Origin of the sequence: Anaerozeibacter quisquiliarum (assembly GCF_051162045.1) — a bacterium.
Classification (GTDB): domain Bacteria; phylum Bacillota; class Clostridia; order Christensenellales; family Aristaeellaceae; genus Anaerozeibacter; species Anaerozeibacter quisquiliarum.
The window spans coordinates 1-43,054 of record NZ_JBISDI010000032.1; the positions used below are offsets into that span (position 1 = coordinate 1).

Sequence of the window (43,054 nt, forward strand, 5' to 3'; positions counted from 1 at the left end):
AGGGCTTTGCCCTCTGGACTCCCTTCACGCTCACGCGGGGGGTCCCGTGCGCTATTCCCCCACCGTCCTGCCCGCCAGCGCCTGATTCTTCACCAGGTACGCCCGATCTTCGTCGAACACGTACATCCGGTAGACCAGCACGCACATCTGCTCACCCACCGCGACCGGGCGGCGCTCCAGCGACCGGTTCGTCGTCAGCGTCATGCCCTTGACCTTCAGCTTCAACTCCAGATGCCCGCCCCGGAACGCGATCGACTCGACCACCCCCGGCTCCGCCACATCCATCACGTCGCGGAATTTCTCGTTGTCGCGCTTGAACGCCTCCACAAACTCCGGCCGCACCACCGCGCGGTCGGGCAGCGCGTATTGCTTGAACCCGGTCAGCTGCCTGTACCCCTCCACCACCGCCGATCCGCCGATGAACTGCGCCACAAACGGCGTGCGCGGGTTCTTGTAGATGTCCACCGGACTGCCGGCCTGCATCATCCGCCCGTCCTCCAGGATAATCAGCTCGTCCGCCACCTCCAGCGCCTCATCCTGATCGTGCGTCACGAAGATGCTCGTGATCGACAAAAGCTTCACCATCTGCCTGAGCCACGCGCGCAATTCCCCGCGCACCTTGGCGTCGATCGCCGCAAACGGCTCGTCCAGCAGCAGCAGCCGCGGGTTCGGCGCCAGCGCGCGCGCAAACGCCACCCGCTGCCGCTGCCCGCCCGACAGCTGGTTGGGGTAGCGCCGCTCGAGCCCCTGAAGCCCGGTCAGCTCGATCAGCTCATCGACGCGCGCTCGGATCTCGGCGCGGGACTTCTTCTGCACGCTCAACCCGAACGCGATGTTGTCAAACACCGTCATATACCGAAACAGCGCGTATTGCTGGAACACGAAGCCCACGCCCCGCTCGCTCGCCGGCAGGTTGTTCACCACGCGCCCGTCGATCGAAATCTGTCCGGCGTCCGGGGCTTCCAACCCGGCGATCATCCGAAGGATCGTGGTCTTGCCGCTGCCGCTCGGGCCGAGCAGCGCGGCCAGCTTGCCGCGCTCCACGCCAAAGCTCACGCCCCGCGCCGCCTCGCACCGGCCGAACTGCTTGCTGACTTCTTTCAACTCTACGTACACGCTATCGCCCCTTCCCTTTCCGCTCGATCAGGCTGCGCGCAATGAGCATCAACAGCGCCAGCAGCACCAGGATCGAGGACACCGCGAACGCCTCCTCGTAGCGGAATTCGTTATACAGTATCTCGATGTGCAGCGGCAGCGTGTTGGTCACGCCGCGCAGCCGCCCCGACAGCACCGACACCGCGCCGAACTCGCCCATCGCGCGCGCCGCGCACAGCACCACCCCGTACGCGAGCGGCCAGCGGATGTGCGGGAAGGTCACCCGCCGGAAGATCGTCCATGCGCCCGCGCCCATCAGCGCCGCCGCCTGCTCCTCGTCCGCGCCCTGGGCGCTGAGCACCGGGATCAGCTCGCGCGACACGTAGGGCAGCGTGGTGAACACCGTCGCCAGCATGACGCCCGGCACCGCGAACGCGACCTGAATCCCGTTTGCGGTCAGCCAGGGATAGATCGGGCTGTTCCGCCCGAACGTCAGCAGGTAGATCAGCCCGGCGATCACCGGCGACACCGACAGCGGCAGGTCGATGGACGTGGTCAGCAGCTTCTTGCCGCGAAACGCGTACTTGGTCACCGTCCACGCCGCGCACAGCCCGAACGCCGTGTTGACCGCGACCGCCGTCAGCGTCGCCTTGAGCGTCAGGATCAGCGCCTTTACGGCGTAGGGGTCGGCGATGTGCCGAAAATAGGCCGACAGGCCCGCCTTGAACGCCTGAACCAGCACAAAGGCGAGCGGCAGCACCAGAAAGAGCGCCACGAAGAGCGCGCAAAGCGCGATCAGCGCGCGGCGTCCGGCGGGGGAGGATCGGGTTTGCATGAATGAGCTCCTTTGCATTGGATGTGATGTGGCGGGAGGCTGACCGTTCCCGCCCTTGGAGGGGCGGCGTTCGCCGCACACTCCTGGCGGGGCATGGGTTCCCGGCTTCACGGAACAGGTACGGGCTCGCTCCCTTCGGTCGCATCGGGGACGCCGCGCCGCCCTTGCCCGGAACAAGCCGCTCGGTTCCGGTGATTGGGAACCATATACGGCGGCGCGGGGACGGAGGGGACGTTGGTGGCTCCGCCCCCAAGCCCCCGCCAAAGGGCTTTGCCCTCTGGACTCCCTGAACCGCTAACGCGGGGTAACGCCCTACGCGCCGCCGGTGCGTCGCGCGGCGCGCACCTGAATGGCGTTCATCGTAAACAGCAGCGCAAACGAGATGATCAGCATCGTAAGCGCGATCGCGGTGGCCTCGGCATAATCGAATTCCTGCAGCTGCGCCATGATCATCAGTGGCGCGATCTCCGTGGAAAACGGCTTATTGCCCGCGATGAACACCACGCTGCCGTACTCCCCCAATCCCCGCGCAAACGCCAGCGCGAAGCCGGTCAGCGCCGCCGGGGTAAGCTCCGGCAGCACCACGCGGAAGAACGTGCGCGCGCGGCCCGCGCCCATCAGGCGCGCGGCCTCCTCATAGGCCGGCTCCAGCTGCGTAAGCACCGGCTGCACCGCGCGCGCCACGAACGGAATGCCCACGAAGATCAGCGCCACCACAATCCCCGCGCGCGTGTAGGCGATCTTTACGCCCAGCGCGCCGAACATTTGCCCCACCCAGCCGTTCGGGGCGGTCAGCGCTGTCAGCGTGATGCCCGCGATCGCGGTCGGCAACGCCAGCGGCAGCTCGATCAGCCCGTCGGCCAGCCGCTTGAGCGGAAAGTCGTATCGCGTCAGCACCCACGCCAACATCACGCCGAAGACCAGGTTGACCAGCGCCGCCAGCAGCGCGCAGCCGACGCTCACCCCGAAAGCGGAAACCACGCGCGGGCGTGTAACGGTCTCGAAGAACGCGCGCGGTTCGAGTTGCGCGGCGGTGAGCGCAAGCGAAGCCAGTGGGATCAGCACGATCAGGCTGACCATGGCGACCGTTACGCCGAGGCTGACCCCGAACCCGGGAATCACGCGGACGGTTTTTTCGCGCTTCCTCATGCGCCCGCCTGCCGTTCGTAGATGCGGTCGAACGCGCCCCCGTCCACGAAGAACCGCGCTTGCGCCGCCTGCCAGCCGCCGAAGTGCGCGATCGTGGTCATCTGGAGGTTTAGATCGAACTTGTCCTTATACGCCGCGAGGATCGCCTCGTCCGACGGGCGGTAGAAGTGCTCGGCGGCAAGGCGCTGCGCCTCGTCCGAGTACAGGTATTCAAGGTACGCCTTCGCCACCGCCGCGCTGCCGCGGCTGCGGGCGACCCCATCCACCACGGCCACCGCGGGCTGGCACAGGATCGAGACCGACGGCGACACCATCTCGTATGCGCCCGGGTGCTGCTTGAGCGTCAGGTGCGCCTCGTTTTCCCAAGCGATCAGCACATCGCCCTGGCCGTTTTCCACAAACGAGGTGGTCGAACCGCGCGCGCCGGCGTCCAGCACCAGCACATTGTCGTACAGCCGCTTCATGAAGGCCTCGATCTGCCGCTCATCGCCGCCGAACTGCGCCTCGGCCCAGGCCCAGGCCGCCAGGAAGTTCCAGCGCGCGCCGCCCGAGGTCTTGGGGTTGGGCGTAATCACGCCCACGCCTTCGCGCGCAAGGTCTCCCCAGTCGCGGATGCCCTTGGGGTTGCCCGCGCGCGTCAGCAACACGATGGTCGATGTGTAGGGCGCGCTGTCGCGCGGCAACTCGCCTTCCCAGCCCGGATCAATCAGCCCGGCCCGCTCGACCTGCGCGATGTCGTCGGCCAGCGCCAGCGTTACCACGTCGGCCGGCAACCCCTGCGCAACAGCCAGCGCCTGCGAGCCCGAGCCGCCGTGCGACTGCGTAACCTCGACCGTCACACCGGTTTCGCGCTCGTAGTGGCCCGCGAACAGCGCGTTGTAGGCCGCGTAGAATTCGCGCGTGGGGTCGTAGGAGGCGTTGGTGATCGTCCGCGTTGTCGCCTCGGGCGCGCCGCCCGACTGTGCCGGACCGCAGCCGCTTAGACCTGTCGCCAATGTCATTAGTACCAGCGCGCCGGTCAGCGCCTTCGTCAGATGCTCCATAATCTTCTCTCCGTTTACACAAACGATTTCATGCCGAAATCCCTTGCGGGATCGGGCATTCTGTGATACGATTGTCATGATAGCGTATTATTCGGATGGATTCAAGGACAGAATACGCAAACGATTGTGTCGAGGGTGAGGATGCGGTGTCGCTCAAGGAGATCGCCCGGATGGCGGGGGTGTCGCCCTCGACGGTGTCGCGGGTGCTGAACGACCGGCCGGGCAGCGCGTCGGAGGCCGTGAAGGAGCGCGTGTGGGCGGCGGCGCGCGCGATACAATACACGCCCAACGACTGGGCGCGCGGCCTGCGCGCGGGCGGTGCGCAATGCAGGGCGCGGCCGCGCGTGGCGGTGGTGCTGGCGCGCATCCGCGCGCTGGGCGAAGACCCATTCTTCGCGGATCTGTGCCGCTCGGTCGAGGTGGAGCTGTTCAAACAGGGCGCGCAGCTGACCGGGATCGTGTACGCCCGGGACGCGCTGCCGGATTTCGAAACACCCGACGGCCTGCTGATCCTGGGCCGCTGCTCGGAAGCGCTGCTCGCGCGGCTCAAGGCGAAAACCCACAACCTGGTGGGGCTGTGGCGCAACCCGCACGACACGGGCGTGGACGAGGTGGTGTGCGACGGCGAGAAGGCGGCCGCGCTGGCAACCGGGCATCTGATTGCGCTCGGGCACAAAAAAATCGCCTACATCGGCGATTGCTCGTATGAGCGGCGATACGTGGGGTATGCCCAGGCGCTGCTGCACGCGGGCCTGCCGCTCGACTATGCGCTGGTCAAGCCCACCGACCAACTGCGCGCGTCGGGGGCCGAGGCGATGCGGGGGGTTCTCGCGGAGAAAACGGCCACGGCGGTGCTGTGTGCCAACGACATCACCGCCGTGGGAGCGCTCGAGGCGCTGGCCGAGGTCAGAGAGAGCGCGCGCCGGCCGGTCGCGGTGATCGCGATCGACAACGTGGAGGCGGCGCAGCGGACCCGCCCGCTGCTGACCACGGTCGACATCCCGCGCGCGGACATGGCCCACATGGCGGGCCTGCTGCTGCTCGACCGCATCCGTGGCGGCCACCGCGAGCACATGCGCGTGGAACTGCCCTGCCGGATCGTGGAAAGGGAGAGCTGCTTTCCGGCGCGATAGCGGCGATCCTCCCCGCGTGAGCGGATGATGGGATTCTTAAGGGCAAAGCCCCTGAGCGGGGTTTGGGGTGGAAACCCAACGTCCCCCCGTGCCGCCGTATCCGACGCTTAAGCGATAGAGCCGGAGCGCCGAGTCCGAGCCGCGGCGGTGCGGTCGTTCCCGATGTTCTGAAATATGGGGCGCGGCCCGTCGGGCCGCGCCCCATATTATCAGAACGAGTCCGTCCCCGCTGCGCAAAACCGCGTCCCCCGTAAAGGCGACAGGCCGCTTCGGGCCATCCGCCCCTACTTCTTCTCCCCGATGCTCAGCAGCAGATTGAGCGCGATTCCGAAGATCGCCGCGCCGGCGATGCAGGGCACCTGCAGGCCGAGGAAGTCGATGTTGCCGCCAAAGGCGTACTGGCCGCCCACGCCGATCGTCATGATCGTGGCGATGACCGCGATGTTCTTGGCGCTGAACATGTCCACCTGCTTCTCGATCATGATCGCGATGCCCTGCGCCGCGATCGCGCCGAACAGGTACACCTCGAGTCCGCCGATGACCGCCATCGGGATGCCGTAGATCGCCCGGATCAGCGGCGTGAAGAACGAGATCACCATCGCGATGACCGCCGCCGCGGCCAGCACGGGCACCGAGAACACCCGCGTGATCGCCATTGTGGAGATGTTCTCGCCGTAGTTGGTGCCCGCGGGCCCGCCGACCACGCCCGACACCATGTCGCACAGCCCGTCGCCGATCAGGTTCAGGTCCAGCTTGTCGATCAGGTTGTACTTCTTATCGACGCCCTTCTTGCGCGCCACGTCGTTCACGTAGATGTCCAGCTGGTACATATGCGCGGTCGATTCCGGGATCGTCGCAATCGCGATGGGCATGATCGCGAACACCGCCGCCGCCGAAGCCTTGGGCAGGGTGAACGCCGGCACCGCGAGTACGCCGTTCGTCCACAGCGAGGCCGACAGCGCCTCGGCCGGGATGGCGCGAAACAGGTTCATTTCCGGCCCGCCGACGGCGTACAGCCCAGCGGCCACCGCGCAGCCCACCGCGGCGCCCAGCAGCAGCGGCAGCTGGCCCAGGAAGCCCTTCAGGTAGCGCGAGAACAGCACGGTGGACAAAAGCGTAGACAGCGACACCACCCATACCCACGAGCCGCCCAGCACGCCGGCCGCGCCCGCGACCGGGGCCGCGTCGCGCAGCGCGTTGCCGGCCAGCGTCAGGCCGATAATCATGGCGATCGAGCCGGTGATCGAGGGCGGCAGGATCTTCTCGATGGCGTTCCGGCCGAAGAAGCGGATCGCAAGGCCCGCCGCGATCGACACGAGGCCCGACATGATGATGCCGAACTGCGCGTAGGCGATGGCCTCGCCCGGCAGCACCGAGGTCAAGTGGCTGCTCCAGGCGTTCAGCTGCGCGAGCGCCTCGGGGCTCAGCTTCTGCGTGATGGCTTCGGTCGCCATCAGGCTTGAGACCGCGTTCAGATAGGCGAAGCTCGAGCCGTAGTACAGCGGGATCTTGCGCCCGGTAATCAGGATGAAGCACAGCGTCGCCAGGCCGCTGGCGAAGATCGTGGTGGACACCTGGAAGCCGGTAATCAGCGCCACGGCCACCGTCGCGGGGAACATGACCACCACCTGCTGCAGCGCGTACAGCAGCAGCTTCAAAAATGGCGGTCGCTCGTCGGGCAGGTATCCGAGGTGCGCTTCATGGGACTTCATCATGGGCTCGCCCTCCCTCTCGTGTCGCGGCACAAAAATGCCTCACCCGCGATGCGGGCAAGGCAAAACAGGGTAATGAACCCCAAAGTGGTCTGCCGACCACTCCCCCTATGATCCTTGCCGGCATCTCTGTACCGCGCTTAAAAGATGTTTACCATCGATCATTAAACCACATACCCCCTCCGCTGTCAAGCGTCGCGGAGATTTTAACGCGCGGAGCGGAAAAACAGGAGCGCCGGGCGCTCCTGTCAATTTTCACGTTTTATCCGGGCGGGTACTCCGCCGGCGGGTTGCAGTCCTTGCAGGGGGTGAAGCCCTTGTCCAGCGCCGTGTCCAGCGAAAGGTACGCCGATTTCTTCGTGGCGTAGCGGCACTTGCCAGTGTGGTAGTACTTGCCGCCGGTGTTGCAGTAGACGTAGATCGCGGGCGGCTCCGGCGTCGGCTCCACGACCACCGACGGCGGCTTGATGGAGATGGGGACGTCGACCTCGAAGGCGCCGACGTCCTCCGGGTCCTGGCAGGGGCCCTGGATCGCGATCACCGGCTGGGCGCTGACCAGTTGCACGCCGCCCGCGGCGCGTTGCGGCGGCAGCGTGATCGGCAACAGCACCGCAATCAGCGCGCCGGCGATGCCGCAGGAAATCAGGCTCTTGGTCTGCCGCGACCAGCGGCAACGGTCGCTCCACATCATCAGCAAGCCCGCCGGGAAACAAAAAATCAGCCAGCGAATCACCGCTTTTGAATAGCGGGGCATGGCTCGTTTCTTGGGCCGACGGCCGGGGCTTTGCGCTTTGACGTGCATGGAAACAGATATCCTCGCCTCTTTGCATAAGTCGGCGGCTCGCACATCACGCACCCGCCGCCCGCATATATTGTATCTCAAATGGAGGGATTTGTAAATAGGACACAATATATCGTACATATTACATTTTTACCCAATCCGACACGATTCCGTAATAAACGACAGGGTGGTCGCGAACGGCCGCAGCCGGATGCGAGGGGCTTGGAATTTTAACAACAGCGTGTGGACAAAGAGCCGCTCCGCGTGTATAATACTGATGTAAATTTCTTGAAAGGGGTGCGCGCATGGCGACAGCGCATGAAACGCTGGGCGTCTCGAAGGACGCTTCGGTCACCGAGATTCGCCGCGCCCACCGGGAACTTGCCCGGCGCTGGCATCCGGATCGCTTTGGCGAAGGGCCGGAGCGCATGTGGGCCGAGCGCAGGATGGTGGAAATCAATCAAGCTTTTGAAGAAGCGCTCAAGCAGGCCGCGCGGATGGACTCGGTCAACGAAACCACGCCCGAGCGCGAGCAGCTGGACGACGTGCGCAAGCTGTTGGGCCTGGGCCAGCTATCGGCCGCGCGGCAGGCTCTGATGCGCGTCGCCACACGGTCGGCCGAGTGGAACTACCTGTTCGGCGCGGTGCTGTTGCGGCTGGGCGAGGTGGAAAAGGCGGTGCTGTACTTCGGCATCGCCACCCGTCAGCGCCCCGGCAACCCGCAGTACCAGACCGCCTACCTAAGCGCCGAAGCCATGCGCAACCGCGGACGCATCAGGCCGCACCTGGAGCGGTTGTTCGGATCGTCGCGCTGACGCGCGGCGCGGGGCCTCAAAATCTTTCCGGCCTCCCGGTCGCTTGCCCGCTTCGCGGGCGACCGGGAGGCCGGAAATCTTTCGAGTCCGATTGGATACGGGGGAACGATGGGGTGACGGGGCCGCCTGCCTCTCGGCCCTGCGGGGCCTCCCGGGCGGCAGGCGGACGGGAAGCGATTGCGAGTCGGTCGGCTGCGGCCTCCCTTGGTCGCAATCGCATTCACGCCCCCGGTACATGCCCGTGGGCGCGTGGTTACGGGGGCTTCGGCCCCCCATTCCCCCGGGGAGGGGAACGGGGGAACGAAAAAGCGAGGGAACGAGGAAACAAGGGAGCGAAGAAACAAGGGAACAAAGGAACGACGGAATGAGGGAACGAACGGCGAGGCGCTTCGCGCCCGCCGTCGGGGTGATCTCCGGTCGCCTGCCGTCGGGCAAACGTGCTATGCGGGCGGCCCTTCCCATTCCCCTCCCAGGAGGGGTGCCCGCAGGCGGGGTGGTGGCCCCCGCAGGGCGTAACCCAACCCCCGTACCCGCTTTCTCGAGTCCTGCCATCAGGCTCACCACCCCGTCGCTTCGCGCCACCCCTCCGAGGAGGGGAATGGCTACCTGCTTATTCCCCTCCCTGGAGGGGTGCCCGCAGGCGGGGTGGTGAACCTGCCGGTCGCATAGCCGCAGCTTCGCTTAACGCGCAACCGGGCGGGCCGATGTGGGCGATGCTTCCCGACACTTCGTGAACGGCCCCTACGGGGCTTGTGCGCGGGGCGCGTTCGCCCCGCGCCGTTTCACGGTCACCCGCCTATGTGCCCCAGCACATTTCACATCGGCGCAGCCGATATATCATTCCTCACGCAGCGAGGCCGCCGCCCATTCCTTGATCCGGTCGAAGGTCACCTGACTGATGACGTGCTCGATGCGGCAGGCGTCCTCGGCGGCGGTTTGCTCGTCCACGCCCAGGCGCACCAGCACCCGGCTCAGCAGCGTGTGGCGCTCGTACACCTGCGCGGCCAACGCGCGTCCGGCCTCGGTCAAGTGGAGGTTGCCGCCCTCGTCCACGGTCACGAGCAGCGCGCTCTTGAGGTTCGCCACCGCCACGCTGACGCTGGGCTTGGAGAAATCGAGGTAGCCCGCCACGTCGATCGAGCGCACATGGCCCTGACGCTCGCCCAGCACGTAGATCGCCTCGAGGTAGTTCTCCCGCGACTCCTGCACCTTCATCCCGATCCCTCCCGCAAAATAAAACAATTTGTCCCGGCATCGCCCCATTCCCCGAGCCACCGGCTGGAGGGGATGGGGCGGGTCGCAACCCTCCCTTCGCAACGCGCCCGCCGACCTGCGCGAAGGGCGAGTATGCGATTGCGGCCAAGGAAGGCCGCAGCCGGATGCGCGTGACCGGCGTCAGTCGGCGAGCCGACTGCGGATCACCGCGGCGGTCTCCTCGGCGGTCCTTTGGATCAGCGCCTCGTCCCGGCCCTCGGTCATGACGCGGATCAGCGGCTCGGTGCCCGACACGCGCACCACGACGCGGCCGTCCTTGCCCAGCGTGCGCTTGGCGGCGTCGATGGCCTCGCGCACGTCGGGGTTGGTGTAGAAGTTGAGCTTGCCCTCGGGCGACACGCGGACGTTGATCATCGCCTGCGGGAACCGGGTCATGACGCTCGTCAGTTCGCTGAGCTTTTTGCCCTCGCGCCGCATCTGCGACAGCAACTGAACCGCGGTCAGCTGGCCGTCGCCCGTGGTCGCAAAATCGCGGAAGATCACATGGCCCGACTGCTCGCCGCCGAAGTTGTACTCCTCGAGCAGCATCTCCTCCAGCACGAACCGGTCGCCCACCTTGGTGGCGGCGAACTTGATGCCGTTTTGCTCGCAGAATTTTACAAAGCCCAGGTTGGTCATGATCGTACCCACCACCGCGTCGCGGGCAAGCTTGCCGCGCTTTTTCATGTCGAGCGCGCACACGGCCATGATGAAGTCGCCGTCCACGATGTTGCCCGCGTCGTCCACGCACAGGCAGCGGTCGGCGTCGCCGTCGAAGGCCACGCCGGCATCCAATTTGTGCTCGAGCACATAGGCCCTGAGCGCCTCCATATGCGTCGAGCCGCAGGCCGAATTGATGTTGAGTCCGTCGGGTTCGTCGAACAGGATGTGACAGTCGGCGCCCAACTCCTCAAACAGCCGACGCGCGGTCGCGCTGGCCGAGCCGTGCGCGCAGTCCACCGCGACTTTAAGCCCGTTGAGCGAGAAGGGCACCGTCGATTTCAGGTGATCGACGTAGTCCTTGACCGCACCGGTCTTGTAGGTGACCTTGCCGATGTCGCCGCCGGTCAGGTAGAGCGGCTCGGCCACCTTGTCGAGCACGATCGCCTCGATGCGCTCCTCGAGGTCGTCCGGCAGTTTGTAGCCGTCGCCCGAGAAGATCTTGATCCCGTTGTACTCGGCCGCATTGTGCGACGCCGAAATCATCACGCCGGCGTCGGCCTTGTACTTGCCCACCAGGAACGCCACCGCCGGCGTGGGCACCACGCCCAGCACCAGCACGTCCGCGCCCACCGAGCACAGCCCCGCGGTCAGCGACATCGACAGCATCTCCGACGAGATGCGGGTATCCGAACCCACCACGAACAAGGGCCTGCGCCGGTTGCCGCCCGAGAGCACCATCGCCGCGGCCCGCCCGATGCCCAGTGCCAGTTCGCAGGTCAGCTTTTCATTGGCGACGCCGCGCACGCCGTCGGTTCCAAACAATCTGCCCATCAGCCTCTATCCTCCATGATCCTCGGAATGATTGCGCCGGAATGCTTGTGGATCGAGTACGCCGGCACCACGCCGCGTACGCTCGAGGTGGGGTACACGATCGAATGCGGACCGACCACCGTGCCCGGATTGAGCACGCTGTTGCAGCCCACCTCGACATGATCGCCCAGTATCGCGCCGAACTTGCGCAGCCCGGTTTCGATGTCGCCGTCCGGGGCGTGCACGACGATGTTGCGCTTGTCGCTGCGCACGTTCGAGGTGATCGCGCCCGCGCCCATGTGCGCCTTGTAGCCCAGCACCGAATCGCCCACGTAGTTGAAGTGGGGCACCTGCACCTCGTCAAACAGGATGACGTTCTTGAGTTCGGTGGAATTGCCCACCACAGCGCCCGCGCCCACCAGCGCGCTGCCGCGGATAAACGCCGAATGCCGGATTTGAGCGCCGCGGCCGATGACCGTCGGACCCTCGATGTAGACCGAGGGGAACACCAACGCATCCCGCGCGATCCAGATGTCCTCGCCCTTTCGCTCATATTCGTCGGGGCTAAGCCGAGCCCCCAACGCGCGTATGAACGCCTTGATCTCCTTCAGGACCTCCCATGGGTAGCGCACGTCCTCGAACAGCGGCGCGGCCAGCGTCTTTGTAAGGTCGAACAGGTCGCGTACCTCCATGTCCGGCATCGTGAATCCCCCCTTTTACAACCAGAATTATAGCAAAGCGGCGCACGTTTGGCAATACGCGGTTCGAACGGCATCTCTTGACAAGCGCGACACTCCATAATATGATATGCACATCGAGGATGCTTTGTACCCTGCGAGCGCCGATTGGCCGGCAGGGAACATGCGATGGAGAAGCGCATTGTCAAGGAGATTCGGGGCATGCGCGCAACGGCGCGGGGGCGGCCTGGTGCGCGTGATCGGGCACGGAGACGTTCCGCAGGCGGAACTGAGGGCCGCGTTTGAGGAATCGGAAAAAGGCGCGTTCATCCGCTGACCGGTCGCGCCGGGCGGCTTTTTACTGAATGAAAGGGGTGGAACCATGGACAACAAGCGTAAGTTTCTCAGGTGCGAGATCTGCGGCAATCTGGTGGGGATGATCGAGGACAGGGGCCCGACGGTGGTGTGCTGCGGCCAGCCGATGACCGAGCTTAAAGCCAACACGGCGGACGCGGCGCAGGAGAAGCACGTGCCGGCATGCGTGCGCGAGGGCGATGTGCTTACGGTCTCGGTGGGCAGCGTGCCCCATCCGATGGTCCCGGAGCACTACATCGGCTGGATCGCGGCGGCGCAGGGCGCGGTTACGCAGCGCGTCACGCTGGATCATACCGGCGAACCGAAGGCGACGTTCCGCCTGACCGACGACGGCCCGGTCAGCGTATACGCCTGGTGCAACCTGCACGGGCTGTGGGTGGCGGAAGCGTAAGGGGTAGGGGGCCCGCGTGAGCGGTGCAGGGAGTCCAGAGGGTGAAACCCTTTGGCGGGGTCCAGGGGCAGAGCCCTTGGCCGCCGGAGGCACGTTCTCCCGTTCTCCGCGCCGCCGTATTTGGTGTTTGAGTAATAGGAATGCGAAGCGGGCTCCGTGAAGGGGCGGCGCGGCGTTCCCGATGTTCTGAAATATAGAGGCGCTGCCGACGGGCAGCGCCTCTATATTTCAGGACGAGTCCGGCCCTGTTGTTTCGTAATGCAGGGGGAGTGTCTACAGCGTCTAGGGGATTCTTCCTTGGCTTCTTCTGGTACGCCCATCCTTCGTCGGGGGATGTCGGCCACAGGCAACCAAGGGAGAAACGCGGACTGGTCGCACCGATGAAGCTTTCTCGGTGCGACCAGCAGGCTTCTCTCCCTCCGGCGCTTCGCGCCACCTCTCGTGCATCCAGAGGATGCGCGCGTCAGAGGGAGGCAAGGGGAGTGCGCACAGGCAGCTTTTCTCAAAGACGCATGACTTTTCGGTTTTACGTAACGGGTCCGGCCTCGCTCCCTGCGGTCGCATTGGGGGACGGCCGCGCCGCCTTTGCATGGAACCGGCGTTCCGGTTCTATCGCTTAGGTACCGGATACGGCGGCGCGGGGGACGAGGAGGCGTGCCTCCGGTGGCCAAGGGCGCCGCCCTTGGAACCCGCCAAAGGGCTTTGCCCTCTGGACTCCCGTCGCGCTCACGCGGGGAAGACCCTTACATCCGTGCGATTATCGCGTCGGCGAACGCCTGTGTGCCCAGCGTGCCGCCCAGGTCGCGGGTGACTTGCCGGCCCCCCATCAAGCACGACTCAATCGCCCCTTGCATCCGCCGCGCCGCGTCCGCCTCGCCCAGGTGCTTGAGCATCATCACCGCCGACAGCATCAGCGCGGCGGGGTTCGCCGTGTCCGTGTCCGTAAGTTGCGGCGCGCTGCCATGCACGGCCTCGAAGATCGCGATCCCCTGTCCCACGTTGGCGCTGGGCGCGAGCCCCGGCCCGCCGACCAAGCCCGCCGCCAGATCCGACACGATGTCGCCGTACAAATTCGGCATGACCAGCACGTCGAACGCCTCCGGCATCTGCACCAGGCGCATACACAGCGCGTCGATAATCATGTCGTCAAACGCGATCTCGGGGTATTGCGAGGCCACTTCTCTCGCCACGCGCAGAAACAGCCCGTCGGTACACTTCATGATGTTGGCCTTGTGCACCGCCGTCACGCGCTTGCGCCCGTTCGCGCGCGCGTATTCAAACGCGTACCGCACGATCCGCTCCGAGCCCTTGCGCGTGATGATCTTGATCGATTCCGCCGCGTCCTCGCCGACCATGTGCTCCACGCCGGCGTACAGATCCTCGGTGTTCTCCCGCACCACGACCAGGTCAACGCCCTCAAACCGCGTCTTTACGCCGGGCCAGCTGCGCGCCGGGCGCACGTTGGCGTACAGGTCGAGCTCCTTGCGCATGATTACGTTGACCGAGCGAAAGCCCACGCCGATCGGCGTGGTGATCGGGCCCTTGAGCGCCACGCCGGTCGCCCGGATCGCGGCGATCGTGTCCGGCGGCAGCGCCGCGCCATGCACGGCGATCATCGCCTCGCCCGCCTCGCATACCTGCCATTCAATCTCAGCGCCCGCCTTTTCGATGACTCGGCAGGTCGCGCGCGCGATCTCCGGCCCGATCCCGTCGCCGGGCACCAGCACCGCCCTATGCGTCATTGGCCGCCCTCCTCGTCTCGTTTATCAGCCCGCCCGCGAGCAAAATGCGCGCCTGCCGCTCCGACAGGCTCAACTTCATCGCGATCGGCCTGCCGCTCGCGTTTACGGTCACCATCCCGGTGCGCACCGCGCGCTCGACCTGGCGGCGCACGTCCTCGATCGTAAGCAGCGCGCCCTCGGCCAGCGCGTCGTAGTCCGCCTCATCGGCGAACTCGAGCGGCAGGATGCCGTTGTTGATTAAATTGGCCGCGTGGATGCGCGCGAACGACTTGGCCAGCACCGCCTTGATCCCCAGGTACAGCGGCGCGAGCGCCGCGTGCTCGCGGCTCGAACCCTGGCCGTAGTTGGAACCGGCTGCGATGAACCCGCCGCCCTTCTCCCGCGCGCGCGCCGGGAAGCCGGCGTCGCAGGGCGCGAGGCAGTGCTCGGAAAGGTACGGGATATTCGAGCGGTAGGGCAACAGCTTCGCGTTCGAGGGCATGATGTGGTCGGTGGTGATGTCGTCCGGCAGCACGATCAGCACCTCGCCCGCCAGGTCGCCCTGAAGCTGCGAGCCCAGCGGGAACGGCTTGATGTTGGGGCCGCGCACGACCTGCGCCGTTTCGCCCTCGGGCGCGGGCGCGACCACCAGATTGTCGTTCATCAGGAAGCGCTCGGGCACGATCGCGGCCGGCGCGGGGGTGCGCGCGGGATCGGTCAGCACGCCTTCGAGCGCCGACACCGCGGCGGTTTCGGGGCTGACGAGGTACACCTGCGCCGAGGCGGTGCCGCTGCGGCCGTAGAAATTGCGGTTAAACGTGCGCAGCGAGACGGCGCCCGTCGCCGGCGCCTGACCCATGCCGATGCAGGGCCCGCAGGCCGATTCCAGTATGCGCGCGCCCGCCGCGATCATCGTCGCCAGCGCGCCGTTGCCGGCCAGCATATTGAGCACCTGTTTGGAGCCCGGCGCGATGACCAGCGAAACGTGCTCGGCCACGGTGCGCCCTTCTAAAATCTCGGCCACCTTCATCATGTCGGCAAACGACGAATTGGTGCAGCTGCCGATCGCCACCTGATCCACGCGGATGCCGGCGATGGAGGCGACCGGGACCACGTTGTCGGGGCTGTGCGGCTGTGCGGCCATCGGGCGGATCTGCGCAAGGTCGATCTCCAGCCGCTCGTCGTACCGGGCGTCCCCGTCGGCGGCCAGCGCACAAAAGTCGCCTTCGCGCCCCTGCGCCGCGAGAAACTGAAGCGTAACCCCGTCGCTCGGGAACACCGAGGTGGTCGCGCCCAGCTCCGCGCCCATGTTGGCAATCGTGGCGCGCTCGGGCACGGTGAGGCTTTCAACCCCCGGCCCGGTGTACTCGAGCACCTTGCCGACGCCGCCCTTGACGCTGAGCGCGCCGAGGATCGTCAAAATCACGTCCTTGGCCGTGCTCATCGGGGGCAGCCGGCCGGTCAGGTGCACGTTCAGTACGCGCGGCATGGCGATGTGGTACGCACCGCCGCCCATGGCGACCGCCACGTCCAGCCCGCCCGCGCCCATGGCCAGCATGCCCACCGCGCCGCAGGTGGGCGTGTGGCTGTCGCTGCCGAGCAAGGTCTCGCCCGGCACGCTGAAGCGCTCCAGGTGCACCTGGTGGCAGATACCGTTGCCCGGCTTCGAGCAGTAGATGCCGTGCGCCTTGGCGACCGTCTGGATGTACCTGTGGTCGTCGGCGTTCTCGAACCCGGCCTGCAGCATGTTGTGGTCGATGTAGGCGACCGAGCGCTTTGTCTTGGCGCGGTCGATGCCCATCGCCTCAAATTGCAGATAGGCCATGGTGCCGGTGGAATCCTGGGTCAGCGTCTGGTCGATCTTGAGCGCGACCGGCTGCCCCGGCGCCATGTCGCCGCAGACCAGGTGCGACGAAATCAGCTTTTGCACTAGGTTCACGCGCGTCCCCCCCGTATCATCAGAATAACCCGAGCGCGACGCCCGCCTCGTGCAGCTCGGCGTCGCCGATCTGCGTCACGCGCCCGGCGGCATATTGTTGATCCACCCATTCCTTGAGCCTGACCACGCGCGGATCGTCCTTGCCGATCGGCGTTGCGGCACCTAGGTGCCGCGCCATCCACACCGCGATGCCGGCCAGGCCCGAGGTGCTCGAGATCGATACGCTGGGCGGGCTCTTGAGGATCTTCGCGGTGTCGAAGATGTTGTATATCTCCTCGTCCTTGAGCAGGCCGTCCGCGTGGATGCCGGCCTGGGTCATGTTGAAATCCCTGCCCACGAACGGTTGCTTCTCGTAGATCTTGTAGCCCAGCTCCTGCTCATAGTAGTCGGCGATGTCGCGGATGACCGTGGTGTCCATGCCGTCTACCGTGCCGCGCAGCTGCGCGTATTCGATGACCATGGCCTCGAGCGGGGTGTTGCCGGTGCGCTCGCCGATCCCCAGCAGCGAGCAGTTGACCGACGCCGCGCCGTACAGCCAGGCGGTCGCCGCGTTGACCACCGCCTTGTGGAAGTCATTGTGGCCGTGCCACTCGATCAGCTGCGCCGGGAACCCGGCGTACACGTTCAGGCCGTAGATGATGCCCGGAACGCTGCGCGGCATCGACGCGCCCGGATAGGGCACGCCATAGCCCATCGTGTCGCAGGCGCGCAGCTTGATCGGCATTCCGCTAGCGCTCATCAGCTCGCTGAGCTTGAGCGCGAAGGGCACCACGAAACCGTAGAAGTCGGCGCGCGTGATGTCCTCCAGGTGGCAGCGCGGGTAGATGCCGGCGTCGAGCGCCTGCTTGACCACGGCGAGGTAGCCCTCCATCGCCTGCGAGCGCGTCTTTCTGAGCTTTTTGAAGATGTGGTAGTCGGAGCAGCTGACCAGGATCCCGCATTCGCGCAGGCCCATCCGCCGCGCCAGCTCAAAGTCCTCCTTGCGCGCGCGGATCCAGCCGGTAATTTGAGGAAAGGGCAGACCGAGTTCCTGGCACATGCGCACCGCCTGCTGGTCGGCCTCGCTGTACAAAAAGAACTCGCACTGGCGGATCTTGCCGTTCGGCCCGCCGAGCTTCGAAAGCAGTTTATACAGGTGCACGATCTGCTCGGGGGTGTAGGGCGCCCGGCTCTGCTGCCCGTCGCGGAAGGTGGTGTCGGTGATAAATATCTCGTCCGGCGGGTTGAGCGGCGTCAGCCGCTGATTGAACGTGCACTTGGGCACCTCGCCGTAGGTGAACATGTCCCGGTACAGCACCGGGTTTTCCACGTCCTGCAGCGAATACTTGTATTCGCACTCGATCAGCATGTTGCGCTTGTTGTTGAACTCGATCAAGGGCCGACCCTCCTCTAGATGGCGGTCTTGACGCGATACCCGCCAGACCACCGGGTAATTGCCCTACATCATACCGAACGAGGGGGGGAGGCGTCAAGCCATTTTAGCCCGATATGCAACAATTAACATATTCATATTTCATAAAAGAGGGGCAACCGCGTAATTTCTAACGGAATATGAAGCCGCCGAAAGTCCTTCCTGCAAAATCAGATAACCGGGCGGTCGTCCTTCGCGCCTTCGACCACGCCGTCGGCCTGAAACACCTTCCGCGCCGTGCGCCACACGCACCAAGCGTCGAGCGCGAAGGAGAGCTTTGCCGCGTATTCGCCGTCGAGGCGCGCCTTCGCAGCGATCGGCAGCTCGTCGCGGCCGCTGACCTGCGCGAGCCCGGTCAGCCCCGGCGTCAACGCGTTGGCCTCGTACCGATCGCGCTCGGCGATCAGGTCGGCCTGGTTCCACAGCGCGGGTCGGGGGCCGACGACGCTCATGTCGCCGCGCAGGATGTTGAGCAACTGCGGCAGCTCGTCGAGCGAGGACCTGCGCAAAAACCCGCCCACGCGCGTAATGTGCGCGCGCGCGCCTTTGAGCAGGTGCGTCGGGGTGTCGCCCGGCGTATCCGCGTACATCGTGCGGAACTTGTAGATTTCAAACAGGCGCTTGTCCTTGCCCACGCGTTTCTGCCGGAACAGCACCGGTCCCTTCGAGGTGAGCTTCACCGCGAGCGCCACGATCGCCATCACCGGAGAGAGCGCGACGAGCGCCAGCGCCGACAGCAGGATGTCCAACATCCGCTTTCCAAACCGTTTGTACATCTACGTCCCTCTTTTCGCAGGTATTGACGAGCGATTGACCACAAAGATGCTGACCAGCACCGCCGCGCCGCCGATCAGCTGCACCGGCGTCACGGTCTCGCCGAGCAGCAGTACGCCGCCCAGCACCGCGGCCAGCGGATTGATGTTGATGAACAACGAGGTCTGAAACGGCTTCAGCACCCGGATGGCGCCCACGTACAGCAAATACGCCACCACCGAGCACAAAAGCGACAGGTACAGCGCCATGATCCAGCCCACCGGTTCGATCGCCGCCCAATCGACGCGCTCGGTCAGCGCACAGGGAATCAGCGTCAGCGCGCCCAGCACGCTCTGCCAGCAGGTGATCTGAAGGCTCGAATGCGCCGTCATCAGCGCGTCGGTCACCTCAATGTAGCCCACCCAGCACAGTGCCGCGCACAGGATGAACAGATTGCCGACCAGCGAATCGCCGCCGCCGTTCGCTCCGTAACGCACGATCAGATATACGCCCGCGAGCGAACCCAGCACGCCCAGGTAGCACACCGGCGGGTAGTGTCGCCGCCGGAAGATCGCCCCGGACAGCAGCGTGAACGCGGGCACCGCCGCGATAATCAGCGACGCGGTGGAGGCGCTGGTGCGTTGAAGCCCGCCGTATTCGAACAGGAAGTACAGCGTCATGCCCAGCAGCGAGGACAAAAGCAGCCGCCCAAGCGCGCCCCTCGGCAGCGTCAGGCCCTCGCGGCGATACAGGATCGGCAGCAGCACGACGGCCGACACCCCAAACCGCACGAGCGCCAGCGAGAACGGCTGAAAGCCCGCGCCCAGCGCCCGCTTCGACGCGATGAACGACAGCCCCCAGAGCACGTTGACAAAGATGATCGACACAATGGCCTTGGTGTTATCGTTTACGCGCCTCACGCGAGCGCCCCCTCATCATTCGTAACCCCACGAAAATCCCCAGCGCCAGCGGCGCGCCCACAAACGCGTAGGCCAGAACGCGCGCCTGGCCGTCGGTCAATTCGACCGGCGGCACGTCGAGCGTCCGGCCCGGCGGCACGCCCGCGTAGGTCATGTCGATCTGAGTGATGTCGCTGAGCGCGGTCAGCAGCGCGCCCTCGAGCTCAAACGAATGGCGCGCGCCCGCGGTCGTCTCAATCTCGGCGTACAGGTTGGCGGCGCGCACGATCACCAGCTCGTCGCCCTGCTCCACGACCAGGCTGTTGTCCTCGAGCTGCAATGCCTTAAGCTGCGCGTCCTCGGCCGGATCGACCAGGCGGTAGGTGATGAAGGCGTGCCGCTCGGCCAGCTTCTCGAGGTAGGTCTTGATCCAGACATCCTCCGCGCCCACGCCCGCCACCTGGTGCACGGTGACCGGCTCGCGCAGCCCGTTGAGCGCGCGCGCCATCCCGTCCGACACCACGGTCACCCGCGCCGGCGTCACGTCGATCAGCGTCAGATTGACCGGCAGCAGGGCGACGGCGGCGATGAACAGGATGAAGATGGCCGCAGAGGCCAACGCCCTCCTGTTCCCCTGCTTGGAGGGGCGCCCGCAGGCGGGGCGGTGAGTGCCCGCAGGCGGGGCGGCCTGTTGCCCGACCAATGCGGCCGCCAGAACGCAAAACCCCGCCGCGTACAGCACGGCCTTCACGTCGATCAGCCCATTGAGGAAATTTCCCAACAGCGAAAACGGCGACAGCCGGACCAGCGAGCGCGCCCACCACACGCCCGCCGGATACATGGCCAGCGCCGACGCCAGCTCGGGCGCTTCGCGCAGCAGTATGAGCGCCGCCAGCGCGACGGCAAGCGCGGCCCAGCGCCGCCGCAGCCGGCCTGCAATCCACAGGCACAGCCCGGTCAACACCGCGCCGGTGACGAAGAACCCGAACAGAGCGGTGAACGACAGCGCGCCGGGCGCGATCGGCAAGAGGTACAGCGCGAGCCCCAAGGAGGCCGCGGCGTGCGCCGCCAGGTATGCCCAAAACCGCCCTCGCGCCTCGGGCCCCTCCGCCTGCGCGCCGCGCCCGAACGCATTCGCCGTCCACAGCGGCAGCGCCGCCATCAGGTAGAGGCACAGCGTCGAAAAATGGGCGGAAAAGCTGGGGCCGCGCTCCATAAGACTCAGCCAGTTGCACAAAAGCCCCATGCCGAAGGCCAGTCCCGCGGCGTAGACAAGGCCCGATCCACTCATCAGCCGCCCATAAACATGAAAGAACGCCCGCTTCATGCGCCCATTGTACACACAAGTCCGCACCCGCGCAACGGCGCTGCTGTTATTTTGTCAAAAGTCCGCCCCGGCGACTATGCGCCGGGGCGGGGCATGGCAGGGCGGGACCGATTGCGCTAGCAATCGCAATGGCAACAGCAGCCATGGCCATGTCGGCCGCAGCGGCATCCGCACGCTTCGCATGCTTCACTCTCTGCGAGCTCCTCGAGCCTGCGGCATTCGCGGTCCTCGCTCTCCTCGAGTTCGCGGCATTCGCGGTCTCCGTCAAGTTGCAAAATGGTCAGGCTGGCCAGCGTCTCGAGCGGCGAGTCGCCCACCAGGTTCAAGGCGTTCGAGGTGCGCACCTCCAGCCGCTCGTCGCGCACGGTCACCTCAAACATCGCCTGCACGAAGGTGGTGGCGGACGAGCCGGGCGCCTTGACCACGTTCACCACCGAGCCCGGGATGGTCCTGCCGCCAAGCGTCATGGCGATTTGCGTGCTCACCGTCGCGCCGGCCGGCAGCGTCAGCGCAAACGAGGCCAGGTAGATGCCCGGCCGGCGGATCTCGATCGCGCGGTTCTCGCGTTCGAACGCGCCCTCCGATTCGCGCACCACCGAGTCCAGCGGCAGCGCTTCGCCCGCGGCCGCCGTCAGCGTGCCCACCCGCGCGAAGAACCCGTAGCCCCTCCGATGCCTGCACGCCCGACGGCGGCAGCGCTCCAGCGCGCCCTCGGTGTCGGGACCGGGCGCGCAGGGCCCCCGGAAGATGACGTTGCGCATAGAGCGCGGCTGAAGGCAATGGTTACGGCAGGCGCAGTCGCAGGCCCGCGGCCCGGTGCACGGGGGATCGAACGCGCCCATGGTATCGTCCGAGCAGGGTCGGCAACGCTTGCGCGAACGACCCATCGAATTTATTACGTATGCCACAACAGATGCTCCTTTCCACAGGGATTCCGGGGCATACTATGCGGCCTGCTCAGGGGGCGTGACTTGCTATCCTTTCACCGCGCCGGCGGTCAATCCGGATATCAGGGATTTTTGTCCGATAATGAACAGCAGGATCGACGGCACCAAGATCATGATCGTGCCGGCCATGATCGGCCCGTAAGCGTTGGCATCGGCGTTTTGCAACATGCCGATGCCGATTTGCACCGTGCGCATCTCGACCGAGTTGGTCACGAGCAGCGGCCACAGATACTGGTTCCATACGCCCAGGAAAGTGTAGATGCCGAGCGAACCCAGCGAGGGTTTGGTCAGCGGCAGGCCGATGCGGATGAAAAACTGGAACGAGTTGCAGCCGTCGATGGTCGCCGATTCGTTGAGCTCCGAGGGCAGCGACAGAAACGCCTGCCGCATGTTGAACACGCAGAACGCGCTGGCCATGTAGGGCAGAATCAACGCGCCGAACTTGTCGATCTGGCTCAACTTCACCACGGTGAGGTAGTTGGCGATGATGATGGCCTGGCCGGGGATCATCATCGTGGCCAGCATCAGGAAGAACAGCTCCTTCTTCCCCTTGAAGTGCAAGATGCCGAACGCGTAGCCCGCGAGCGCGCCGGTAAACACCTGGGCCGCCGTGCAGGCGGTGGCCACGATCACGGAATTCAGGATAAAGCGGAATATCGGGGCCATCCGGAGCGCAGCCGTGTAGTTCGTCAGGTGAAGGGACGAGGGAATCAGCGCGGGCGGATAGTTAATCAGCTCGGCCTCGGTCATAAAGCTGGCGCCCAGCGCGTACAGAAGCGGCGAAAGAATGATCGCACCGATGATCAGATTGACCAGAAAGAACAGCCACTTAGCATATTTCTTCTCTATCATCAGTAGGTCACCTTCTTTTCCAGCTTGAATTGGATCAGCGTCAGGAGGAAGATCAAAATAAACAGAATGACCGATTGCGTGGCCGCCATATAGAAGCGCGAGTAGCGGAACGCCTCGAGGTAGATGTTGTACACGATGTTGGTCGTGAATTTCCCCGGTCCGCCCTGCGTCAACAGGTTGATCTGGGCGTAGGCCTGAAACGAGTTGATGATGTTCACGATCAGCAAGAAGAACAGCGTCGGCGAGATGCAGGGCAGGGTCACGTTCCAGTGTTTGCGGAAGAAACCCGCGCCCTCTATGGACGCCGCTTCATACAGCGAGTTGTCCACCGACTGCAACGCCGCGATCACGAAGATGAAATTGAGGCCCGTGTTCATCCAGACGGTCACGAACGACACGGAGCCCAGCGCGTACTTGACGCTGCGCAGCCATTTTATGTCGGCCTGCAAGAGATAGTTGAGGATGCCGAACGTGGGATGCATGATAAAAAGAAAAACGACCGAGATCGCGGCGGACGAAACGGCCAGAGGCATGGCGTATACGGTGCGGAAGAAGCCGCGCCCGACGAACTGCTCGTTGGCGATGATCCCGGTGATCAGGCCGATTAAGATCGAGCCGAGCACCGTGGCCAGCGCGAACTGGAAGGTAACGCCCAAAATCTGCTGGAAATCGGGGGACTTGAACGCGTCCACATAGTTTTGCAGCCCGACCCGCTCCACAACCGCGCCGTTGGCGTCGGTGACGGCAGTGCTCAGGTTGATGGTGTTCCCAAACGGAATGAACACGAACAGCGTCATGATAACCATGGCCGGAAGGATATACAGATAAGGCGTAATGGAGGCCCAGAACCCGCGGGGTTTGATTCCCTGCTGGGCGGCCGGTGCGCTTTTCACAATGCCTCACTCCTTATTTCGAAATGAAAAAGGAGCGCTCCCAGGGGGAGCGCCCCTTCGCGGATGATTATTCGCCGTAAGCCGTCTTGTTGTAGCTCTGGATCGCCGCGTTGCTCTTGGCGGCCAGGTTCGCCAAGGTGTCTTCGATGGACTGGGCGTCGTCCAGGTACAGGGAGGCTTCCTCCTGGAAAATCGCGCGCAGTTCCGGCATCACGCCCACGGACGCGCCCTGCGTCGCGTAGTTCGAGGGGCAGTCGTGCAGCTGGTTGATCGCCGTCAGGAAGCTCGGATTGGCCTTCAGGTATTCCTGGAATTCGGGCTGGTCGTACGCCGTCATGTTGGCGCAGAAGTAGCCGGTGTCCATGCTGAACTGAGCGGCCACGGGCGCGGAGGTGGCGTACTTGATGAACGTCCAGGCGTCATTGACGCGCTGCTCGTCATCCTGCTTGCACAGCCAGAGGTTCGCGCCGCCGATGATGACGCCGTTCTGCGTCTTGTCGAGCATGCTGGGCAGGTAGGCCGTGCCCAGTTCGAATTTGCCTTCGCTGCCCTTTTCGAGCACGCGCAGCTGCGCGGTGGACTCCAGGGTGATGGCGGTCTGACCGGCCAGGAAGCCGTCGCGGGAGGCGCCGTTGTCCGCACCATAGTTGTAGAGGATGCCCTCGTCCACCATCTGCTTCCAGTTTTCCAGGATCATCTGGCCCACGCCGTTTTGGTCAAACTCGATGGCGGTGGCATGGCCCGTGCGGCCGTTGTCGTTGTTGACGTAGTTCGAACCTGCGCCGGCCAGCATGTTCTCGAAGAACCAGCCGTAGATCGGCAGACCCATAGCGTAACGGGTGGTGCGGTTGCCTTCCTTGACGGTCAGCTTGTCGGCGATGGCCATGATTTCTTTGAAAGTGGTCGGGGGATTCTCGGGATCGAGGCCCGCCTCTTTGAATACGTCCTTGTTGAAGTACATGATCGGCGTGGAGGGGTTAAAGGGAATGCAGACCATCTTGCCGTCATAGGTATAATAGTTTCTCAGCGCCGGCTCGATGTTGTCGATCGAGATATAAGGCTCGGCATCCTTTTCCAGCATTTCCTGGAACGGGACCGTCCAGCCGGAATTTACGAGGAAGGTGGTGCCCAGCTCGAACATCTGGAACATGTCGGGGCCGGTACCGGCGGGCATGGCGGCCTTCAGCTTGGTCAAAGCGTCATCATACGCGCCCTGGAAAATGGCGGTAACCCATATGTCGTTCTGGGAGGCGTTGAAGCCGTCCACCACGCGCTGCACAGCTTCGCCGATCAGGCCGCCGAAGCAGTGCCAGAAAATCACTTCGCGCCGTCCTTCCGGAACCGGAACGGGCGTCGCTTCCGCGGCGAATGCGGGTGCCGCGAAGCTCAGGAACAGGGATACGATCAGCAATAGGGAGAGCAATTTGGATAAGACCTTCATGGGAGTCCTCCTTCGATCGCGACCCCTCGGTCGCTGTAATCAGGGGCAAAAAACCTGTGAAAAGCCCCATGTTTCTCAGTACACTTTTGCACAAAACCATCATCGAAGCAACCCCCTGGGTAACTTTTACAGGATAGAGACACGGTGTTTACAGTTTTGGAGCCAAAGAGTACATCTCACAAAATCAACACAGCCGAAAGGCAATCGTTCTTGACGGAACGATTCACGCTTGATAAAATACTAACGAACTGGGCGGCGCACGGTTCATCGTATGCCTTGAGTGTTAAGGAGGTTTACAGATGCAAGCGTTTGACTATAGCGCGGTGGACGAGATCCTTATGCGTCACGACGCCCGGGCGCAGGCGGTCATCGCCATCCTGCAGGACGTGCAGGAGCGCTACCACTATCTGCCCGAGCCGGTATTCCCCTACCTGGCCCGCCGGATGCGCGTCAGCGAGGCCAGCATCTACTCGGTGGCCACGTTCTATGAAAACTTCTCGCTGAAACCCAAGGGAAAATACGTGATTAAGGTGTGCGACGGCACGGCCTGCCATGTGCGCCGTTCGATCCCGATCCTCACGCGGCTGCGCGCCGATTTGAACCTTGCGGAGGGACAGGCCACCACCCGCGACCTGGGCTTTACCGTGGAGACGGTCAGCTGCCTGGGCGCGTGCGGACTTGCGCCCGTTATCACGGTAAACGACCGGGTTTACCCCGCGATGACGCCCGACAAGGCCAGCGCGCTGTTGAAAGAACTGAAGGAGGAACTGCTACATGCCGGCGAGGCTGAATGATCGGGATGCATTGATAAAGCTGCGCGAGCGCTGCGAGACCGCGTCGCACGCCGAGTCCCAAAAGATTTTGGTCTGCGCGGGCACGGGCTGCATCGCCAGCGGCTCGCTGATGGTATACGACCGGCTGAAGGCGCTGATGGAGGCGCGCGGCATCGCCTGCGCCGTGGAATTGGACGCCGAGCCGCACGAGCACGTGGGGCTCAAGAAGAGCGGCTGCCACGGATTCTGCGAGATGGGCGCGCTGGTGCGCATCGAGCCGCAGGGCTGGCTGTACACCAGGGTAAAGGCCGATGACTGCGAGGAGATCGTCGAGAAGACGATCGCGCGCGGCGAACACATCGAGCGGCTGGCCTACGCAAAAGGGGGCCAGGTGCGCAAGCGCCAGGACGAAATCCCGTTCTACGAGCGCCAAACCCGGCTGGTACTCGGTCACTGCGGCCACATCGACGCCAACTCGATCGAGGAGTACCTGGCCGCGGGCGGCTACCTGGCGCTGGAAAAGGCGCTGTTTGACATGGACAGGGACGGCATCATCCGGGAAATTACTGAATCCAACCTGCGCGGCCGGGGCGGCGGGGGCTTCCCGGCGGGCCGCAAGTGGCAGCAGGTGAAGCGCCAGGCGGAGCCCAAAAAATACGTGGTCTGCAACGGCGACGAGGGCGACCCGGGCGCGTTCATGGATCGCAGCATCATGGAAGGCGACCCGCACCGGCTGCTCGAGGGCATGATGATCGCAGCTTTTGCGGCGGGTTCCGACGAGGGCTACATCTACGTGCGCGCCGAATACCCGATGGCGGTGGAGCGGCTGCGCCTGGCAATCGCGCAGGCCGAGGCCTACGGCCTGCTGGGCGACGACATTTTGGGCAGCGGGTTCAACTTCCGCCTCAGCATCAACCGCGGCGCGGGCGCGTTCGTGTGCGGCGAGGGCAGCGCGCTCACCGCGTCGATCGAGGGCAAGCGCGGCATGCCGCGCGTGAAGCCGCCGCGCACCGTGGAACAGGGGCTGTTTGAAAAGCCCACCGTGCTCAACAATGTGGAGACCTTCGCCAACGTGCCGCTGATCCTTTCAAACGGCGCCCGGTGGTACCGCTCGATCGGCCCCGAGAACAGCCCCGGCACCAAGGCGTTCGCGCTGACCGGCAACATCGAGAACACCGGGCTGATCGAGGTGCCCATGGGCACCACGCTGCGCCAGGTGATCGAGGACGTGGGCGGCGGCATGCGGGACGGCGCGCGGTTCAAGGCCGTTCAAATCGGCGGCCCCTCGGGCGCGTGCCTCACCCAAGAGCATATGGACCTGCCGCTCGACTTCGACAGCCTGAAGAAGGTGGGCGCGATGATCGGCTCGGGCGGGCTGGTGGTCATGGACGAGCACACCTGCATGGTGGAAGTGGCGCGGTTCTTCATGAACTTCACGCAGAACGAGAGCTGCGGCAAGTGCGTGCCCTGCCGCGAGGGCACGCGGCGCATGCTGGAGATCCTTACGCGCATCGTGGCCGGTCAGGGTGAGGACGGAGACATCGAGCTGCTGCTGGAGCTGGCCGACACCATCTCGGCAACCGCCCTGTGCGGGCTCGGCAAGAGCGCGGCCTATCCGGTGGTGTCCACAATCCGCAGCTTCCGCGACGAATACGAGGCGCACATCGCGGACAAGCGCTGCCCGGCCGGGGTCTGTCAAAAGCTCAGGGTGATCGAGATCGACCCCGCAAAGTGCAAAGGCTGCGGCAAGTGCCAGCGCGCCTGCCCGGTCTCGGCGATCAGCGGCCGGATCAAGGAGCCGTTCGTTATCGATCAATCAAAGTGCGTCAAGTGCGGCGCGTGCGTTTCGAGCTGCCCGTTCGGGGCGATTGCGTGAGGGGGGATCATTCGATGGCAAATCAGGAATATATGGTCGTCGACGGCATACCGGTGCCGCTCGAGGGCGAGAAGAACGTGCTGGAGGTGATCCGCAAGGCGGGCATCAAGCTGCCCACGTTCTGCTACCACAGCGAGCTGTCGATCTACGGCGCGTGCCGCATGTGCATGGTGGAGGACGAGCGCGGCGCTCTTGAGGCCTCGTGCAGCGCCGTGCCCAAGCCCGGCATGAAGATTCGCACCAACACCGAGCGGCTGCGCCGCTACCGCAAGAACATCCTCGAATTGCTGCTGGCCAACCACTGCCGGGACTGCACCACCTGCCAGAACAACCTGAATTGCAAGTTGCAGGCGCTGGCGTCGCGGTTCGGGATCGATGGCGTGCGCTTCCCCAACGCCTCGCCCACGCCCGAGATCGACGCCTCGTCGCCCTCGATCACCCGCGATAGGAGCAAGTGCATCCTGTGCGGCGACTGCGTCAGGGTGTGCAACGAGGTGCAGCGCGTGGGTGCGATCGACTTCGCGCACCGCGGCAGCCGCATGACGATCAGCTGCGCGTTCGACAGGCCGATCGCCCAGAGCAATTGCGTGGGCTGCGGCCAGTGCGCCGCCGTGTGCCCCACGGGCGCGATCGTGCCGCGCAGCGACGTTTCAAAGGTCTGGGCGGACTTGGACGATCCGGACGCCAAGGTCACGGTTCAAATCGCGCCCGCCGTGCGCGTGGCGCTGGGCCGCGAGTTCGGCCTGGGCGAGGGCGAGAACGCCATCGGCATGATCGTGGCCGCGCTTCGGCGGATCGGCTTCGACGAGGTGTTTGACACCGCCGTGGGCGCGGACCTGACGGTGCTCGAGGAATCGCAGGAATTGCTGCGCCGGATCGAGCAGGGCGGCCCGCTTCCGCTGATGAGCAGCTGCTGCCCGGCCTGGGTGCGCTATGTGGAGCTGGAAGCGCCCGAGCTTCTGCCCCATTTGAGCACCTGCAAGAGCCCGATGCAGATGCTGGCGGCGGTCGTGAAGCGGCAGTACAGGGGCACGAGCCGCCGGTTGGTGCACGTGGCCGTGATGCCCTGCACCGCCAAGAAATTCGAGGCCGAGCGGCCTGAGTTCAGGGATGATCAGGGCGCGCCGGACGTAGACCACGTGATCACCACCCAGGAGTTGATCCGGATGATCCGCGAGTCGGGCATCGTGTTTTCCGAGCTCGAGGCCGAAGCCGTGGACGCGCCGTTCAGCACGGTGACCGGCGCGGGCGTGATCTTCGGCGTCACCGGCGGCGTGACCGAGGCGGTGCTTAGGCGGGTGTCGAACGACAAGTCGCTCTCGGCGCTCAGGGCCGTCGCCTACCAGAACGTGCGCGGTATGGACGGCATCAAGCAAACGCAAATCTCGCTGGGCGAGCGGCGGCTGAACATTGCGATCACCAGCGGCCTGGGCAGCGCCGCGCAGCTGATTGAGCGCATGAAGCAGGGCGAGCGCTTCGACTTCGTGGAAGTCATGGCCTGCCCGGGCGGCTGCGTGTCGGGCGCGGGCCAGCCCTACGTGCCCGCGGACGGGAAGGCGCAGCGCGGCCAGGGTCTGTACGCGGCCGACCGGCTGTCGAGCATCAAGCGCAGCGAGGAGAGCCCGCTGGCGATGGGGCTGTACAGCGGATTGCTCAAGGGCAGGGTGCATGAGCTGCTGCACGTGCACTACGGCAGCAAGGAGGAATAAACATGGTGGACGTATGCGTGTGCATCGGGACCAGCTGTCATCTGAAGGGCTCGTACAATGTGATCCAGACCTTCCAGCAGTTGATAGAGGAGCGGAAACTGCACGACCGCGTGAACATGAGACCGCAGTTCTGCATGAATCAGTGTCGGCGCGGCGTGTCGGTTCAGGTGGACGGCGAGGTATTTGGCGTCTCACCGGACGGAGCCAAAGGTTTTTTCGAAACGACCGTGCTGGCGCGGGTGACGACCGGATTGTCGCAATAGGGACGGTTCTTCCCGCGTGAGCGATGACAAAGGCCAGAGGGCTTTACCCTCTGGCCTTTGTCATCGCTCACGCGGGAAAGCTGCCTTAACTCCACAGATTCGCCACTTCGACGCCCTTGAAATAGTGCGTCACGATCTCATTGGCCTTTTGGCCCTGCTCCGCCATGCCGTACGCGCCCCATTGCGACATGCCTACGCCGTGACCGTAGCCCATGCCCTCAAACGTCACGGTATCCCCGGCCACCGTTACTCCGGTCAGCAGCATGCTCTTGAGCTTCTTGGCGTCCAGCGCCAACCGCAGCGCCGGGCCCGATACCTGCTTGCCGTTGACCGTCAGCGTCGCCGCGCGGCCCGACTTGCCACGCTCTCCGATCTCAATCGTCTTGACCGTGCCCGTACGCACCCCCGCGTCGGCACAGGCCTTGCCCACTTCCTCTGCCGTGAAGCTCGCCTTCCACTGCTTGACCGCGGTCGGAGCCTTGTCGCTCTCGGGTGAACGGACCGCCTGGGTGTAGCTCGGCTCGCCTTCCTTGTAGTCGAGGCCCGGCACCGCCAGCTCGGTCATGCCGCCCGCGTGCGCGTGGAACCAGGCGATCGGCAGTTCACCCGCGGCGCTGAGCACCTGGCCGCGCGTCCCCTGCACCGCCTTCTTGATGCGCTCGTTGACCTTGGCCGCGTCGTAGGCCTGCGCTTCCTTTATATCGGTCGAGATATCCGCGCCGCCGTAGGCCGACTGCTTGTCCTGGATAAACTTGAGCGCGTAGGTGCGCGCCAGGATCGCCTGTGCCTTGAGCGCCTCCATCGGCCAGTCGTTGCGCATCTCGCCCGCCAGCACGCCTTCGAGGTAGCGCTCGATGTCCATCTTGTCGTAGCTCTGCTGGTCTACGTCGTACACGACCAACTGCGGTACGCCATTGTCGAGCGACAGCTTGCTCGGGATCTTGGGCTTGACGCCCTGCGCGTCGGGGCTCTGGGTAGGCTCGGGCGCGCCCGAATCCGAACCGCCCCTCATACATCCGCCCAGTATCGCCACCGCCAGCAGCAGCGCGAGCGACAGGACCATCCATTTGAACAACATCCGTTTCATTATTTTCAACCTCCTGTTCTTCGCCTATTTTGGTCGCAAGCGCGCACCGGTATGTAGCGCCGAGCTTGGTCGATTCTCCCATCACGGTCAGAATCAAAACGCGGGATATCGATTTGTGCTTAAGGACATGCTAGTCGCGAGGTGATTTTATGTCTATAGGACTGATTTTACTCGTCGTGGTGGCCATCCTGATCCTGTTCGGGCTGGCGCAGCGCGTGCTCGACCGGCTGAGGCTGACCGACCGGCAGGCGCTGCTGTTCGTGGGCCTGATCTTCGTGGGCGGCTTGATCGGCGACATCCCGCTCGGGCCCATGCTGTCGATCAACCTGGGCGGAGCGGTGATCCCGCTGATCCTGTGCGTCTATCTGCTGGTCAAGGCGGGCACGGCCTGGGAGAAATGGCGCGCCGTACTGGCGGCGGTGATTACCGGCGTAGCGGTGTGGCTGCTCGGACGCTACTTCCCCAACGAGCCGGAAGCCATGCCGTTTGACATCAACTACCTGTACGGGCTGGCGGGCGGCGTCATCGCCTACGTGTTCGGCCGGTCGCGCCGGGGCGCGTTCATCGCGGGCACGCTGGGCGTGATGCTGGCCGACATTGCGCAGGCGATCATCAACTGGTCGCAGGGCGTGGGGCAGCGGCTGCTGCTGGGCGGCGCGGGCGCGATGGACGCCATCGTGATCTCGGGGCTCTTGGCGGTGCTGCTGGCCGAACTCGTGGGCGAATTGATCGAACGCGCCGCGCGAGGCAGCGAAAAGCCCGATGACCGCAAGTTTGAAAAGGGCGAGTTCGTGCGGAAGGAGCGGCGCAAATGAGGAAGTATATTTGGCTGTTTTTCGCGCTGCTGCTCTGCCTGCCGACCGCGGTGAGCGCCGAGGCGTATGATGAAATGGACGATCAGGTCTACGCCCTCTATGACACGAACGGCGTCTACCTGACCAGCCGTGCCGGGCGGGTCTACGTGGACGACGAGTACATCGCGTCCGACGACAAGCTGTACCGCGTGCGGACGGTAGACGACGCGGCGCTGACCGCCCAGGCCGAATACCTGGGCTACGAGCCGGAAAACGACCAGGCCGCGTTCGCGCTGATCGGCGCCGCGCGCGCCGAAGCCAAGAAACTGGTCTCCATGTATTCGACGCACTCCGACGAGAGCTACGTGCCCTCGGACGGTACTTCATCGAAAACCCAGGGCGCGGGCATCTACGACGTGGGCGACGCGCTCAAGAAGAACCTCGAAGCCAAAGGTATCGAGGTTAAGTACAGCAAGGACACCTTCCTGCCCCACGACGCGGGCGCGTACCGACGCTCGCGCTCGGCTGCCGAGGACCTGGTGAAAGAGCGGCCGGCCGCGCTGCTCGACCTGCACCGCGACGGCATCCCCAACGCCAAGGAATACAAGGAACAGCTGGGCGGCGAGGACATCAGCAAGATGCGGCTGCTGGTCGGGCGCAGCAACCCCAACGCCAACGCCAACCGGGCGTTCGCGAAGCAGATCAAGAAGACCGCCGACAAGAAGTACCCGGGCCTGGTCAAGGACATCTTCATCGGCAAGGGCAATTACAACCAGGAGCTATACCCCAAGGCGCTGTTGCTGGAGTTTGGCACCCATACCACCAACAAGAAGGAAGCGATCAAGGCGACCGAATACGCGGCCAACGTGCTGGACGACGTGCTGTTCGGCGCCACGGCCCAGGCGGCGCCCACAAAGGCCGCCGACAATCAGGCGGGCGGCTCCGGCATCGCCTGGGTGATCGGCCTGGCCGCCGCCGCCGCGATCGTCTACGCGCTGGTCGCCACCGGCTCGTTCAAGACCATGGGCCAGAAACTCAAGCGCGGCACCAGTGAGGTGACCGGCGGGCTGGTGGGCAAGAAGCCAAAGGACGAGGACAGGGATAAACTGTAGGCGGGAATTACCCGCAACGCGAAAGGGCTGCGGCGCCATGTCGGCGCCGCAGCCCTCGTTCTACCTTATGCGCTTATGCTTACTTCTCCGCCAGCTTCTTGTACTTGGCCAGGCGCTCTCCGGCTTCCTTCTCGGCCTCGGCGAAGAGATCGCCGGCGATGTCGGGGAACTGCCTGAGCAGCGTGGCGTAGCGGTTCTCGCTGCGGATGAAGTCCTGATAGGACTCGGTCGGATCCTTGCTGTCCACGGTCAGCGGATGCTCAAGGTCGGGGTTGTAGCGGTACAGCGGCCAGTAGCCGGCGGCGACCGCCCGCTTCGACTCGAGCTGCGTCTGGCCCATGTTGATGCCGTGGTTGATGCAGGGCGCGTAGGCGATAATCAGCGACGGGCCCTTGTAGGCCTCGGCCTCGGTGACCGCCTTTATCAGCTGGTTCATGTCCGCGCCCATCGCGACCTGCGCCACGTACACGTAGCCGTAGCTCATGGCCATCAGCCCCAGGTCCTTCTTGCGCGTGCGCTTGCCGGCCGCGGCAAACTTGGCCACCGCGCCGGTCGGCGACGACTTCGACGCCTGGCCGCCGGTGTTGGAGTACACCTCGGTGTCGAGCACCAGGACGTTGACGTCCTCGCCCTGCGCCAGCACGTGGTCGAGCCCGCCGTAGCCGATGTCGTAGGCCCAGCCGTCGCCGCCGATGATCCAGATCGACTTCTTGACCAGCAGGTCGCGCTCGGCGTACACCTTCTGGCACAGCGCGTCGCACTCGCAGCCGCAATCCTTGCAGCCCTCGACGGCGCCGATCAGCTTCTTCGCGGCGGCCTTCGATGCCGCGGCGTCGTCCATGCCGTCAAGCCACGCCTGGCACGCGGCCACGCCGTCCGGCCACTCGGCCCACTTCTCCGCGAGCGCGCGGACGTTCATCGCCAGCTGCGCGCGGCGCTGGCCCATCGCCAGGTTCATGCCGTAGCCGAACTCGGCGTTGTCCTCGAACAGGCTGTTCGCCCAAGCCGGGCCGTGGCCTTCGTCGTTCTTGGTGTAGGGGCAGGTCGGCGCCGAGCCGCCGTAGATCGACGAGCAGCCGGTCGCGTTGGCGATCATCATGCGCTCGCCGTAGAGCTGGGTGACCAGCTTGACGTAGGGCGTCTCGCCGCAGCCGGCGCACGCGCCCGAGAACTCGAACAGCGGCTTCTTGAACTGCGAACCCTTGACGGTCTTCACGTTGAGTTCGCCCTTGTACTCGGGCAGCGTCTGGGCGAAGGCCCAGTTCTCCTCCTGGTTCAGCTGGCTGGCAAGCGGCTTCATCAGCAGCGCCTTCTGCTTGGCCGGGCACACCTGCGCGCAGTTTCCGCAGCCGGTGCAGTCGAGCGGGCTGATCTGCACGCGGTACTTAAGACCGGCAAACTCCTTGCCGGCCGCAGGCTTCGTCTCAAAGCCCGCGGGCGCATCCTTGGCCTGATCTTCGGTCATCAGGTAGGGACGGATGACGGCGTGCGGGCACACCAGCGAGCAGAAGCCGCACTGAATGCAGTTGTCCTTCTGCCACTCGGGCACGTTGACCGCGATGCCGCGCTTCTCATACTTGGTGGTGCCGGTGGGCACGGTGCCGTCGGGCTGGAAGGCCGATACCGGCAGCTTGTCGCCCTCCTGCGAAAGGATCGGCAGCACGACATTGTCAAAGTACTCGTCGGCCTCTACCTTGACGGGTACGGCGCCGGTCGTGGCCTTGGCCCACTCGGCGGGCACCTTGATCTCGACGATGCCGGAAACCGCGGAATCGATCGCCTGCCAGTTTTTCTTGACGACCTCGTCGCCCTTCTTGCCATAGGCCTTCTTGGCGTAGTCCTTCATGTACTGGTCGGCCTTGGCGTAGGGGATGACGTCGGCCAGCTTGAAGAACGCCGCCTGCATGATCGTGTTGATGCGCCCGCCCATGCCCACTTCGTGCGCCAGCTTGATGGCGTCGATCGTGTAGAACCGGGCTTTCTTCGTGGCCAGCGCCTGCTTCATCGAAGCGGGCAGCCGCTCTTCCATCTCCTCTTTCGTCCAGGGGCTGTTGAGCAGGAACACGCCGCCGGGCTTGAGCGCCGCGAGCATGTCGTAGCGGGTGACATAGGCCGGGTTGTGGCAGGCGACGAAGTCGGCCGAGTCGATCAGGTAGGTCGACTGGATCGGCTTCTTGCCGAAGCGCAGGTGGCTGACCGTGATGCCGCCCGATTTCTTGGAATCGTAGCTGAAGTAGGCCTGCGCGTACATGTTGGTGTGGTCGCCGATGATCTTGATCGAGTTCTTGTTCGCGCCCACGGTGCCGTCGGAACCCAGGCCGTAGAACATGCAGCTCTTGGTGCCCTCGGGGGCCACGTCGAGCGTCTTGCCCAGCGGCAGGCTGGTCTTCGTGACATCGTCCACGATGCCCACGGTGAAGTGGTTCTTGGGCGCGGCCTTCTTGAGGTTGTCGTAGACCGCCTTGACCATCGTGGGGTTGAATTCCTTGGAGCCGAGGCCGTAGCGGCCGCCCACCACCTGGATGTCATGGATGCCGGCCTCGCGCAGCGCGGTGCACACGTCCTCGTACAGCGGCTCGCCCAGGGAGCCGGCTTCCTTGGTGCGGTCGAGCACGGCGATCTTCTTGCAGGTCTCGGGGATCGCTTTGATGAAATGCTTGGCCGAGAACGGACGGTAGAGGCGCACCTTAATCAAGCCGACCTTCTCGCCCTGGCCGGCGAGGTAGGCGATGGTTTCCTCGATCGCTTCGCAGCCCGAGCCCATCGCGATGATTACCTGCTCGGCGTCCTTCGCGCCCACGTAGTCGAACAGCTTGTACTTGCGGCCGGTGAGCTTGCCCACCTGCCCCATGATGTCCTCGACGATGCCCGGCACCGCGTCGTAGTATTTGTTGGCGGCTTCGCGGCCCTGGAAGTAGATATCGGGGTTCTGCGCGGTGCCGCGCTGCAGCGGACGCTCGGGGTTGAGTCCACCCAGGCGGAACGCCTTGATCGCGTCCCAGTCGACGAGCTTCTCGATCTCCTCGTAGTCGATGCCGTCGATCTTCTGCACCTCGTGGCTGGTGCGGAAGCCGTCGAAGAAGTGCAGGAAGGGCACCTTCGCTTTTAGCGTGGCCAGGTGCGAAACCAGCGCCATGTCCATCGCTTCCTGAACCGAGTTGGAAGAAAGCATCGCAAAGCCGGTCTGGCGGCAGGCCATGACGTCGGAATGGTCGCCGAAGATCGACAGCGCGTGGTAGGCCAGCGAGCGCGCCGACACGTGGAACACGCAGGGCAGCAGCTCGCCCGCGATCTTGTACATGTTGGGAATCATGAGCAGCAGGCCCTGGGACGCGGTGAAGGTGGTGGTCAGCGCGCCCGCGGTCAGCGAACCGTGCACGGCGCCCGCCGCACCGGCCTCGGACTGCATCTCGGCCACGCGCACTTGCTGGCCAAACAGGTTCTTGCGGCCGTTTGCGCCCCACTCGTCCACGAACTCCGCCATCGGAGAAGAAGGCGTGATGGGGTAAATCGCAGCCACGTCACTGAATGCGTACGCAACGTGGCTGGCAGCGGTATTGCCGTCAATGGTCATCTTGGTGCTCAATGGAAGGCCTCCTTTAGCTTATCTGTTTGTCGAACCGCGGGTGCGCACAAATGCGCGCGGTCGAATGAACCACAACACCTTCATTATAAGAAACGGCGGCGGCAAAGTCAAGATAACAACCTGCCACCGCCGCATGTTCAGGTGATGTTCACGTTATTTTTTGTCGGGCCATGTTGACGCGCTTGGGTTTCGCCGCCGCGCCGTCCTCCGTCGCGGCGGTTGACACCGCATGCGGCGCCATGCCACGCCATGAACGCGGAGGCATGACGAATGTCCGCAGGGGAGAAGCTGCTTTCGCGCGCCTTGACACTGGCGGGCGGCATGCGATTTGGTGAGTTCGAGAAGACCCTGGGCGTTATGGGTATCGCATGAAAACCCCTCGCAGCGGCAGCGGTCGCTTTACCTGGTCAATGGGCAAAGACGAGCGGGCGGAATCCTCCGCCCGCCTTGTTCATCGTCAGAACACCCGCCGCCCCCACGAAAAATTGTCGCTGTAGTAGCCGCTGATGTCGCTCACCACCACGCGGCCCTTGCCGCTGGAGGCGTGCACGAACTGATCCTTGCCCATGTAGATGCCCACGTGGTCGGAGCGGTCGGAATCGGCGACGGTGTCAAAGCATACGATGTCGCCGCGCTTGAGCCACTTGCGCTCGACCTTCTGGCCCGCGTTGTAACCCACCTCCTGCGCCGAATGCGGCAGCGACACGCCCACCTTCTTGTAGGCGTAGGCGGTCAGCCCCGAACAGTCGAAGGTGTCGGGCCCGGTAGAGCCGAACACGTAGCGCTTGCCCAGCTGCGCCATGGCCGCCGAGATCACCGTGCCTGCCTTTGCGTCGTTCGCCGGGCGCTCCGCGTCGCTCTGCCGCGCGGGCGCGGGGGCTTTGTCGGCTGCGGGCCGGGCCGGCGCGGGGGCCTTGGCCGGCTGCGCCTCGAACGCGCTCTTGAGCACATAGCCCACCTGTCCGCCGCGCTCGACCTTGTAGAAGTCGCCTTCGGCGCCCAGGATGCGGAACGCGGTGCCCTTGCGCACCCCGACCTTCCTGGCCGAGCCATTGGGCTGTCGGTAGGCCCACGCTCGGCGGGCCGTGCTGCGCGTCGTTTGGGCGGCGGCCTTGGGCGCGGGTTTTACCTTCTCCTGCCCCTTGCCCTTCTGCTTAACCTTCGCCGCATCGCCCTTGACCAATTTGAGGCCCGATTTCAGGGTGTAGCCGGTCTTGCCCGCGCAGCGAACCTTGGCCACCTTGCCCGACGCGCCGATGACGACGACCTCGTCGCCCTTTGACAGCGTGGCCACCACCTTGGCCTTGGCCTTGGGTTTGGCGCGCACCTCGAGCGAGGCGACTTTTACCACCGCCCGCTGGCCTGCCGCAGAAGCGGCGCTCGTGAACAGCGTGAGCGCCAGCGCCAGCAGCGCCAGCACGCGAATCAACCCTTTTCTCGTCTGCATGAAACAATCCTCCGTCTGTCCCTGGATTGGACATCGGGAGGATTATAGCACAAATGTCAAAATTATGCAATAGCCAGAAACTATTTCGTAACATCAGGACGAGAAGGGGGCGTACCCCCTATCGCTAAGCCGTCAGATTTTCGCCGCGCAGTCCCACATGCGCGCCGGCAATGCCCGCTTCGGGGTGGGCGATCAGCCACTTGTTGACGTGGGTGAGCAGCGCGTCCTCGCCCCGGCCGGTGGTCGCAAAGGGCAGCGGGTGGTTGGTGCCGCGCGGCAGCACGATCGCGCAGCGGAAACCGTCGCCGACGGGCGCGTAGTGCAGCGTGGTGGCGTACAGCTCGACCGCGGTGCCCGCGCTCACGCGGAAGGCCTCGACCTTCGCGGTGTCGTAGGTGTAGCCGTCCTCGATGTCCTGCTGGCGGCCCAGGAGCAAAATCAGCTCGGTCGCGGCGATGTCGAACTCGCTGTCGCGGTGATACTCGAGCGCGTTCAGCGCGTGGTTGGTGCCGTTGCAGTAGCCCAGCTGGATCGGCATGCCGCCGTAGGCCACGTTGGTCAGCGCCTTGAATACATCAAGCGCCTCGAGCGCCGGGGCCGACGGCTCGTAGACCACGCCCTCGGGGCAGGGGGTGTCCATCAGCGCGCCGACCAGCAAGCGTGTATCGATGCCCTCCACGACCCTGCCGTAGGGACGGAACGCCGGATCGAATACCGATAATACCTTCATGATCGATTCCTCCATTTCGTAATGATGTTTGGCACAGCATCCCGTTCATGCGTTTGGCGTATCCCAGCTGCGAAACTGTTCCACGCCGGTGATCGCGCGCTCAATCAGCGCCTCGCCGTCGAGCATCGCCTCGGCCCGCGCCAAGGCGTCGAGCTTGGGCTTGGTGGACGGGTGGCGGGGCGTGAACACCGTACAGCAGTCCTCGTAGGGCAGGATCGAAGTCTCGTAGGTGCCGATGCGGGTGGCAATCTGTGTGATTTCCAGCTTGTCCAGCCCGATCAGCGGCCGGAACACCGGCAGGCCCGCCACCTCGTCGGTGGCGGCAAGCGCCTCCATCGTCTGGCTGGCCACCTGCCCCAGGCTCTCGCCGGTGACCAGCGCCTGGCAGCCGTGCGCGCGGGCGATGCGCTCCGCGATGCGCATCATGTAGCGGCGCATCAGCACCGTAGAAAGCTCGTCCGGGCATTTCTCGTGGATCTCCATCTGAATCTCGGTGAACGGCACCACGTGCGTGAGCACCCCCTGGCCGTACTCGCCCAAGATCTTCGCCAAATCGAGCACCTTCTGCTTGGCGCGCTCGCTGGTGTAGGGGAACGAGTAGAAGTGCACCGCCTGCATCTGCACGCCGCGCCGCATGATCTGGTACCCCGCCACCGGGCTGTCGATGCCGCCCGACAGCAGCAGCATGGCCTTGCCGCCGGTGCCCATCGGCATGCCGCCCGCGGCGGGCAACTCGGTGACGTACAGGTAGGCGTGATCGCGGATCTCGACGTGCAGCTTGTGCTGGGGCTTGTGCAAATCCACCGAGAGGTTGGGGTTATCCTCGAGCACTCTCCCCCCGATCTCGCGCTCGATCTGCATGCTGTCCATGGGGAAGCGCTTGTCGCTGCGGCGCGCGAGCACCTTAAACGTGCCTGACAGCTGCCGCATCATTTCCACGGCCTGGCTTGCGACGGCCTCAAAATCCTTATCCATCTCGTAGGCCGGACTGACCGAATGCACCCCGAACACCCGGCAGACTCTTCGGGCGCAGGCATCCATGTCCTCGACGTCGCCGACGTAGATGCGCGAGTCGCTCAGCCACACGCGCGCGCCCATCGGCTCGACCGCGCGCCGGATGTTGTCAACCAGTTTCTTCAAAAAATACGGGCGGTTCAGCCCCTTCAAGTGGACCTCGCCAAACCGCACCAGCAACACCCTAAGCATCTTACTTCCTCCTGAATCGCGCAAGCGCACGGTGCAACCCGCACGCCTTTTTAACGGCAAAGTCGATCTCGTCCTCGGTCGTGTGCGGGCACAGGCTGAACCTGAGCGCACACTCGGCCACATTCGGCGCAATGCCCATAGAGGTCAGCACCGGGCTCAGCTTGCGCTTCCTCGACGAGCAGGCCGAGCCGGTCGAACAGTAAATCCCCTCGCCCTCGAGCGCGTGCAGCATCACCTCGCCGCGCACCCCCATCAGGCTGACATTCAGGATGTGCGCGGCCCCCAGCTCAGGCGCGGGCCCGTTCACGATCACATCCGCAATCCCCGCGCGCAGCCCCTCCAGCAACCGCAGCTTGAGCGTCCTCATGCGCGCTCCGGCGTCCGGCGGCATATACTCGATCGCGGCGTTCAGCCCGGCTATGCCCGGCGTGTTCTCGGTTCCCGAGCGCAGCGCCTGCTCCTGACCGCCGCCGACCAGCAGCGGCTTTAACTTCACACCCGCGCGCGCGTACAGCGCGCCCACGCCTTTGGGGCCGTTCAGCTTGTGCGCGCTCAGCGTGTACAGATCGACGAGCCGCCCGTCAAAGGGCTCGCGCAGGAAGCCCTGCACCCCGTCGACGTGGATCAACGCCTCGGGCGCGCACATGCGCACCCGCGAGCACACTCGCGCGATGTCCAGAATCGCGCCGGTCTCGTTGTTGACCTGCATGCAGCTGACCAGCGCCGGCGGGTCATGAAGCGCCTCTTCCAGCTGATCCCAGTCGAGCTGCCCCTCGCGGTCTACCTTCAGCACGGTCAGAGCGTGCCCCTCGGCCGCGAGCGCCTCGAACGCGGCCAGCACCGATGGGTGCTCGGCGGCGGTCGTAATCAGATGCTGAGCCCCGCGCATGGCGCGCACCGCGCCCAAGATGCCCAAGTTGTTGGACTCGGTGCCGCCCGAGGTGAAGACCACCCGCCCTCCCTGCTCGTGCAGCGCCTTAAGGATGCGCGCACGGCAGGCGGACAGCGCGCGCTCGGCCTCGAGCGCGGGCGCGTAAAGCGAGGAGGGGTTGAAATACCCTCCCCGCATGGACTCGTTCATCGCCGCGATGACGGGCTCGGTCGGCCGCGTGGTCGCGCTGTTGTCAAGGTAGGCTCTCATCCCTGCCACACGCTGTGGCCCATGTAGCGCGGCCCATTCGTCAGCTCCGCCATCTCACCCGACAGTTCGACGATCATCAGGTGCTTGACGGCGTTCTTGGTGAAGAAGTAGAAATACAGGTGGGCGTCGCGGTTGAGGAACCAGTTGTGCTTCTTGACGTCGGGCATCGACAGGTAGCGCCCAAATGCCGCGCCGTTCACCGGGCCCGCCGCCGTCACGTCCTTCATGTTCAGCGAGGTCAGGTAGCGGCGCTTCCTGTTGTTCAGCACCTGCGCCACGTCCAGGATACCGTTGGTGAAGGTGTACTCGTACTCCGAGCGCAGCTCGTCCTTGTAGCGCCACAGCAGGAACCCCATGCCGCCGAACAGGATCAGCGTCACCAGCGGGATCGGATGAAAGGAGCCCTCAAACACCATCGACAGCACGCCTTGCAGCGTGACCAGCGCCAGCAGAGCGCTCACGATCATCGCGGCAAAGCATAACATGTACAGCACGTCGTACAGCGTGCGGCTGCGCCTGACCGCCACCTCTTCCTTGAAATTGTCCATGCGCGTCCTCCCGTCTCGTTCTCGTAGGGAAATGCTGATCCATTCGGGCGGCGACTGGCGAGGGGATTTTTCGTCCGATCGTCCCTTATGAAACCGCAGGCGCAGCAGCGCTGCGTCAAGGTCCCGGAAGGGATGAGCGGGCGGAAAAGCACCTGCCAGAAGGCGTCAGAATGGGTCGGCGCTTCCTTATATTATAACAGATTGGGTGCGGTTGTCGAGGCGTAATTGTGACAAAACGTGCCGGGCTTCTGTGAATTTCCGGCAAATGCGCTGTCCCGGCAGGAATTCCGGGGGATGTTCTGGAATTTAATACAGGTTCATCTTGTACGAGGGGAGGCGTCCGCATGAAGTGCGCGGCCTGCAAGACCGAAAACCCGGGGCGCGGTGAGTTCTGCGTCCGTTGCGGCGCGCCGCTCGCACCCGCCCCCCGCGCGCCGCGCACGCCCGCGATGGCGCTCATGCATGGCGCGATGTGGACGGTGTTTGTGCTGATCTCGATCGTCGTGTTCGGGCTGATCTTCTACCGCGCCTACTTCTGGATCGATGCGTGGCGCATGGAGCACTTCTACGAGCGCGACGGGCGTACGGCGCCCGACGTCGAGCAGGTGCAGTTGGACGGTAACCTGGCCGGGCACGCGATCACCTTCTACGGCAAGGACGGCGACGCGGTGTTCATCAAGGAACTGCGCCAGTCCTACGAGATCATCGGGCACCTGGCCCGCATCGAGATTCCCGACAGCCATTGGTTCGGCCCCCACCCCGAGGAGACCGAGGCCGCGGTGGTGACGCTGACGCCCATCCTGTACACCGAGGGCGGCGGCCAGCAGCCGCTGCCGCCGCTGACGCTGACCGTGGATACGCCCGAATCGCCGCTCGAGCTGATTAACCCGCCCAAGGCGTTCGAACAGGTGAACACCTCGATGTATCCGCTGAAGATCAAGGTAGCGCCCCGCTCGACCGTGCTGGTGGGCGGCGTGGATCAGACCGACGCGGCCACCCACGAGGGCATCCTGGAGTGCTATGTGAAGACATACCCGGTGGGCGACAACGTCATCTCGCTGCTGGTGTCCACGCCCAGCCACAAGCAGACGCGCATGGACATCAACCTGTACCGCGCGCCCCAGGAGATCAACCTGGAGCCCAGCCTGAACCAGGAGAAGAAGTCCAGCCGGCCCAACATCAAGGTCTCGGGCAAGATGACAAGGGGCGCGTACCTCACGGTGGACACGCCGTACGTGGAGGACTCGATCGTCGTGAAGGACAACGTCGATCAGGAGGGCAATGTCGAATTCGAGTTCGTCGCGAAGCTCGACCTGGTAGGCGATAATACGGTGACCTTCCGCGCATCCCAGGAGGGCAAGCAGGACTCGTCGGTATCGCTCAACATCTACTACGTGCCCACGCTCGACGCCTACTCGCGCTCGGCCTGGAAGATGGACTACAAGGCGCTCAGCCTGTACTACGAGATATGGATAGGCCGCCGGTTCCTGTGCGACGGGGTGGTGACCGAAGTCTCGGTCGAAGGCGACGAGCAGACGGTTGTCATGGACGTGAACCGCGAAGGTGTCGGCGAGCCGCAGTACGTGATCCTGTTAAACCGCTCCCCGGTCGGCACGCCCGAGGTCGGCCAGCGCTACCACGCCTACGCCGACGTGACCGGCAACCAGTTCTACAACAACCAGTACTGCCCCAAATTGACGTGCCGCTATATGATCGCGCGCTGACGCGCGGCGCGGGGACTCGAAATCTTTCCGGCCTCCCGGTCGCTTGCCCGCTTCGCGGGCGACCGGGAGGCCGGAAATCTTTCGAGTCCGATTGGTTACGGGGGAACGGGGCCGCCTTCCTGAATTTCCTGCGGGAAATTCC

General features: G+C 64.7%; 36 protein-coding genes. 10 read left to right on the forward strand and 26 right to left on the reverse strand.

Annotation, left to right across the window (positions count from 1 at the left end; all coding sequences use genetic code 11):
• Window positions 1–51: 51 nt before the first annotated feature.
• From ACH6CV_RS13485 to ACH6CV_RS13500, 4 genes are all read right to left on the reverse strand, one after another.
• Window positions 52–1,116: a sulfate/molybdate ABC transporter ATP-binding protein gene (locus tag ACH6CV_RS13485; RefSeq protein ID WP_456358726.1), complete on the reverse strand. Its 1,065-nt coding sequence runs from the start codon at window positions 1,114–1,116 to the stop codon at window positions 52–54.
• Window position 1,117: 1 nt separating this feature from the next.
• Window positions 1,118–1,930, reverse strand: coding sequence for a sulfate ABC transporter permease subunit CysW (cysW, locus tag ACH6CV_RS13490; RefSeq protein ID WP_456358727.1), 813 nt, complete (start codon window positions 1,928–1,930; stop codon window positions 1,118–1,120).
• Between the two features lie 312 nt (window positions 1,931–2,242).
• Window positions 2,243–3,079, reverse strand: coding sequence for a sulfate ABC transporter permease subunit CysT (gene cysT, locus ACH6CV_RS13495; protein WP_456358728.1), 837 nt, complete (start codon window positions 3,077–3,079; stop codon window positions 2,243–2,245).
• Entirely contained in the window at window positions 3,076–4,122 is a 1,047-nt protein-coding gene (locus tag ACH6CV_RS13500; protein WP_456358729.1) for a sulfate ABC transporter substrate-binding protein, read from the reverse strand. The genes cysT and ACH6CV_RS13500 overlap by 4 nt, the downstream gene beginning before the upstream one ends.
• Window positions 4,123–4,217: 95 nt before the next feature.
• Between ACH6CV_RS13500 and ACH6CV_RS13505 the strand changes: the two genes are divergently transcribed.
• Window positions 4,218–5,255 (forward strand): LacI family DNA-binding transcriptional regulator, encoded by a 1,038-nt coding sequence (locus ACH6CV_RS13505; RefSeq protein WP_456358730.1) that lies wholly within the window; start codon window positions 4,218–4,220, stop codon window positions 5,253–5,255.
• A gap of 284 nt (window positions 5,256–5,539) precedes the next feature.
• Here the strand turns inward: ACH6CV_RS13505 and ACH6CV_RS13510 are convergent, their stop codons facing one another.
• Entirely contained in the window at window positions 5,540–6,970 is a 1,431-nt protein-coding gene (locus ACH6CV_RS13510) for a uracil-xanthine permease family protein (RefSeq protein ID WP_456358731.1), read from the reverse strand.
• Window positions 6,971–7,229: 259 nt separating this feature from the next.
• Window positions 7,230–7,769, reverse strand: coding sequence for a hypothetical protein (locus tag ACH6CV_RS13515; protein ID WP_456358732.1), 540 nt, complete (start codon window positions 7,767–7,769; stop codon window positions 7,230–7,232).
• 284 nt (window positions 7,770–8,053) lie between these two features.
• Between ACH6CV_RS13515 and ACH6CV_RS13520 the strand changes: the two genes are divergently transcribed.
• Window positions 8,054–8,563, forward strand: coding sequence for a DnaJ domain-containing protein (locus ACH6CV_RS13520; RefSeq protein WP_456358733.1), 510 nt, complete (start codon window positions 8,054–8,056; stop codon window positions 8,561–8,563).
• An 837-nt stretch (window positions 8,564–9,400) separates the two neighbouring features.
• Here ACH6CV_RS13520 and ACH6CV_RS13525 read toward each other — a convergent pair.
• The 3 genes from ACH6CV_RS13525 to ACH6CV_RS13535 all read right to left on the reverse strand — a co-directional run bounded on the left by ACH6CV_RS13525 (window position 9,401) and on the right by ACH6CV_RS13535 (window position 11,991).
• Window positions 9,401–9,778, reverse strand: a complete 378-nt coding sequence (locus ACH6CV_RS13525) for a metal-dependent transcriptional regulator (protein WP_456358734.1) — start codon at window positions 9,776–9,778, stop codon at window positions 9,401–9,403.
• A 180-nt stretch (window positions 9,779–9,958) separates the two neighbouring features.
• Window positions 9,959–11,311 (reverse strand): phosphoglucosamine mutase, encoded by a 1,353-nt coding sequence (gene glmM, locus ACH6CV_RS13530; protein WP_456358735.1) that lies wholly within the window; start codon window positions 11,309–11,311, stop codon window positions 9,959–9,961.
• Entirely contained in the window at window positions 11,311–11,991 is a 681-nt protein-coding gene (locus ACH6CV_RS13535) for an acyltransferase (protein ID WP_456358736.1), read from the reverse strand. Before ACH6CV_RS13535 ends, glmM begins: the two co-directional genes overlap by 1 nt.
• Window positions 11,992–12,349: 358 nt before the next feature.
• On the opposite strand from ACH6CV_RS13535, the gene ACH6CV_RS13540 reads away from it, so the two are divergent.
• Window positions 12,350–12,733, forward strand: a complete 384-nt coding sequence (locus tag ACH6CV_RS13540; protein WP_456358737.1) for a desulfoferrodoxin family protein — start codon at window positions 12,350–12,352, stop codon at window positions 12,731–12,733.
• Between the two features lie 743 nt (window positions 12,734–13,476).
• Here the strand turns inward: ACH6CV_RS13540 and ACH6CV_RS13545 are convergent.
• From ACH6CV_RS13545 to ACH6CV_RS13590, 10 genes are all read right to left on the reverse strand, one after another.
• Window positions 13,477–14,475, reverse strand: a complete 999-nt coding sequence (locus tag ACH6CV_RS13545; protein WP_456358738.1) for an isocitrate/isopropylmalate dehydrogenase family protein — start codon at window positions 14,473–14,475, stop codon at window positions 13,477–13,479.
• Window positions 14,465–16,393: an aconitate hydratase gene (locus ACH6CV_RS13550; RefSeq protein WP_456358739.1), complete on the reverse strand. Its 1,929-nt coding sequence runs from the start codon at window positions 16,391–16,393 to the stop codon at window positions 14,465–14,467. Before ACH6CV_RS13550 ends, ACH6CV_RS13545 begins: the two co-directional genes overlap by 11 nt.
• 19 nt (window positions 16,394–16,412) lie before the next feature.
• Window positions 16,413–17,768, reverse strand: a complete 1,356-nt coding sequence (locus ACH6CV_RS13555; protein ID WP_456358740.1) for a 2-isopropylmalate synthase — start codon at window positions 17,766–17,768, stop codon at window positions 16,413–16,415.
• A 206-nt stretch (window positions 17,769–17,974) separates the two neighbouring features.
• A complete protein-coding gene (locus ACH6CV_RS13560) occupies window positions 17,975–18,580 on the reverse strand; it encodes a sugar transferase (protein ID WP_456358741.1) in 606 nt (201 codons plus the stop codon).
• Window positions 18,581–19,477 (reverse strand): DMT family transporter, encoded by an 897-nt coding sequence (locus ACH6CV_RS13565; RefSeq protein WP_456358742.1) that lies wholly within the window; start codon window positions 19,475–19,477, stop codon window positions 18,581–18,583.
• A complete protein-coding gene (locus tag ACH6CV_RS13570) occupies window positions 19,458–20,783 on the reverse strand; it encodes a hypothetical protein (RefSeq protein WP_456358743.1) in 1,326 nt (441 codons plus the stop codon). The genes ACH6CV_RS13565 and ACH6CV_RS13570 overlap by 20 nt, the downstream gene beginning before the upstream one ends.
• Before the next feature lie 116 nt (window positions 20,784–20,899).
• Window positions 20,900–21,691 carry a hypothetical protein gene (locus tag ACH6CV_RS13575; protein WP_456358744.1) on the reverse strand — a complete coding sequence of 264 codons (792 nt, stop codon included), beginning with the start codon at window positions 21,689–21,691 and terminating at the stop codon, window positions 20,900–20,902.
• Between the two features lie 66 nt (window positions 21,692–21,757).
• A complete protein-coding gene (locus tag ACH6CV_RS13580; RefSeq protein ID WP_456358745.1) occupies window positions 21,758–22,582 on the reverse strand; it encodes a carbohydrate ABC transporter permease in 825 nt (274 codons plus the stop codon).
• Window positions 22,582–23,475 (reverse strand): carbohydrate ABC transporter permease, encoded by an 894-nt coding sequence (locus ACH6CV_RS13585; protein WP_456358746.1) that lies wholly within the window; start codon window positions 23,473–23,475, stop codon window positions 22,582–22,584. The genes ACH6CV_RS13580 and ACH6CV_RS13585 overlap by 1 nt, the downstream gene beginning before the upstream one ends.
• 67 nt (window positions 23,476–23,542) lie before the next feature.
• A complete protein-coding gene (locus tag ACH6CV_RS13590) occupies window positions 23,543–24,916 on the reverse strand; it encodes an ABC transporter substrate-binding protein (protein WP_456358747.1) in 1,374 nt (457 codons plus the stop codon).
• Between the two features lie 299 nt (window positions 24,917–25,215).
• Between ACH6CV_RS13590 and ACH6CV_RS13595 the strand changes: the two genes are divergently transcribed.
• The 4 genes from ACH6CV_RS13595 to ACH6CV_RS13610 are packed head-to-tail and all read left to right on the forward strand — an operon-like array spanning window position 25,216 to window position 29,537.
• Window positions 25,216–25,710 (forward strand): complex I 24 kDa subunit family protein, encoded by a 495-nt coding sequence (locus tag ACH6CV_RS13595; RefSeq protein ID WP_456358748.1) that lies wholly within the window; start codon window positions 25,216–25,218, stop codon window positions 25,708–25,710.
• A complete protein-coding gene (nuoF, locus tag ACH6CV_RS13600; protein ID WP_456358749.1) occupies window positions 25,691–27,565 on the forward strand; it encodes an NADH-quinone oxidoreductase subunit NuoF in 1,875 nt (624 codons plus the stop codon). Before ACH6CV_RS13595 ends, nuoF begins: the two co-directional genes overlap by 20 nt.
• A gap of 14 nt (window positions 27,566–27,579) precedes the next feature.
• Window positions 27,580–29,274: a [FeFe] hydrogenase, group A gene (locus ACH6CV_RS13605; RefSeq protein WP_456358750.1), complete on the forward strand. Its 1,695-nt coding sequence runs from the start codon at window positions 27,580–27,582 to the stop codon at window positions 29,272–29,274.
• Between the two features lie 2 nt (window positions 29,275–29,276).
• The gene (locus ACH6CV_RS13610; protein ID WP_456358751.1) at window positions 29,277–29,537 is read left to right on the forward strand and encodes a (2Fe-2S) ferredoxin domain-containing protein; all 261 of its coding nucleotides are present in this window, start codon (window positions 29,277–29,279) and stop codon (window positions 29,535–29,537) included.
• A gap of 85 nt (window positions 29,538–29,622) precedes the next feature.
• Here the strand turns inward: ACH6CV_RS13610 and ACH6CV_RS13615 are convergent, their stop codons facing one another.
• On the reverse strand, window positions 29,623–30,624 hold the full coding sequence (locus ACH6CV_RS13615) for a SpoIID/LytB domain-containing protein (RefSeq protein WP_456358752.1): 1,002 nt from the start codon (window positions 30,622–30,624) through the stop codon (window positions 29,623–29,625).
• A gap of 149 nt (window positions 30,625–30,773) precedes the next feature.
• Between ACH6CV_RS13615 and ACH6CV_RS13620 the strand changes: the two genes are divergently transcribed.
• Complete coding sequence (locus tag ACH6CV_RS13620; RefSeq protein WP_456358753.1) at window positions 30,774–31,439, forward strand: DUF1614 domain-containing protein; 666 nt, start codon at window positions 30,774–30,776, stop codon at window positions 31,437–31,439.
• Complete coding sequence (gene spoIIP, locus ACH6CV_RS13625) at window positions 31,436–32,530, forward strand: stage II sporulation protein P (protein WP_456358754.1); 1,095 nt, start codon at window positions 31,436–31,438, stop codon at window positions 32,528–32,530. Before ACH6CV_RS13620 ends, spoIIP begins: the two co-directional genes overlap by 4 nt.
• Before the next feature lie 79 nt (window positions 32,531–32,609).
• On the opposite strand, the gene nifJ is transcribed toward spoIIP, so the two are convergent.
• From nifJ to ACH6CV_RS13655, 6 genes are all read right to left on the reverse strand, one after another.
• Window positions 32,610–36,104: a pyruvate:ferredoxin (flavodoxin) oxidoreductase gene (gene nifJ / locus ACH6CV_RS13630; protein ID WP_456358760.1), complete on the reverse strand. Its 3,495-nt coding sequence runs from the start codon at window positions 36,102–36,104 to the stop codon at window positions 32,610–32,612.
• 469 nt (window positions 36,105–36,573) lie between these two features.
• Window positions 36,574–37,563 (reverse strand): C40 family peptidase, encoded by a 990-nt coding sequence (locus ACH6CV_RS13635; RefSeq protein WP_456358755.1) that lies wholly within the window; start codon window positions 37,561–37,563, stop codon window positions 36,574–36,576.
• Window positions 37,564–37,687: 124 nt separating this feature from the next.
• Window positions 37,688–38,293: a DUF4867 family protein gene (locus tag ACH6CV_RS13640; RefSeq protein ID WP_456358756.1), complete on the reverse strand. Its 606-nt coding sequence runs from the start codon at window positions 38,291–38,293 to the stop codon at window positions 37,688–37,690.
• Window positions 38,294–38,338: 45 nt separating this feature from the next.
• Entirely contained in the window at window positions 38,339–39,499 is a 1,161-nt protein-coding gene (thiI, locus tag ACH6CV_RS13645; RefSeq protein WP_456358757.1) for a tRNA uracil 4-sulfurtransferase ThiI, read from the reverse strand.
• Window position 39,500: 1 nt separating this feature from the next.
• Window positions 39,501–40,640, reverse strand: coding sequence for a cysteine desulfurase family protein (locus ACH6CV_RS13650; protein WP_456358761.1), 1,140 nt, complete (start codon window positions 40,638–40,640; stop codon window positions 39,501–39,503).
• Window positions 40,637–41,188 (reverse strand): hypothetical protein, encoded by a 552-nt coding sequence (locus ACH6CV_RS13655; protein WP_456358758.1) that lies wholly within the window; start codon window positions 41,186–41,188, stop codon window positions 40,637–40,639. The genes ACH6CV_RS13650 and ACH6CV_RS13655 overlap by 4 nt, the downstream gene beginning before the upstream one ends.
• Window positions 41,189–41,532: 344 nt before the next feature.
• On the opposite strand from ACH6CV_RS13655, the gene ACH6CV_RS13660 reads away from it, so the two are divergent.
• Entirely contained in the window at window positions 41,533–42,912 is a 1,380-nt protein-coding gene (locus tag ACH6CV_RS13660) for a hypothetical protein (RefSeq protein WP_456358759.1), read from the forward strand.
• Window positions 42,913–43,054 lie beyond the last annotated feature (142 nt).

What these genes read in the sequence shown, in the direction of transcription:
- ACH6CV_RS13560 (WP_456358741.1), bottom strand. Translation starts at nt 18,580, where the DNA reads ATGTACAAACGGTTTGGAAAGCGGATGTTGGACATCCTGCTGTCGGCG.
- glmM (WP_456358735.1), bottom strand. Translation starts at nt 11,311, where the DNA reads ATGGGCAGATTGTTTGGAACCGACGGCGTGCGCGGCGTCGCCAATGAA.
- ACH6CV_RS13655 (WP_456358758.1), bottom strand. Translation starts at nt 41,188, where the DNA reads ATGGACAATTTCAAGGAAGAGGTGGCGGTCAGGCGCAGCCGCACGCTG.
- ACH6CV_RS13545 (WP_456358738.1), bottom strand. Translation starts at nt 14,475, where the DNA reads ATGACGCATAGGGCGGTGCTGGTGCCCGGCGACGGGATCGGGCCGGAG.
- spoIIP (WP_456358754.1), top strand. Translation starts at nt 31,436, where the DNA reads ATGAGGAAGTATATTTGGCTGTTTTTCGCGCTGCTGCTCTGCCTGCCG.
- ACH6CV_RS13595 (WP_456358748.1), top strand. Translation starts at nt 25,216, where the DNA reads ATGCAAGCGTTTGACTATAGCGCGGTGGACGAGATCCTTATGCGTCAC.
- ACH6CV_RS13520 (WP_456358733.1), top strand. Translation starts at nt 8,054, where the DNA reads ATGGCGACAGCGCATGAAACGCTGGGCGTCTCGAAGGACGCTTCGGTC.
- nifJ (WP_456358760.1), bottom strand. Translation starts at nt 36,104, where the DNA reads ATGACCATTGACGGCAATACCGCTGCCAGCCACGTTGCGTACGCATTC.
- cysW (WP_456358727.1), bottom strand. Translation starts at nt 1,930, where the DNA reads ATGCAAACCCGATCCTCCCCCGCCGGACGCCGCGCGCTGATCGCGCTT.
- ACH6CV_RS13500 (WP_456358729.1), bottom strand. Translation starts at nt 4,122, where the DNA reads ATGGAGCATCTGACGAAGGCGCTGACCGGCGCGCTGGTACTAATGACA.
- thiI (WP_456358757.1), bottom strand. Translation starts at nt 39,499, where the DNA reads ATGCTTAGGGTGTTGCTGGTGCGGTTTGGCGAGGTCCACTTGAAGGGG.
- ACH6CV_RS13540 (WP_456358737.1), top strand. Translation starts at nt 12,350, where the DNA reads ATGGACAACAAGCGTAAGTTTCTCAGGTGCGAGATCTGCGGCAATCTG.
- ACH6CV_RS13535 (WP_456358736.1), bottom strand. Translation starts at nt 11,991, where the DNA reads ATGCCGGACATGGAGGTACGCGACCTGTTCGACCTTACAAAGACGCTG.
- ACH6CV_RS13610 (WP_456358751.1), top strand. Translation starts at nt 29,277, where the DNA reads ATGGTGGACGTATGCGTGTGCATCGGGACCAGCTGTCATCTGAAGGGC.
- ACH6CV_RS13515 (WP_456358732.1), bottom strand. Translation starts at nt 7,769, where the DNA reads ATGCACGTCAAAGCGCAAAGCCCCGGCCGTCGGCCCAAGAAACGAGCC.
- ACH6CV_RS13640 (WP_456358756.1), bottom strand. Translation starts at nt 38,293, where the DNA reads ATGAAGGTATTATCGGTATTCGATCCGGCGTTCCGTCCCTACGGCAGG.
- cysT (WP_456358728.1), bottom strand. Translation starts at nt 3,079, where the DNA reads ATGAGGAAGCGCGAAAAAACCGTCCGCGTGATTCCCGGGTTCGGGGTC.
- ACH6CV_RS13660 (WP_456358759.1), top strand. Translation starts at nt 41,533, where the DNA reads ATGAAGTGCGCGGCCTGCAAGACCGAAAACCCGGGGCGCGGTGAGTTC.
- ACH6CV_RS13590 (WP_456358747.1), bottom strand. Translation starts at nt 24,916, where the DNA reads ATGAAGGTCTTATCCAAATTGCTCTCCCTATTGCTGATCGTATCCCTG.
- nuoF (WP_456358749.1), top strand. Translation starts at nt 25,691, where the DNA reads ATGCCGGCGAGGCTGAATGATCGGGATGCATTGATAAAGCTGCGCGAG.
- ACH6CV_RS13510 (WP_456358731.1), bottom strand. Translation starts at nt 6,970, where the DNA reads ATGATGAAGTCCCATGAAGCGCACCTCGGATACCTGCCCGACGAGCGA.
- ACH6CV_RS13580 (WP_456358745.1), bottom strand. Translation starts at nt 22,582, where the DNA reads ATGATAGAGAAGAAATATGCTAAGTGGCTGTTCTTTCTGGTCAATCTG.
- ACH6CV_RS13605 (WP_456358750.1), top strand. Translation starts at nt 27,580, where the DNA reads ATGGCAAATCAGGAATATATGGTCGTCGACGGCATACCGGTGCCGCTC.
- ACH6CV_RS13570 (WP_456358743.1), bottom strand. Translation starts at nt 20,783, where the DNA reads ATGAAGCGGGCGTTCTTTCATGTTTATGGGCGGCTGATGAGTGGATCG.
- ACH6CV_RS13620 (WP_456358753.1), top strand. Translation starts at nt 30,774, where the DNA reads ATGTCTATAGGACTGATTTTACTCGTCGTGGTGGCCATCCTGATCCTG.
- ACH6CV_RS13615 (WP_456358752.1), bottom strand. Translation starts at nt 30,624, where the DNA reads ATGAAACGGATGTTGTTCAAATGGATGGTCCTGTCGCTCGCGCTGCTG.
- ACH6CV_RS13650 (WP_456358761.1), bottom strand. Translation starts at nt 40,640, where the DNA reads ATGAGAGCCTACCTTGACAACAGCGCGACCACGCGGCCGACCGAGCCC.
- ACH6CV_RS13505 (WP_456358730.1), top strand. Translation starts at nt 4,218, where the DNA reads ATGGATTCAAGGACAGAATACGCAAACGATTGTGTCGAGGGTGAGGAT.
- ACH6CV_RS13635 (WP_456358755.1), bottom strand. Translation starts at nt 37,563, where the DNA reads ATGCAGACGAGAAAAGGGTTGATTCGCGTGCTGGCGCTGCTGGCGCTG.
- ACH6CV_RS13525 (WP_456358734.1), bottom strand. Translation starts at nt 9,778, where the DNA reads ATGAAGGTGCAGGAGTCGCGGGAGAACTACCTCGAGGCGATCTACGTG.